This window comes from Synechococcus sp. R5-15 (assembly GCF_047462035.1).
Taxonomy (GTDB): domain Bacteria; phylum Cyanobacteriota; class Cyanobacteriia; order Thermostichales; family Thermostichaceae; genus Thermostichus.
In genome coordinates, this window is sequence record NZ_JANSIK010000076.1 from 1 (window position 1) to 40749 (window position 40749).

The window sequence follows — 40749 nt, forward strand, 5'->3', positions numbered from 1 at the left end:
GGCGTCGGCTACGGTCGGCGCTATCCTTCCCTGCCCTGAAGGACGGGGCTTGCCGCGCCTTTTGGTCAACTCAAGACAATTGGGCAGCAACGGCTTTCAGCAGGCGTTTCTGGTCAACGGGCTTCGTCAGATAGGCATCGGAGCCAAAACATAGCCCCTGTTCAATCTCTTCGGGAGAGATTTTCGAGGAGAGAAAGACGAAGGGGATGTGAGCTGTAGACTGATCCCATCTCAGGGCATCCAGCACCCCATAGCCGTTCAGCTTGGGCATCACCACATCGCACAACACCAAGTCGGGCATCAGGGTGCGCACCATCTGCAAGCCCTCTTCTCCATCGGTGGCCGCCACCGTGTCGTACCCCGCTCGTTGCAACACCTTCTGCAGATAGGTGCGAATAGAGGGTTCGTCTTCAATCACCAGGATGCGTTTGGACATAACTTTGTAAAAAATTAAACAAAGACCTGGCCCAACCTGTCGGGCCTACTGTCCGCCTTCCCGGAGCCAGAGAGATCCGAGTTGATGCAAGAACAAGTCGAAGAACTACAGCTGCAGCATAGGGAAACTCTGGAAAAAAAAACTCCGCCAAATCGCTCATTCTGGGATCTCCCTGCTCTGCAAAAATCCTGATAGAGTGCGGAACAACTTTCCTCATCCGCAGATTTGCGGTTATGCCAGAAACCCCCCTCCTCCTTTGGGAGAAGTGAAGGCAGCCTATTCCGAAGTCAGTTGACGTTCCATCAGGCGGGTGAGGGCGGCGGTGGGGGTGGTCTGCCCTTGCAACAACAGATGCACTTCCTGGGTGATGGGCACCTGAATGCCGTGCTGGGCAGCGATCTCGACCACGACGGGAGCGGTGTAAACCCCTTCGGCGGTGCCCTCGATCTCCGCCAAAATCTGCGACAAGGGTTGGCCCTGGCCTAGCCCGTAGCCCACTCGGTAGTTGCGGCTCAAGCGGCTGTGGCAGGTGGCCAGCAGATCCCCCAACCCCGACAGGCCATTGAAGGTTTCTGCCCGTGCCCCCAGCTTAGATCCCACCCGGATCATCTCTGCCAGGCCGCGGGTAACCAGAGCCGCACGAGCATTGGCCCCCAGTTGCAAGCCATCACACACGCCAACAGCGATGGCGATAACATTTTTCAGGGTGCCGCCTAGCTCCACTCCCAGCGGATCGCTGCTGGTATAGAGGCGGAACCGCTCCGAGGAAAGGGCATACTGCACCTGCACAGCGGCCCAGGGATCCCGGCTGGCCACCACTGCCGCTGCCGGCAAGCCTTGGCGGATCTCCGCCGAAAGATTAGGCCCCGAAAGCACCACCAGGGGCTGCTCCGGGAAGGTGGCCCCCCAAATTTGGGTAGGGGTCAGAAGCTGCAGTGGATCCAACCCTTTGGTGGCCGAGACCAAAATTGCCTGCGGCGGGATCCCCACTTGGCGCACCGCTTCCACCACAGGGCGTACCCCCGCCATAGAGACGGCTGAGATGAGGATTTGGGATCCCTGGAGCACTTCTGCCAAATCCAGGCCCTTGCGGCGATTCCAAACCCGCACCCGGTGCCCTTGCCCCTGAGCCAGCATCGCCAGGGTACTTCCCCAAGCCCCGGCTCCCAAAATGGCAACGCTTTGCGGGGATGTTGGGCTTTGGCCTTCTGCGCTAGTGTTCATCTAATCTGTTCACCCGCAGACTTTCTCTTAAGCTTTCTTCGTAGGATGCCTCTCAAAAAGCCTGCGCCGGCAAAGGGAAGACCGGCGACAAAGGTTAGTATGGGTGGATACCAAATCATGGGTTAGCTCGAGAGCAGACGACATGGCAGAAGCAGGGATCCCCCGCCTTCCTCCTGAGGTAGCTGCCAAAATGGGAACCTGGCAGCACGGGTATGCCCTTACCAATGGCATTCAACTGCACTACGTCACCCAAGGGGAAGGGGAGCTGGCGATCTTGTTGCACGGTTTCCCGGAGTTTTGGTACTCCTGGCGGCATCAGATTCCGGTGTTGGCGCAGCGGTTTCGCGTGGTGGCACCCGACATGCGCGGCTACAACGATTCCGACAAACCGGATCACGGCTACGACTTGGATACCCTTACTGAGGATATTCGCGGCTTGCTGAGCCACTTTGGGGCTCAGAGGGCGGTGGTCGTAGCCCACGATTGGGGGGGAGCCATTGCCTGGCACTGGGCGCAATTTTTTCCTGAGGAGATTCGCAAGCTGGCCGTCCTCAATTCTCCCCATCCGGCCTGCTTTCGCCGGGAATTCTTGAGCAACTTGGATCAACTGCGCCGCAGTTGGTACCTGTTCTTTTTTCAATTGCCTTGGCTGCCAGAGTGGGTGCTGCAGTGGGATTTGGGAGATTGGGTGCGCCGCATTTTCCAGGAAACCTCGGTGCGCAAAAGCGCCTTCACCCGCCACGACCTCAAGCTCTACCAAGAGGCCCTCTCCAAACCCAAGGTTCTCACCTCTGCCCTCAACTACTACCGCCAGCTGTTTAACCTGCCCACTTTGCAGAACCTGTTTTTGCAGCCCATGCGGCAAATCCTCGCCCCTACCCTGCTGATTTGGGGAGAAGAAGACTTTGCCCTCAGCCGCGAGCTAACTGAGGGGATGGATCCCTTTTTCCCCAACGGCCTGCGCAAGGAGTACATCCCCGAATGCGGCCACTGGGCGCAGCAGGAAGCTCCGCAAACGGTCAATCGGCTGCTGATGGAGTTTCTCTAGCGGGCCGGGCTTGGGATCCGCCCTTTACCATCTCCGAGAGTTCACCCTAGAATAATCCACTGAGTTTATGGGAGAACCGGCATGGCCCTGGACTATCCATCCCATCTGCGCTACGTGGACACCCACGAGTACATCCATGTCGAGGATGATATTGCGGTGATTGGGATCACAGCTTATGCCGTCGATCAACTGGGGGATATCGTTTTCGTGGGCTTGCCCGAAGAAGGGACAGAGATTGAAAAAGGGGAAAGCTTTGGCTCGGTGGAATCGGTCAAAGCCGTCGAAGATCTCTATGCCCCTCTTTCTGGAGAGGTGGTGGCCGTGAATACAGCGGTGGTGGAGAGCCCCGAAAGCCTTGCCGACGATCCCTATGGCGATGGCTGGCTGATCAAGGTGCGCATTGCCAACCCCGAAGATCTCGAGGACACCATGAGTGCCGAAGCCTATGCCAGCTTGGTAGAGGGATCCTGAACCCCAACAGGTGGCCTCGAGCTACAGCAAAGTCTCTCGGTTACCCCCCTCAGCTTTGGCTTGGTAGAGGGCCTTGTCGGCAGCAGCCAGCAGACTTTGTGGGTCAGTTCCCTCTCCCAGCTCCAGCAGAGAGGCGATGCCCACACTGCAGCTTAGGGAGATGGTCTCCGTCCCCGCCTGCACCAACAGGGTCTGGACAGCCTGCCGCAAGCGTTCTGCCAGCCCTAGGATCTGCGAGTTCGGGATCCCGCGCACCAGCAGGGCAAACTCATCGCCCCCCAAGCGGGCCACCAGATCGTCTTGGCGAACGTGAGCTTGCAATCGCCGCGCCACCTGGATTAAGGTTTGATCCCCAGCCCAGTGCCCCCAGCGGTCGTTGATTTGCTTAAACCCATCCAAATCCAGATAGAGCACGTGGAGGGGAATGCGATGGCGAAGGGCAAAGGGGATCTCCAGCTCCAGTTGCTTCAGGAAAAAACGTCGGTTATGCAAGCCGGTCAGCGGGTCGTGGAGGGCGGCAGTGGCCATTTGCAAAAAGAAGGCTTCTTCTGCCGCGTCGTAGTAGGCAAACTTGAGGGTGCTGGCCCCCACTTGAATGCGATCTCCATCCTTCAGGAGAACGCGGCTGACGCGCTCGCCGTTAACATATGTGCCGTTGAGGCTCTCCAGGTCGGTGAGGACATAACCTTCATCTTCTCTCTCCAGCCGACAGTGCTGCCGGGAGACGGCGTGATCCAAGAGCTGAATGTCCGCGCGGTGGCTGCGCCCCAAAACTCCACCCCTCGCCAAGGGAAACGTCATGCCCACATTGGCGCCGCTGAGCACCGTTAGAAAGGCCGCAGTTGCCTCAGGCTGGGGTCTGCGCTCGTAAAACTCCAAGGGGATCTGAGTGGTTGGCTCCTCTGGCAACTGAGAGAGAGGGTCGAGAGGCATGGAGAGGCCCAACGAATTGTGCGGGTTAGCAGTAAGCACTCGTTATATCCGTATTATGCCGGTTTTCCCAAGGGCGCATTTGGGTAGATGGGGGTCGTCTTGCCGGTTCTGATCTGTAAACCTGCGGAACTCTGGAGTTTATCATTTACTATCTCCTTTTTTCCCAATCTTCTAACTTCTGAAGAGTCGCCGAGGCAGCCTAGAATGGGGCTGGGATCCCTGAGAGGAGAAATGGGGCATGATTAGACCCAATTCTGCCCATCTATTGACTCCGGATTTTCGCCTCAGCCTGTCGGTGTTGGCTTTGGCGGTGCCGCTGTTCTGGCTTTCGTTTTGGGCGGGGCTAGGGGTGGGCCTGTTTGGCCTGTTTTTGATGGTGCAGACCTCTCTGATCGGTCTGGCCTTTACCAGAACGGCGCTGCAGGTCTACAGCGGCTCCAGGCGCATCCGCGAGTTCCCCTACAGCGAGTGGCAGGATTGGCAAATTTTCTGGCCGCCGCTGCCGGTGTTGTTCTTTTTCCGAGAAACCCGGAGCATTCATTTTTTGCCGATGCTGTTTAACCCTGCTGAGCTGAAGATGTGTTTGGAAGAGCGGGTGGGTCATCTCCACGCCCAACATCGGTCTCAAGGATCCCCGCCGATTGCTGGTCCGGGTAGCTCCCGCCGATGAGTGGCTCCGCCTTGTGGGTTTGGCAGCAGGCAGGGAGATGGCGCTGGCTGGAGTGTCAGCTTTTGGCGGAGTGGCCTCATGCTTTTGGCTCTCGCCAAGGTCATCCCCATCCCCCGTCTCAGTTGGCCGCCCGGCTGCAACTGCCCCCTGAACAGGCCGCGTGGGGCCATCAGGTGCATGGCTGCAACTGGGTTTGGGCAGATGGGATCACCGAAACCTTTGGACACAAACGAGAGCAGGACTGCTCTGTTGGTCAAGGGATCCCTACCCGCTCTCAGGCGGATGCGGTCATTGCCCGCCGCCAAGGGGATTCTGCCTGGGTCTGCACCGCTGACTGTGTGCCGATTTTGGTGGCCAGCCAAGAATGGGTGGCGGCCATTCACGCCGGGTGGAGAGGCACTGCTGCGGGGATCTTGTCCAAGGTGCTGCAGGAGTTTCTCCGGGCGGGGATCCCTGCTGCTGGGATCCGCGTTGCCATCGGGCCCTCTATTTCGGGGTCAGTCTATCAGGTGTCAGAAGCGGTGGCGGAGCAGGTGCTGCAAAGCCTACCCCCAGGGCTGGATGCCCGCGCCGCTCTCTTGCCCGATCCTCTGCCCGGCAAGGTTCGCCTGGATCTGCGCTGGGTCAACGGTGCCCAAGCCCAAGCCAAAGGGATCCCCCCTGAACACATTGCCGTCAGCCCCCATTGCACCCTCAGCCAGCCCCAAGATTTCTTTTCCTACCGCCGCGATGGATCCCTGAAGGATGAGCAGGGCCGTCATTGCGTGCAGTGGTCGGGAATCGGCCTGCGGTCGTAGGAAGACTTAGCCCGGCTCTGCCCGGAGGAACCGGAGGCAGTGGCTATAATTGCGCTCAAGACAGGGCTCTATCTAACTACTGGAGATCCCATGGTTTACCGCGCTGTTTTCTGGGGATTAGCTGGGATGGCTTTGGCTTTCTCTCTCGCTTTCCTTGAGGAGGCTAACGCTCAAACCTCGCTGACTGGCATCAACCGTGACAGCGTACTGCAACTGAACCTTGGGTCGGGACGCAGCCTCCCTCGGGTACCTGTGGGCGGTTCAGGTTCTGAGGAGGGCCGGGATCCTGCTGCTCCTTCGGCGCAAATGTGGGCAGAGTGGCATATTCGCGCCAATGTCTGTACCGGAAACCTATCCACAGAAGAACTGGCGGAGCTGTTTCCATTGGTGAATCAAGCTCTAGTGGATGCCGTTTGCCGGGGAGGAAGTTAAAGGTTGCCCAGGCTGGCGGTAAGGTGAAGAAGGAGCCTCTAGGTCGCTGCTGCATGGATTTTGAGAAACTTTTGGAGGAATGGGTTGCAGCCTTTGCCCAAGTGGCCGAAGAAAGTTTGGCCTCTTTGGAGACTGCCCTGATGGAGCTGGCAGAGCACTTGGCTGTGCCTTTACAGGAAACCCTTAGGCAGTGGGAAGCCCTCTGGAATCTGGAGGAGGAAGTGGAGCTGGAGCCTGAGCCAGAACCCTTTGAGGAAACCTTCAACCCTTCTGTGGGCGAATCTTTCACCACCAGTCGTTTCTTCGTCAGCCCGATAGGATTTGGGGGTGTGGTTGTTTACACTTACGTGGCTTCGCCGCCAGAATACATCGGGGATCCCACCTGCCGCTACAATGCCCATTCTCCAGAGTTGCGCTGCGCCGTCAACCCCTGCGGCCCCTGTGAGGGCTGTCCCCACTATGAGCCCCGGAATGAGCCCCGATGAAGGGTGACCGCCTGATTGTTGCGCTGGATACCTCTTCTCAAGAGCAGGCTTTGAAGTTGGTGGACTCTTTGCCGCAGGTGCTGTGGTGGAAGGTGGGCCTGGAGTTGTTCACTGCTGCGGGTTTTTCCGTTCTGCAGGCTCTCAAGGAAAGGGGCAAGCGCATTTTTCTGGATTTGAAGCTGCACGACATTCCCCACACGGTGGGGAGGGCTACGGAGGTGGCCGTCAGCTATGGAGTGGATCTGCTCACCGTCCATGCTGCCGGCGGCAGTGCCATGTTGCGGGCAGCCGTGGCAGCTGCCCAGGGCAGTCCTTGTCGGCTATTGGCGGTTACCCTCTTAACCAGCATCAGCCCCCCGCAGGTGCGACAGGAACTGGGCATCGAGATGGATCCCGCCGACTACGTGTTGCATTTGGCCCGGCTGGCTCAAGCCCAAGGCTTTACCGGACTGGTTTGCTCTCCTCAGGAGGTCTCGCGGTTGCGCCAAGCTTTGGGGCCGGAGGTTTTGCTGGTTACTCCTGGGATCCGTCTGGGCCAAGCCAAGGCGGGGGATGGAGAGGAGGATCAACAGCGCATCTGCACGCCCGACGAAGCTCTGCGGGCAGGAGCCGATTATCTGGTGGTGGGCCGCCCCATCACCGCTTCTCCCGATCCCGTGGCCGCCTTGCGGCGCTTCCAAGCCTCATGGGATGCTGCCGGGTGAGGGTGTGGGGAGATGGTTTGGCCTGATGTTGTCCTGGTGGTTCTGTAATGCAACGACGCCGTAGGCTTGTGCAGTGGATCCCTGAAAAAAGGCCGGCTGGATCCGGCAGGAGATGTTGGCTAGGAGCCGGTTTATCGGTGGTTTTGGGCCTGGTCAGCACTCCTGGGCGCGTTAGGGGTGCGGAGCATTTCGTTCCGGCAAGAGGGGAAGCTTGTCTGGCTGCTCCTCAGGTTTGGGCTGAGGCTCTAACGGAGCAGTTGCCTTTGTTTCTCAATCTGGCCTTGAGCCGCTCCCGCTCTGAGTTTCAGGTTGTGCTGGTGGGGAAGCCGGAGGTTGAAATGCTCTCTCCAAGGTCTCCGGCCCGCTTACGCCAACAGGAGCTGGCTCCGGTTTTGCCGGACACCGCAACTGCTTCTCCAGAAGCTTTTCGGCTGTATTTCACCACGTTGGAGCGCCGCTTGGTCTTGGCAACCCCTGCGGAAAGCAGCGCCAACCCCTTGGCCGGTCGGCGTAGCGAAACTCTGCAACTGGCCTACGAGGCTTATGTCCTGCGGGCTAACCCTGGGGATCCCTGGCGGTTGGTGCGTCTGCAGGTAACCGGATCGGGGATCCCCATTCGCGATGTAACGAATGGACTCACTGCCCAGGCCATCCGCCGCTGGCAACAGTCGGGTTGCCCCTTGACGGGCGATCTAGAGTTGACTAGACCTTCTCTCTAGCGGCGCGGAGCGCTTTGCGTCAGCATGAGTGCGGGAGTATGTCACGCGGGGAGATTCTCTTTTGGAAGTAACGAAGGGGCACTTTTTCTCCCCAACCGGCCAAGAGTAGAGGGCGTTGGATGTTCTGCTGCCGGTCGAGGGCCCACCCCGTGTAGGGATAGTGTTCTGCACTGCTCATGCGAACAGGCTAGGGTTTACCCATGAAGTTTCCCCCCGCCACACCCCGCCCGGGCAAGCGGCTGCCCCGCGGCTCATTTCCCCGCCTGAGCTCCTCCAACAGGGACAACCATCGCCGTCGGCGTTTGGTTGGTTTTGGTTTCATGGGCCACTGGCTGCTATGGGGAGGGATGGGCCTTCTTTTGGGGCAGCGACTCCGCTCTTGGGGGCAACCGGCTCCTCTGCAGTGGTGGCGCGTTTTGCCGGTGAGCAGTTCTGAGGGATCCCTGACTTTTGTCCAACCGGAACTGCCTCTCTACCACTCGTTCGCGTCAGTGGTGCGGAGCGCTTTTGCCGACAGGCTACTGCCCTGGCTGGCTCAGGGAACCGGGATCTCGGCTGAAGGGATCCTGCACATCTTCTCAGCTATGGCCTGCTTGGCCATTCTGCTGTTGTGCTGGAGCTGGGGCAACTTCTGGAGTGCCGGTCTATGGGGACTCAGCCCCTGGGTGTTGACCCAAGGGTTGGAGCCAGGCAGCGAGATTTTGGGCAGCCTGGTTTTGCTTTGCAGTTGTGGTGTTGGGCCGGGATCCACCTTGCGCTGGTGGGGTCTGGCCTTAGCTTGTGCCCTGTCTTATAAGGTTTGGCCCTTGGCTCTGCTCTGGGCGGGGCTGTGGACGAGCCAGCAGTGGCCACGGCAACCGTTGCGTTCGCGTCAGCAGTGCGGGGCATCAGGACTGCTTTTGCTGCTGCTGGTGATGGGGCTTTCCTGGCTGGGACGGTTTAATTTGCCGGCTACCTCTGCTGAGGTGATTCCCCATCCTCTCAGCTCCCAAGGTGGCTTGGCCGTTTTGGCTACTTTGATGCTGCCCTTGGGGTTGAGCTTGGTGCGGTTGGGCTGGCCCTGGGCAGAACGGCAGCAAGCCCTGCTCAGCTTGGCCGGTTTGGGCCATGTCCTCTGGATGGGGGCGCTGGCGACATGGTTTTGGGATCCCCAAGTGAACACCCTGCAGCAAAGTGCTCGCTGGGGTTTGGTGGTGCTCCCCTTCCTATGCCTGAGCGCCGGCGGCGTCTTGGCTGAGATCCCCTACCGGAGCTGGCGGCGGGTTTTGGGATCCCTACTCCTGGGCAGTTCTTTCTTGTTATCGTGGCAGGCATTGGCCTAAGGTATTCTTTCTCTTGCTTGCCATGACCCAGACCTCGTCCGCATCGGCACCGCGTAGCACTTCGCGGCCCTTGTTGCAAACCCTTTTTGCCCAACGGGCTCAGGCTGTGATCCCTTCTCCTTTCGGGGCGGAGATCCCAGGTGCAGCGCCGGTGGTTACCAGTTTTACTTTTGGGCTGGCGGATCCGCGTCTGTTCCCCAAGGCCGACTTGGCGCGGGCCACGGCGGAGGTGTTGGCGGAAGATGGGGACAATGCCCTCAATTACGGCGGCACGTTTGCCGGGCTGATCAACGTGGTGCTGCAGTTGATGCGGGATAGAGGGGTAGAGGCCCAGCCGGAAAACCTACTGATCGGCTATGGCTCTGGGCAGATCCTCGGCCTACTGCCTCAGGTCTTTGTGGAGCCGGGGGATGTGGTCATTGTGGAAGGGCCCACCTTCATGGGGGCTGTCAGCCGTTTTGCGGCGGCAGGGGCGCGTCTGATCTCGATCCCGGTGGATGGGGAGGGCATGGTGGTGGATCGCCTGGAAGAGGTGCTGCGCGATCTGGCTCGCCAAGGGATCCGCCCCCGATTTGTCTATACCATTCCCACCTTCCAAAACCCCAAAGGCTGCACCCTCTCTGGGCCACGGCGGCAGAAATTGGTGCAGTTGGCAGCTGAGTACGGTGTGGTGGTGGTGGAGGACGAGGCCTACTACGACCTGCGCTTTGCCGGGGATCCCTTGCCCAGTTTGGCTGCACTGGATCGGGAAGGCTGGGTTCTGCACGTGGGCACCTTCTCCAAGATTGTGGTGCCGGGAGTACGGGTGGGCTGGGCCTGTGGTCACCCTGAGATCATCCGCCGCCTGGAGATGTTTCGCAGCGAGGGATCCCTGGGGCCCTTTTTGGGCCGGGTGGTGGCCCGCTATTGCGGGGAGGGCCGTCTGCAAAGCCACATTCAACTCCTCACCCGTCGCTACCGAGAAAAGTGCCAGGTGATGCTGGAGGCCATCGCTCAATATTTTCCGCCCGAAGTCAAGGTGGAGGCCCCTGGGGGTGGATTTTTCGTCTGGTGTGAGCTGCCCCCTTCCCTAAGCGCCAGCACCTTGTTGCAGGCTACTCGCGCCCTGGGGGTCACCTTCCTGCCGGGCACCCACTGCTTTGCCGATGGCCAAGGGGAGCACGCCCTGCGCCTCGCCTTTAGCTACCAACCGGAAGAGCGCATTGTCAGCGGCATCCAGATTATTGGGGAGCAACTGCACAGACTGATGCACTCTCGCGTCACCTGCTCCCCACAGCCTTAGCCATGCGCCGGAAAAATTGCCCAACGCCCTTCACCAGGTTGGGTGCAGCTTCTGGACGAGCCGGGATCCCGGCCATGAGGGTGTAGTAGTCATCCAAGAGGGTGTGCTCTTCTGGAGAGACCGTGTCGTCCGCGATCATCAGGTTGCCGATTGCTCCCAAAAGTTGCATGCGCTCGGTTTCGCTGGCCTGGGCAAGATAATCGGCCATCCAGCGCTCGGTTTGCTCCATTGGGATAGGCTCTTGGATCAGTTCTCGCAGCTCGGTATCGTGCTCCAAACCATAGCGGCGCAGCAGGGATCCCAAGTAGGCCAATTCCTGGGGTTCCAAATGCCCATCGGCCCAAGCAGAGCCGGCCACAATTTTGAGCATGAGCTGATGTTGAGTTGTGGGGTTCATGGTGGGATCCCTTGCTGAGAACTGTCAGCGATCCGGAGGCCTTAGAGGCTGAAGAGTTGAGGGGATGACCAGCTTCAACAACTATAGCCAGACCTTAGGTGAGCCATCTGCATTCGCGCCAGCGGTGCGCAGCCCTTTTTGCGGCTAGAATCGTTATCTGTATCCACGGACACTGAGCTACCGCGATAGCGGGACGGAGTCCTTTTTCTCGCCCTTTCTTGCAATGCTAAGCGCCTCTCCTTACAAATTGGATCTTGCCATTCTGGCCCCAGGTCGGCTGTACCGCGGCAGCGGCATTCTGGAAGCTGTGCCCCTTGCGGTACTGGGATCCCGCGTGCTGGTGATCGGGGGGGAACGCTCCTTGGCTGTAGTTGAGGCCCCCCTGGAGCGCAATTTCGCCCGGGATCCCGCCCTCCAAGTTCACTGGACTACCTACGGGGTAGACTGCAGCGAGTCCGAGCTGGCGCGTTTGCAGGCGCTAGCCATGGCGGAGTCCACAACCGGCATCTTGGGGGTAGGCGGGGGCAAGGCTCTGGATACGGCCAAGCTGGTGGCCCACAGATTGGGGATCCCGGTGGTTACCGTGCCCACCTCTGCGGCCACCTGTGCCGCCTGGAGCGCACTATCCAATATCTACTCCGACAGCGGCGCTTTTCAGCGGGATGTGAGCCTGGATCGCGCCCCTGCTGCCCTGATCCTGGACTATGAGCTGATTCTGCAAGCTCCAGTGCGCACCCTAGTGGCTGGGATCGGAGATGCCTTGGCTAAGTGGTACGAGTCTTCCGTCAGCAGCGGCAGTTCAGAAGATGCCCTGGTGATTGGCGCTGTGCAGCAGGCCCGCGTCCTGCGGGATTTGCTTCTCCAGCAATCGGCGGCGGCCTTGAGGGAGCCGGGCGGAACCGCTTGGAAACAGGTGGTGGATGCTTGCATTTGCCTGGCAGGGATCGTCGGCGGCATGGGTGGGGCTAAGTGTCGCACCGTGGCCGCCCACGCTGTCCACAACGGGCTAACCCACTTGTCGGGGCACCGGGCCACCCTGCACGGCGAGAAGGTGGCTTTCGGCATTTTGGCCCAGCTCCGCCTAGAAGAGATCCTGCAGGGAAGCCAGTTGGCGCTGGCAGCACGTACCCAGTTGCTGGAGTTCTACCGCCAGGTGGGGCTGCCCCTCAACTTGCGGGATCTCAAGCTAGGTCACCTGGGATCCGCCGACCTGCTGCAAGCCGCCCAAGTGGCCTGCCAGCCAGGATCCGACATCCACCACCTGCCCTTCCCCGTCAGTCCAGAAGCCCTGTTGGTGGCCCTTACCACCACAGACCTGACCAGCTCCAGCCCTGTTCTCCCTCGGCTGTAAGTCCTGGCAGAGGATATCTGTCTGCTATCCAACTCCGCCGGTACGGGCCTGGGTCGGCATTGTGGGCAGGCGGGCTTCGCCGTAGGCTCCAGAGGTGGCGCCCACCAAGATCAAGGCTCCGCCCATCCAAGTCCACCCATCCGGGATCTCGGCAAACACCCAAAACCCGATTAGGCTGGCCCAGAGCAGACGGGAGAAATCCAGAGGCAGCAGCATCGTCACCTCAGCCAGCTTGTAGGCCTGGGCGAGGGCCACCTGGCCAATGCTGCCCAGTAGCCCCATGGCCACCATCCACAGCCACTGCTCAGGAGAAGGCCAGGTCCAAACCCAGACGGCAGCCAGAAAGGAAAGGGGGGTCTGCAGCAGGCCCATGTAGGCCGTAATCGTGAGGCTGGACTCGGTGCGGGAGAGGATCTTGAGCACGATGGTCACCCAGGCAAAGAGTGCTGCCGCCCCCAAGGCCAGCCCTGTTCCCAGAGAAAACTCTCGGAAGCCTGGCCTCAACATCACCAAAGCCCCGGCAAACCCCAGGCCCAATCCCAGCCAGCGGGACGAGCGCATCTGCTCGCCCAACACCCATACCGCCATCGTGCCGGCAAACAAAAGTTGAACAAAGCTCAGCGCCGTAGCTTCTGCCAGAGGCAACAGGCTGGCTGCCCAAAAGGAGAACAACATCCCCACCGTGCTGATCGCCGAGCGCAGGAGGTAAAACTCCATCTTGGCGGTGTGCAGAGACTGGATCCCAGCCCGCAACACCAGCGGCGACAGGGCGAGAAACCCGAATAGGTTGCGCAAAAACACAATCTGAAAGGGGTGAAGGGCGGGAGTGTTGAGCCGGATGATCGCGCCTAAACAGGCAAAGCAAGCAGTGGCCAGCAGCTTCAGGGCAACTCCTTGCCAGAGCCTTATTTTTCCCCACTCTGCAAAGCGGCTCAGCTGGTGGCGACACCACGTCTCCAAAGTCACAGCTCACACCCAAATGGTTTAGGCACTAAGTTTTCAGCCTTGAACTCTCAGCTTAAACGGACTTCCAGGGATCCGAACTGCGCCCCTGGGCACTCCTTGCTGCCCACCGGCCCCCCTGATTCCCAGGGGGAAAAAGATGGGGATCCCAAGACATGGCCATTTCAAGTAGCCATGAAACAACTCACCCCGTCGCTCCATAGCTCCCCTCTCTCTTTGGGAGAGGGGCTGGGGGTGAGGGCGTGGAACCTCTAGGTTTGCTTGAGAATCTCTTTCAAGTAGCCGATGACCGTTTCCGGCTTGAGATGGGCCATACAGGGATGACCCTCCACCAGGCAGGTTTCGTTTTTGAACTTGTTCTCTGCGCAGACCCGGCACTTGTAGGCGGTTTGGGTGAGATAGACGTGGGGCAGACGAGGAGCCCACAGTCGCACCGGGCTGGCCCCATCCCCATCGGCATCGTTGCCAAACAGGGCAATGGTGGGACAGCCCACTGCCGCCGCGATGTGCATCGGCCCCGCATCCACGGAGATACACACCCGCGCCCGCTTCAGGGCCCCCGCCAGCTCCATGAGGCTGGTTTTGCCCCGCAGGTCAACCATTCCCGTTTGCGCCAGCAGTTCGTCTTCGCTGCTGCCGCCGTGGTAGAGGGATCGCTGCAGCTCCGGCGCGCTGCCGATTAGCCCCACCTGCAGGCCCTGGCCTTGGCACCACTGGATCACCTGCCGCCAGTACTCCAGAGGCCACATCTTGGCGCGGCGGGTAGTGGTGATGTGCACCAAGACCTCTGGCACCGGAAAAGCGGGATCCCGGCTGGGCAGCTCCAGGCGGAAAAAATCCGTCTCCACGTACGCCAGGCGACAGAAGATTTCGGCGATGTAGTTGCTGGTGAGGATCCCTTTGTAGCGCTGCAGAAACTCCAGGCCGTTCCAGTCGTCATCCTGGAGCATGCGCTGCACCGGGTCGGAGCCGGGATCCAACTTGCGGCGAAAATCCAAGGTCAAACCGGCTCCGGCAATGTATTGAGGACGCAGCGCCGTCACCGCCACCAAGTTGAGCTCGCTGAACTCGTCGCAGTTGATGGCCAAGTCGTAGGGGCCGGCCTGGGTCACCCGTTCTCGCACAGCAGCGGTCAGGGCCTCGAGGTAATCGGGACGACGGCTGTAGAGAGGAAAGCTGAAGTCGATGTAGGGGCAGTGGAGCTCAAAGTCGCGGGTAATCTCGCTGCCAAAAAAATCCAGCACACAGCCGGGGTATTTTTCCTTGAGGCCCCGCAACAGCGGGATGGTAACCACAAAATTGCCCACCTTGCTGGAGGAAAACACCGCCAGGTGGGGATGTTCCCGCAGAGGTTGGTTGGCAAACCGTTGCATAAGGCTGGGATCCCCAGGAAGATATCAACCCCGCTGGAGGTGGTGCGGGTGGTGCAGACAGAGCACTTTTGCTAGGCTAGCATTCCTCTGTCCTGTGCTTTGATGGCCATGCTGGGATCCCTGGGCCTCAGGGGAGACTGGCTTGGCTGCCATCCCAGATGACCACCACAGCAAAGCGATCCAGAAAGCCATCTGTCGCATTCATCTGGCGCAGACTAAAAGCATCTTCGGCGGAAATCACCAGGTCGTAGCCCAGGGTGCGGATGGCACGAATGCGGTGAGGCCGTTCCCCGATGCGGTTCACCAGTGAGCGGGCCTGCTCTTCCGAGGTGGCATAGGCAGCTGTGCCCTCGCTGCCCACAAAGGCCGCGTTGAGGTCTTGGCCAAGAGTAACGGGGGTATAGACTTGATTGCCATCGGGATCAAACAAGCGCATTGACTGGCTAGGCAAGAAATCCAAGCCTCGTGCATCCACAATCAACCCTGTCACTTGCGGTTCCCGCCGCTGGGATCCCGCCTCCAGACCCGTTCCGCCCCCTGGCCCTTGGCCTGTGCCCACCCCTGAGCCAGGACTGGCTCCGCGCACCCCACTCTGGCCGCTGCCCGGCCCGATCACTTCCCCCTGCCGGGATCCAGAGCCACTGCCGCCAGGGCTGGTGCCGAACTGCCGCAACAGATCCAGATCGAAAACCGGGCCTTCTGCCACTTCTCCATGGCCGGGTTGGGCCGGCTGGACTTTTGGATCAGCTTGATCTGTTTGTGGGAGCGGAACAGAATCCTGGGTTACTGGACGCCAGGGCGTTGCTTCAGAAGCGGGCAGGGTAGGGGATCCCCCTTGCAAGCGGTAAAGGGGAGGAAACAGCGTTTGGGCATCCACAGCTTCCACCGGCAAGACCGGCCCCGCCAGCAGGATCCCCAGTGCTGCCCAGCTCCCTTGGATCCGTATGCCTTGAATCCTATACTTCCACCACCTCATGCCCACACCTGTTGGCCTCAAAACCTGCGGCCCGCTCGGCAACCGCTCATCCTCCCCCATGCTACCCAGGCAGGGCCGGTTCGGCAGGGGATCCCGCGCAGTCTTCCCCTTGGCTTGAGAGCAGCTGGGGCTCCTGGCCTCTCCCTAAAGGTGGGTCGGAGAACAAGAGATTGATCCCCAGCGATCCCCAGGGTCTTGACCGACAGGCAAAAATACGCAAACATGGGTTCATCATTCTTGATGATCCCCGTTGATCCCCACCTGTGGTCATCAGCGGCTGGAGAGCCCGAGGCAAGCCGATACATCAGCAGGTTCAAGGTTGTCCTCAGAACCACAAGCTGGGATCGGCCCATAGGACAAAAGCTGGAGCATTGCACGAAGCCCGATTTGTCGAAGACAGGAGACCCCGACCATGCCACAAGAGCGGATCCCGTTGGAAGAAATGACCATCCGGCAGTTGCGGGAAGAAGCTGCCCGCTATCAGATCCCCAAGTACAGCCGCATGACCAAAGACCAGCTGATTGAGGCCATTCGAGAGGCCCAAGTCAAAGCTGGCCGCCCTGTCGATGCCATGCCGGAGCCCAAGGGGCAAGAATCGGTCACCCAAACGAAGTTTAGGGGTCAAGAGGTTGCCGGCAAGACGGATCTGGCCGATGTGGACAAAGGGCTGGGGGATCTGCCGGAGGGCTATGGGGAAAGCCGCATCGTTTTGCTGCCGCGGGATCCCCAGTGGGCCTACGCCTATTGGGATGTGCCCAACGAGGCTAAAGAAAGCAAGCGCCGCGAGGGCGGCCAACAGTTGGCGCTGCGCCTCTACGATGTGACGGATATCGATTTCAGCTACCAGCCGGCCCACAGCATGCAGGAGTACCCCTGTGATGAGTTGGCGCGGGAGTGGTATTTGCCGATCCCGGTGAGCGATCGTTCCTACATTGTGGAAATTGGCTACCGGACGGCAGATGGCCGCTGGCTGATGTTGGCCCGCTCGGCGGCGGTGATGGTGCCGCCAGTCTTTCCCTCCGACTGGTTTGAAGAGCATTTCCTGACGGTGCCCTTCGATATGGCCCTGCAGGGCCGCACCCTCTACCAGCTCAGCGAGCCTTACAAGCGCAGTGCCACCGGCATGGGCGTGGTGGCCTACAAGGGCGATGAGCCGCAGCAGGGTGCCACGGTCGATCCCTTCCTGGAAATGGTGGGTGGCTTTGAGGCGATGCGGGTGGCGGGATCCCTGTTTGGCAGCCACCAGATGGGCAGCCGCCAATTGGTGCCCGAGCAGGCCATCAGCTCGTTTATCATCCCCTCGGGTGTGGGCATGATGGGGATGGCCATGGCGGAGATGCCCGCTGCTCCCTGGATGGCTTCAGGATCCGGCCTGGGCCTGTTCTCGGGGGCTTCCGAAGTGCTGCCGCAGCGCTCTCGCAAGTTCTGGTTGGTGGCCGATGCCGAGCTGATTGTCTATGGGGCCACAGAGCCGGATGCCACCGTTACCATTGGCGGGCGCAAGATCCAGCTCAACCCCGATGGCACCTTCCGCTTCCACATGGCTTTCCCAGACGGCAACATCGACTTCCCCATCTTCGCCGTGGCTGCCGATGGCGAGCAAAACCGGGAGATCCACATGACTTTCGACCGCCGCACCCTCTCCCGCCGCACCAACACCAAAGAAGAGGCCATCGAAGAGTTGTTGCCCTGAAGGATCCAACCTTTCCCTTCTCGCCCCCTGGAGCTGGCCGGGGGGCTTTCTTTCCTGGGCTGGAGAGCTTGACTCCAGCCATCAAAACAGGGGATGCCAGTCCTAGGAGAGGTCAATCACCTGGATCAGTTGTTTCAGCTTCTCCATCACCCGTCCGGAGCGAAGTAGGTCTTCCGCCTGTTGGATCCCTTCTGGCAAGGATGGAGCAAGCCCGAGGAGCCACAGATAGCTGCCCCCATTCCAGAGAACGGCTGGGGTGAGTTCACAGGGATCCCCGCTGAGCACCTGCTGCATCTGCCGGAGCAGCTCTTTCTCTCCGGAGAAGGGGATCTCCGGGCCTGCCAAGTGACAATCGCGAGCCTTCAAGAGCAGCCGTTTCCCGCCCTGGTTGAGAATGGCCGCCCGTTCCCGCGGCAGGTCGCAACTGCCTTCCAAACCTTTGACGGTGGTAAATTGCCGGATCTCCCGCAGGGCAAACAGCTCCAGCATCGTGGCCTCGGTGGGCGGATGCACGTACCCGGCCACCAGGTGAAAGGGGCCTTGGTAGGGTGTCCAGACCAGCTCCAAGGTGGCCAAGGGGGGGCGCTTGCCGATTTGATCCCGGTAGTCCATCAGGGCCTGAGCCTGGGGAAAACAGGTGGGCAAATACAAAAATCCCAGCCCGGTTTGTTCCAGCAGTTGCCCCACCCGCTCCAGGGATAGCCCCCGCCAATCCACCCCCAAGCTCCGCCACACCGTTTCCAAAGGCAGCCCATACTTGGTGGGACAGAAGCCAGAGCCATGCAGCAAAACGGCTGACCCTGCCGCTGCCAGCAGCAAAGCCACCAGCACCCCCAGCGGTGCCGTCCGCGAGCGGCCATCGTAGGGATGGCCAAAGATGATCAAGGGATGAGGCAGATCCTGCCGGGGCAGAAGAGGGCCGTCTTCTGCGTAGGCATCCAACATACCGGCCAGCTCCTCGGCAGTGGGGCGCTTGATGCGGTGGGCAATTAAAAAAGCCCCGATCTGGGCGGGAGTGGCCTCCCCCCGCAGGAGCATTCGAGCAGCGCTGGCGGCCTCTGCCCGGCTGAGATCCTGGTGGGTGTGGGTGCCGCTGCCGATTTTTTTCAACAGCTCGCGAAACTCTTGGCTCATAGCATCGGCGGTCGGGAGCGCTGGGCTACTCAGGATAGGGGGAGATAAGGGCGGAACACTTGAAACTACCGATATGGGTATTTGACCAGAAATTTCTACAAAAGGTCTCTACAAAACCGACAACAGCCCAGCAGAGGGCCAATGGGGATCTGCGCCGGAAGCAGGCTCAGCATTACCAGACTGCCTAATCAGCTGGGCGGCCAACTGCAAAAACCGGCGAATGGGAGGGATCCGATAGCGATCGCTGGTGGTGACCATAACCACCTGTCGCCTCAATAGGGGGGGCTCGGTGGGTCGCACCTGCAAATCCGGATCGGCGCAGCAGTCCACCAGGGCCGACTCCGGCAGGAGGGCAATGAGCTGCCCCTGTCGCACCACCCCCCGAAAGGCATCCAAGGTGTTCAGTTCCAGGGCTGCTTTCAGGGGAAGCCCCTGCCGGGCCAGATGGGATCCCACCAAGGAACGCATAGCATAGCCATCCTTGAACACGGCCTGGGGATACTCCGCCAGCACCTTCCAGGGGATCTGCTCGTAGCGGCTGAGGGGATGGTTGGCGGGCATCAATACTTGAATTGGCTCCGAGTACAGTGGCTCCACCACCAGCTCTGCCCCCCGCGTCATCAGGGGATTCTCCATTACCAGGGCCACATCCACCAGCCCATCCCTGAGCACCTTTAAGGCGCGGTCGCTGCCCAGAGCGGTAACCCGCAACTGCACCTCTGGGTACTCCCGGCAAAACTGTTGCAGCACCGGCGGCAGTTGATGGGCGATCAGGGAATGGATCCCGGCAATGCAGAGCTCAGTTTGCTGGCCCTGCAGCCATTCTCGAATGCTTTCCTGAGCCCGCTGCCATTCTTGACAGATGCGACGGGCATGGGGCAAAAGCCGTTCCCCGGCCACAGTTAGGGCCACCGGGCTTTTGCGATGCAACAGCGGAGCCCCCACCGCTTCCTCCAGGGCCTGGATCTGGCGGCTAATGGCCGATTGGGTCAGACCGCTGAGGCGAGCAGCGGCCAAAAAGCTGCCCGTTTCCACCACGTTCAAAAAGGCTTGCAACAACTCCAGCCGCACTCGGGATCCCTTGATGATGTAGCCTGCCGTGGTGGCATCCTAGCTGGGGAAGCGGTAGGCTTTTGTAAACACCGTTACAAGTTGTTTGTTGGACTGGGGATCCCCAAGCCAGGAGGAGAAGCAGATGGGTTGGGATCCAGCCTTGCTGGAGGGGCTGCTCAACTCTGCCATTCCGCACCTTTTCCCCGCTGCCCAAGTGGCCATCCGCCACAAGGGAAGGTGTATTTACTCAAGGGCGGCAGGTTATCTCGACCCTGAGACCCGGCGCCAACCAACAACCTCGGCCACCCGTTTTGACCTGGCCTCGCTGACCAAGCTCTACACCGCCACCGCCTGCATGGCCCTGGTGGAAGCCGGAGCGTTGCTGTTGGATCAACCGGTGAGTCTCCTGTTGCCGGAGTTTCAGGGATCCCGCCCCATTGCCCCCTATGAAGATCCTCTGCAGCCGGGGAAATGGATTGCTGTGGAACCGGAATCCTTAGGCCAGCTTGTTGCAACAGAACAGGTGACGGTGCGACAGTTGCTGGCCCACACCGCCGGTTTGCCCGCCTGGCGGCCCCTGTTTCGACAGCCCGATGCCGAATCGGCCCGGCACATGGCCCTGCACACCTTTTTTGCCTACAGGCCGGGATCCCGCAGAGTCTACAGCGATCTTGGATTGATCCTGCTGGGGCTGGCTTTGGAACGTCTGAGCGGAACCCCTCTGGATCAGATCTTGCATGCCCGGATCTTGCGGCCTCTGGGCCTGAGCCAAACTCAGTTTTATCCGGGGGATCCCTTTGACCCATCCTCTGTCTCTGGCTCTTGTGCCCCCACCGAGCTGTGTCCTTGGCGAAAGCGCCGCCTGCAGGGGCAGGTTCACGACGAAAATGCCGCCCGCCTGGGCGGGATCGCCGGCCATGCCGGACTATTCGCCACGGCAGAGGAAGTAGCCGCTTTCGGAGAGAGTTTTTTGACGGGATCCCTGTTGCAGCCGCAGACGGTGAGGGAAATGACCCGCGAGCAGTTGCCTCAGCAAGGGGATGCCCACCGCTGTCACGAGCGCCGGGGTTTGGGGTTTGCCTTGCGCTCCCCGGATCCCTTGGCCAGCAGCTCCCCGTTCAGCCCCAGCGCCTTCGGCCACACCGGCTTCACCGGAACCTCTCTGTGGATCGATCCAGAGCGGGAACTGGTGGTGGCGCTGCTCACCAACGCCGTCTACCACGGTCGGCGGGAGAACGGGTTCCAGGCTTTCCGGGTTGCCTTCCATCAGGCCATCCTAGAGGGGCTTTCTTGATCATTGAGTCCCTGACCGTTTCCGCTAGGGTGCCGTAGGCATAACCGAGGCTGAGGTGGACGAGACCTTTTACCGACAGTCGGCAGATATGCTCTCCCGCGGGCCGCTGGTGGTGGCCACCGTGATCCGCACCCAGGGATCTGTGCCTCGCCAGGCGGGGGCGAAACTGGCTGTGGGATCCGATGGCACCCTGTTGGGCACTGTTGGCGGTGGGGCTGCCGAAGCGGAAGTCATTGCCCGAGCGCAAACCCTTTTGCAGACCGCTGTTCCCGTTGGCGATGGCGATGGGGAGTCCTCGCCGGCTGGGATGCAAGTTTCCCTTGACCTCAACAGCCCTCCCCTGGGCGTTTGCGGGGGACGGATGCACATTTGGCTACAGCGATGGCAGGGATCCCCTGCCCAAACATTGGCGGCCCAGATCCTCCAGGCTCTGACCCAAGGGCCAAGGGCTTGGCTGATCACCCCCCTCGATCCCCAGGGGTTCCCCTACCTCAGGCTTGGCGACAGCAATGTGGAGCACTTTGCCTCCCTGCCATCCCGCCCACAGCTCCTCGCGGGATCCTGGGTCGAGCCCCTCCTCCCTTCCCCCACCCTGCTGATCGTCGGAGCGGGCCACTGCGGCCTGTCCCTGGCCCAGATCGCCCATTTGGCCGGCTTTCGCATTTGGGTTCAGGACGATCGCCCGGATTGGGTAACCCCTCAGCGCTTTCCCGTTGCCGAGCGGCTGTGCTCAGAACCCTTTGCCCAACTTATCCCCCATCTGCACAGGATCCCGCAGCTCTACATCGCTCTTGTGACCCGCAGCTACAGCCTCGATTGCCAAATCCTGCGGGCCATCTACCACTCCGGCCTGACCCCCCACTACCTGGGGATGATCGGCAGCCGCAAGCGGGTACAAACCGTACTGCGAACCCTGGCCCAGGAAGGGATCCCGGAGACCGCCTTCAGTCGGCTCTTTGCCCCCATTGGCCTGGAGATCCACGCCGAAACCCCCGCCGAGATTGCCATCAGCATCACCGCCCAGCTCATCCAGGTGCGACGGGGATCCCCGAAGAGAATGCCCGGCGAAACTCAAGGTGTAGGCTTGCCGGTTAGCCGGAGGACAAGCTAGGCTAGAAAAGCGCCGCGGGGTAGAGCAGCCTGGTAGCTCGTCGGGCTCATAACCCGAAGGTCACTGGTTCAAATCCAGTCCCCGCTATGCCTGAGAGACGGTTGGTTAAAGCAGTGTCCGCACATCCACCACCTTGCCGCTGACTGCCGCCGCTGCCACCATGGCCGGGCTCATGAGCAGGGTGCGCCCGCTGGGGGATCCCTGGCGGCCCTTGAAGTTGCGGTTGGAAGAAGAGGCGCTGATCTGGCGCCCCACCAGCCGATCCGGGTTCATCGCCAAACACATGGAGCAACCGGGATCCCGCCACTCAAACCCTGCCGCCTCGAAGATCTCCCGCAAGCCCTCCTGTTCTGCTTCCTGCTTTACCCGTTCTGAGCCGGGCACCACAAACGCCTTCACCCCTGGGGCCACCCGCCGCCCCTTGGCAATCTTGGCTGCCTCCCGCAGGTCGCTCAAGCGGCCATTGGTGCAACTGCCGATGAAGCAGACATCCACCGGTGTCCCTACAATGGGATCCCCCGGCTGCAAGTCCATGTAGGCATAGGCCTCTTTGGCCAGTTCCCGCTCGCTTTCCGGCAGATCTTCTGGGGCAGGGATCCGCTCATCCACCCCAATCCCTTGGCCGGGGGTGATCCCCCAAGTAACCGTCGGCGCAATGTCTGCGGCTTGGAATACCACCACGTCGTCGTAGCGGGCATTGCCGTCGCTGGCCAGACTTTTCCACCAGGCTACCGCCTCTTCCCAATCCGATCCCTGTGGGGCAAACTCTCGCCCCCGCAAATACTCAAAGGTCACCCCATCGGGGTTGACGTAGCCGCAGCGGGCTCCTCCCTCGATGGACATGTTGCAGAGGGTCATGCGCTCTTCCATGCTCATGGCTTCAATGGCGCTGCCCCCATACTCGTAGGCGTAGCCCACCCCGCCTTTGACCCCCAGCTTGCGGATGATGTGCAGAATTACATCCTTAGCGTAAACTCCCGGCCCCAACTTGCCGTGGATCTCAATGCGGCGCACCTTGAGCTTGGACAAAGCCAAAGTTTGGGTGGCCAATACGTCTCGCACCTGGCTGGTGCCGATCCCAAAAGCAATGGCCCCAAAGGCCCCGTGGGTAGAGGTGTGGCTGTCCCCACAGGCAATGGTCATCCCCGGCAGAGTTAACCCCTGCTCCGGGGCAATCACATGCACGATCCCCTGCCGACCGGAGCCACTGTTGTAGAAACGGATGCCGTATTGCCGACAATTGCGCTCCAGTTCCTGGATCATCTCCTCCGCTAAGGGATCCGCAAAAGGCCGTGCCCGGTTGTCGGTGGGAATGATGTGATCCACTGTGGCCACCGTCCGCTCGGGAAACAGAACCGGCAGATGGCGCTCCCGCAGCATGGCAAAAGCCTGCGGGCTGGTCACCTCGTGAATTAGGTGCAGGCCGATGAACAACTGCGTCTGCCCAGAGGGCAAAATCCGCACCGTATGGGCATCCCACACCTTATCGAATAATGTCCTCTCGCTCATCTTCCTCGGCCCGCAGCCAAGTCCTGTGAACTTTCAATGTGCTACTTGGGGAAAAGCTTGTCAAGGCACAGGCCTCCGTTATCTCTGGGCAACGCTGCTGAGCTGAGAGAGATGCAGCCCTTCTTTGAACATCCCCAGCCGGCAAAGGCGGGTCGGAGTCCTCAAGCCAGAAAACCTGTTGCCAGCCCTTCAAACGGGATCCCTGATGGCCGGCCAGGGCAAAAAGCGATAGCCCGCCCCTTCAATGGCGGCGACGATATCCGGCAGGGCCTCTGCAGTGTGGGGCCAGCGATCGTGCAGCAGCAAAACCAGGGGCCGCTCGGAAGCTTGGATCGCCGGCAACTGGGCTCGAATGCGCTCCAAAAGTTGGGCTGCACTTTGGCCGGCGTAGGCATCTTCTGCGCTCATGTTCCAGTAAAGAACGCGATACCCTGCCTGCTCTAAAGAATGGCGCAAAGCAGAGTCTAGGCGAAAACCTCCCGGTGGGCGAACAACCAGTTGGGGATCCAAGTTCAACGCTTTGAGCAGTTGGGTTGTCTGATCCACCTCAGCATAAAACAGCTCATTGCTTCCGTAGAGACGTTGATAATCGTGGGTAAAAGTATGATTGGCTAGGGTGTGGTGATGGGCCTGGATCAATTGAGCCAATTCTGGAAATCGGGAAACGTGGGTGCCGATAACAAAGAAAGTGGCCGGGATCTGAAGATCATCCAAAACCTGTAAAAGTCGGGGGGTAGACTGAGGCCAGGGGCCATCGTCAATGGTCAGAAAGGCAGAACGAGGCGGCACCTCCAGTAAAGGCCCCAGCATTTCTTCCAAGGGCAGTTGCAAAGGTTGAGTATTTTCTGCCGGATCGAGAAAGTCGGGATCCGGGATCCAGCTATGCTGCAGAAACACCTCCACACGAGGGGGAGCAGGGGTAATCAACAGTCGCCCCGTCTGCTCATTTTGGTTGCCCCAGCTCAGTCGATAGGGCAGATCCGAGGCAATCTCGACGGTTGTTGTACGGGTAATGACTCCGTAGGGGATGTCGATCACATAATGCCCGTTCACCTCTTCTTGATGGATCCAGGCTGCCGAAGGAGCTGATAGATAAATGAGCAAATCTTGGGGATTGGCACCGCGCACCACCCGAATGCTTTCGATGGGGAGAATGAGGTTGTATTCCGAGGTGGCCGTCAGGTTCAGCTCAAAAAGAGGCTGGGCCTCTACCGTGCAGTAGTAGATCAGTCCAACCAGTAGGAAGGCTAGGCAAAATATCAACGCTTTCAACGCTTTCAGAGAGTGCATGGAATGGCTTAATCCTTCGCAACCAATCATAGGACAGAAGCCACCCAAGCTCGATAGAGCCCATCAATTTAACCGGAAGGCCCTGCTGGGCTTCTGGGTGGCGAGAGCAGCCGCTCTTCCCATTTACGTGCAGGCGAGGCCCGTCGGATGTCCCGCCAAATGGCTGTGGCAGCTAAGGTACCATCGGCAACCGCAATCGCCACCTGGTTCAGGCCCTGCTTCAAATCGCCCAGCGCAAACAGCCGCGGATGGGCAGTGCGACACCACTCGTCGGTCAGCAGGTTTTCCCCTTGCCATTTCAAGCCGGGGATCCCTTTCAAATAGGCATTGTGGTATCTGGCGCCCATCGCCACCAAGCCGGTAGTTGCTTCGATGTAAGTGCCATCTTCCAACTCCACACCCTGCAATTGATGGTTTTCTCCAAGAAAGCGGCGAATAGGAGATTCGTAGAGGGGGTAGCCATGATCCGCCAGTTTTTTGCGCATGTCGGGGCCGACCGAGCAGAGGCCGTGGGTCAACACCGAGATATAGGGTGTAAACCAGTTGAGGACAAAAGCTGTATTGATCCGATCTTCCGAATTGACGATCAACACTGCCTTTTGATCCCGCATTTCATAGCCGTCGCAGATCATACAGACATGCAGTGAATAGCCGGCGTAGTCGTAAACATTCTGCATATCCGACAACTGAGGCAGCTCGTCCATAATGCCGGTTGCTGCAATCAGATATTTGCTCCGAAAAATGGGGTAGAGGCTGTTAACTTTTCCCACCTTGACTTTGACCGCAAAGAGGTCTCCCTCATCGGTGGCATCTTCCACGAAGCCGCGCAGGTAATCTACCCCTAAACTGAGGGCGTGCTCTGTTCCCTGTCGCAACAGCTCTCGTCCGGGAGTGGTCGGAGGCAATCCCAGATAATTGCGCAAATCCTGCATCCAAAAAGAGCGGCCTCTGCCCTTCTCCACCACCAGGCAACTCAATCCATAACGAGCCAGATAGATTGCCGCCGACAACCCCCCTGCTCCCCCTCCGGCCACAATCACGTCATAGATTTTGCCCAAACCAACCTCTAGATTCCTGCTGCTCAGTTTCATAGACGGGATCCCCTCACGAGCTTTTTGCCGGGTGATCTCAGGTCGTTGGCTGCGGCCTGAAAAATCTTAAGAAACTCTATATGTTCCGAGGACTGCTTATCCTGCTGAGTCCACCACATTTCTGTTGAGGCGTGATCCAAGTGAAGGGAGCAGTCCCAGCAACCGTCTAGAATGGGGACTGAACTCCCCCTTAGGAGAAAAGCCCTATGCCAGGTATCTTAGCGGCCATTGCCCTGATCTTTGTCGGCTACCTGTTCAACTCGGTCAAAATCATCAGCCAGGGGTATGAGGCATTGGTGGAGCGTTTGGGCAGGTTTCATCGCAAGCTGACCCCAGGATTGCACTTTATTCTTCCCCCTATCGATAGGATTGTGTTCCAGGAAACCATCCGCGAGAAGGTGTTGGACGTGCCTCCTCAGCAGTGCATCACCAGCGACAACGTCTCTTTGATGGCCGATGCGGTGGTCTATTGGCGCATCACCGACATGATCAAGGCCCGCTATGCGGTGGAGGACGTGCAGCGGGCTTTGGTTAACCTGGTGCTGACGGCTCTGCGGGCAGAAATTGGCCGCATGGATTTGGATCAAACCTTTTCCTCCCGCGCCGAGATCAACGCCCGCCTTTTGACAGAGCTGGACGAGGCCACAGATCCCTGGGGGATCAAGATCACGCGCGTGGAAGTCAGGGACATTCAACCCTCTAAGACTGTGCAAGACTCGATGGAAAAGCAGATGGCTGCCGAGCGGGAGAAGCGGGCCGCCATTCTGAAATCAGAAGGGGAGCAGCAGGCCAGCATCAACCAAGCGGCTGGGGCCGCCAAGGCGCAGCTATTGCGGGCAGAAGCGGAGAAACGGGAGCGGCTGCTGTTGGCTGAGGGCACGGCTGAAGCCATCAAGACCATCGCCGCCACTTTGCAAGAGAATCCAGAGGCAGCCAATGCGTTGCAATACCTGATGGCGCAAAACTATATCGACATGGGCTTCAAGGTAGGCAGCAGTCCCAGCGCCAAGGTAATCTTCATGGATCCCAATTCGATCCCTGGCACCCTGCAAGGGCTGCTTTCCATGGTGGACGTGGCCAAGGGTGGGGAAGGATCTCGCGCGGCGGCCTCTCAGAAGCTGCGTACCCCGGCTTCTTTCCCAACCGAAGTGGACTTTCCGCGGCTCGACTGAGTTTGACCGACCATGATGGCCCGGGATCCCGATTGGCTGCTGGTGGGACAGGTGGTGGCGGCCCACGGCTTGCGGGGCTGGCTGCGGGTTAGGTGCTGGTCGGATTTTCCAGAGCGCTTCACAGAGCCTGGACCACGCTGGTTGCAGCGGGATACGGATCCCGAGCCCCTGCTGCACCCCTTGATCGAGGGGCAGTTTTTCCCGGCTAAGGGTCTTTATTTGGTGCGACTGGAAGGGATCCCCGATCGAACGGTGGCTGAGACCTGGGTGGGGGCTAGGCTGCTGGTACCGGCTTCCCACCGCTTGCCCTTGCAGCCGGAAGAGTACCACTACCGCGATCTCATCGGCTTGACCGTCTATCGCCAGGGGGAGCTGCTGGGACAGGTTTCGGGGATTTTGGCAGCCGGCCAGGATGTGCTGGAGATAACAACCCCTGATCACCGGCAGGTGTTGATCCCCTTTGTGAAAGCCCTGGTGCCTGTCGTGGACTTGGAAAAAGGCGCGCTTCACGTGCAGCCGCCGCCGGGGCTGGTGGAGAGCTTTCTGGGTTAGAGTTCGACAAGACGGCCTGACTTCCGTACCTGCATCCCATCCTGAACTTGGCCCTCAGAAGCGTCTGTGTGGCCGTTCTAGCCTTTTGTGCTATCATGGGGACAGTTTTTTGATGCTAAGCTCATCCTCGGCCTTTAAGGTCAATTTTTCTGGGTTTCTGTTGATCTTGGCCGGGAGCCTTCCTCGGGATTGGAGTTGGGAATGACGGAAAACTACGGTGCAGAGCAGATCCAAGTTTTGGAAGGCTTGGAGGCTGTGCGCAAACGCCCTGGCATGTACATTGGCTCCACTGGGCCGAAGGGGTTGCACCATTTGGTGTACGAGGTGGTGGACAACTCCGTTGATGAGGCCCTGGCCGGCTATTGCGACGATATTCAGATCAGCCTGCATCCCGACGGCTCGGTAGCCGTTTTGGACAATGGCCGCGGCATTCCGGTGGACATCCACCCCAAAACCGGTCAGTCGGCCCTGGTTACGGTGCTGACGGTGTTGCATGCGGGGGGCAAGTTTGGCGGTGGCGGCTACAAGGTCTCCGGCGGGCTGCACGGCGTGGGCGTATCGGTGGTGAATGCCCTCTCCGAATGGGTGGAGGTGACGGTTTGGCGAGAGGGCAAGGTTTACTTTCAACGTTTCGAGCGCGGGGCGGTGGTGGGATCCCTGAAATCTGAACCCCAACCCAAGGGATCCAATCGGCGGGGTACAGAGGTGCGCTTCAAGCCGGATGGGCTGATCTTTCCCGAGCGAGAGTTTGACTATGCCGTATTGGCGGCCCGCTTTCGCGAGTTGGCCTACCTCAATGCCGGCTTGAAAATCACCTTCAGCGATCTGCGGCGGGATCCGCCTCACTGCGAAACCTATCAATATGCAGGCGGCATCAGGGAATATGTAGCCTTTATCAGCCACGAAAAAACGCCCATCCACCCTGACATCATCTACATCCAAGGGGAGCGGGATGGCGTGGAGGTGGAAGTGGCCCTGCAGTGGTGCTCGGATGTGTACACCGATACTTTGATTGGCTTTGCCAACAACATCCGCACCAGCGAAGGAGGCACCCACCTAGAGGGCCTGAAAACCTCTCTCACCCTCACCATCAACAGCCAAGCCCGCAAACTCAACAAGCTGAAGGATTCCGACAGCAACCTGGCTGGAGAAAATGTGCGCGAGGGGTTGACGGCCATCGTCTCGGTCAAGGTGCCTAACCCCGAGTTTGAGGGGCAAACCAAAACCAAGTTGGGCAACACCGAGGTGCGGGGCATTGTGCAAACCCTCGTCTCCGAAGCGCTCGCGGAGTACTTGGAGTTCAACCCCAACGTGGCCAGGGGGATCGTCGATAAGGCCATCCAGTCCTTCAATGCTGCCGAGGCAGCCCGGCGGGCCAGAGAATTGGTGCGGCGCAAATCTGCCCTGGAATCTTCCACGCTGCCGGGGAAGTTGGCCGATTGCAGTTGCCGCGACCCGGCGGAATCTGAGGTGTATTTGGTGGAGGGCGACTCTGCAGGCGGCAGCGCCAAACAAGGTCGGGATCGGCAGTTTCAGGCGGTGTTGCCCTTGCGCGGCAAGATCCTCAACATTGAAAAGGCGGATCCCGCCAAGATCTACAAAAACGCCGAAATTCAGGCCATGATCACAGCGCTGGGTTTGGGGGTGAAAGGGGATGAATTTGATCCCAGCCAACTGCGCTACCACCGCATCATCCTCATGACCGATGCTGACGTGGACGGCAGCCACATTCGCACCCTGTTGCTGACCTTTTTCTACCGCTATCAAAAGGCGCTTCTGGAACAGGGCTATGTCTATATCGCCTGTCCGCCGCTCTACAAAATCGAGTGGGGTCGCAACAATGTTCGCTACTGCTACAGCGACGCCGAGAAAGACCAGATCCTGCGGGGGCTGCCTGCCAACACCAAGTACACCATCCAACGGTTCAAGGGTCTGGGGGAAATGATGCCCGAACAACTTTGGGAGACCACCATGAACCCGGCAACGCGCACCCTCAAACAAATCACCATCGAAGATGCGGTGGAGGCGGATCGCATTTTCACCATCTTGATGGGAGATGCTGTTGGTCCCCGACGGGAGTTTATTGAGGCCCACAGTGCCCATTTGGATCTGGCGGCTCTCGATATTTAGCGACTCTCGATATTGGGTGGAGAGAACTCTGTCCCGCCTCTTCGGGGCCCACGGCAGGGGGAAAGTGCTCCGCACCGCTGGCGCGAACGTAACGGTGTTGCAGACGAGGCCGCGAGCAGCCAAAAGCTCCCGGACGGGGCAAGATCCCGGCTGCAGCTCAGACCCTGTGGCAAAGTGAGGGAAGAGCGTTCCAGATCCTGCTATGCCTGCATTGCTTACGGCTCTTCTTGCGGTGCTGGGGGGCTATCTCCTGGGATCCATCCCGACCGGCTATTGGGTAGGCCGTTGGTGGGGGGGGATCGATATTCGCCAACAGGGATCCGGCTCTACCGGAGCAACCAATGTGTTGCGGACGTTGGGCAAGGGGCCCGCCCTGCTGGTGTTGCTGGTGGATGCTGCCAAGGGGGCAGCAGCAGTTGCCCTGGGATCGGCCTTGGGATCCGCGTGGTGGGTGGTTTTGGCGGCATTGTTCGCAGTGATCGGCCATAGCCGTTCCTGCTGGCTGGGCTTCAGGGGGGGCAAATCGGTGGCCACCAGCCTGGGGATCTTGTTGGCTATGGCTTGGCCAGTAGCCCTGACAACTTTCGGCGTCTGGCTGCTGGGGCTCGCCCTCACCCGCATCGTTTCCTTCAGCTCCCTGCTGGCGGCAGTGGCGGCTCCGGTGGTGATGTGGGCAACAGCTCAACCTTTGCCCTATTTGTTGTTTGCGTTGGCGGGCGGGGTGTATGTGATCGGTGCTCATCGGCGCAACATCGAGCGCCTACTGGCCGGGTCGGAGCCGCGCATTGGCCAAAAATGGACGCAATCTCCCTAATTTTCAAGGCACTGTGAAGCAGCTGTATTACTCCGCAACGCTATGCAACCGACCACAGTGGTTTTTGTCTACGGATCCCTGCTGCGGGGCGGCCAATACCACAGCTTGCTGCAGGGGGCAGAATTTTTGGGGACAGACAGCCTCAACCACATTGATCTTTACAGTCTCGGCCCCTACCCGATGGCAGTTCGTGGCCGAAACCGGCTCTACGGCGAGTGCTACCGCATTCCCCTAAGTCTATTGGCCCGCTTGGACGAGCTGGAAGACCACCCGCGGGTGTACGAACGGCAGTGGGTGCAACTGGATAGCGGCACCTTTGCTTGGGTTTATCTGGGTCGGCCTGAGCAGGTGCAGGGGTGTTCCCTCATCCCCAGTGGCCGCTGGCTGGCTAGAGATCAAAGTGGAGCTTGACGCCCTCAACATACTGGGGCAGCACCAAAGACTCTATCCCACTGTTGTGCTCCGCACCGCTGTCGCGAACGCGAACGGCTGCCGACGGATCCCATTCTTGGGAATCAGACTCTTTGGCGGAGAGAGCACCGGCATCCACAGGGCTGGAAACGCGCTCCAGGTAGTAGATGCGATCCCCGCGTCGCCAAATGTCTGGCTCAGGCAGGTAGAAGAGCCGACCCGGTCGAGATGAGCCGCTCCTCAGCCGCTGCGGGCGCACCAACAACAAGGGCAGGCATAGATCGGCTTTGATTCGATAGGCAAACTGATCCCGCAGCCGTTCAAGGGTGGGATCCTCCAGTCCCATCTGGGCCAGGAAGGGATTGGGCAGCGCTGGTGCTGAAAAAGCGCTCCGCACCGCTGTCGGGAACGACTCTTGAGCCGTCAAGACATCAGCTCTATTGCTCCGCACTGCCTCCGGCAGGGTTGAGGCCGCATTCGCAGAAGCGTCACGTAGCGATAAAGGGAGAGGCAGGCCCAGGTCTGCCAACGTGGGTAGGGTGATCGAGCGCAGCTCAGCCCGGTTGGCCTCCAGATAGCCGGCCCAGCGCTGCAGTTGGGGGAAGGAAGGCTGCAAGGTGCGGATCCCTTCTGAGATGGGCATATCCGGCAGCAACACCGTCCAGATGGTGGCCGAAACCGAGAGTTTCACCATCAACTCGGCAATGGCCCAGTTCACCTGCGGATCCAGAGTCAGGATCAACAGAGTTTCCGCATGGTCGATATCGGCCTTCAACAAAGCAGACTCGTTCAGTACAGCTTCCTGCAGGGATCCGGGGATGGCTTCTGGCTTGCCGACTTCCTGGCTTGGGGCAGACTTGTGGGTGCCGTTGCCGTCAGAGGAATGAAGTTGTGGGGGCAAGCCATCTGCTGGACGACGCTTCGGCGTTCCTGACAGGGATGTGGAGGACTTACGGGATGGCGGGATGGAGTCCTTACCGTCTGTTGGGTGGGGAGCTTTGTAGCTGCCGTGCCCATTTTTGGAAGACCCAGAAACCAACGGGATCACCTCGACCGTCTGGTTGAGCGAGCGCATCAACTGGGCCAATTGGTTGGTGAGGGGATGATCGCCGATGATTATGGTGGAACTGCCCTGATCCAGACCCAGCCAGCGGGCCACCCAGGCTGCCGTCAACCCCTGTACCGTCACCGTCACCGAGATGGTCAAAAACACCAGCGCCTTGAGGGCATCCCCCCCAGTAATGCCCCGTTCTGTCAGCAGAATGGCAAACAAGGAGGCCACCGAAGCCGCCACAATGCCCCGAGGAGCCAGCCAAGCCACAAACAGCTTCTGCCGCCAATTCAGGTCGCTGCGCCAGGTACACAGCCACACGCTCAAGGGGCGGATGACCAGCATCAAGCACAGCACTGTGGCCAGGGATCCCCAGCCCAGGGCAAACACCGCCTTGAGGGAGAGCGTGGCAGTCAGCAGGATAAAGATCACAGAGATGGCCAACACCACCAACTGGCCGTGAAACTGCCGCACACCCCGCTCGGCAATGGCCGCCTTCTGCCGCACCACCAGGCCCGCCATCACCACCGCCATCAGCCCCGCCTCCGATCGCAGCGACTGGGCCAAGGCAAACACCCCCAGGGCCCCCGCCAGCACCACCGAGTTGCGCAGCTCCTCGGTTAAAAACTGCCGCGACCAGAGCAGGAAGGATCCCATCAGCCAGCCCCCCAGCGCTCCCACCGCCGACCCGATGGCCAGACGGCTGGACAACTGTTCCAAGGCCATGAGAAAACTGGGATGGCCAGAGAGCACCACCTGCAGCACCACCACCGCCAAAATGGCCCCGATGGGATCGATGAGCACCCCTTCTCCTTCCAGGAGGGTGCTGACTGCCGAATCGACTCGTACCCGCTTCAGGATAGGGTTGATCACCGTCGGCCCCGTCACCACCACCAGGGATCCAAACAAAAAAGCCAGCCGCCAGGGAAACTCCCCCAGATAGTGAGCTGCTGCCGCTCCCCCCACCAAGGTCAGCAGGGATCCCAACAAAACCAAATTGCGCAGGCTATCGGATACCTGATTGAGACGTTGCAGCCGCAGGTTCAGTCCCCCCTCAAACAAGATCAGAGCCACCGCCAACGACACCAGCGCTTCCAGCCCGGATCCCATGACTTGGGGATGAACCCAGCCCAAACCATCTGGCCCCAGCAACAGGCCAAACAGCAGCAGGAATACAATGCTGGGCACTTTGACAAAATTGGCCAGCACCTGAGCAGCGATCCCAGCCACCAGGGCTAGCGTAAACAGGATCGTCAGCTCAAATGAATCTTGCATATTGAGGCTTAACCGAACGCAATAGCGGGACGGAGCCCTTACCTTTCCAGCTACTGAACGCCAACCCTCTCATTGTTTCCATCGTTAGCGTCGTTATTACTCCGCAACGCTAACGCCAATACAGACTGCTGGAAAGTCTCCAATCGTCAAGGTGGCTCTGCCCATCACGTCAGCAGTTCATGAGCTCGAACATGCAGAGTTAACATTTAGTTAACCTCTGTGCGCTGGCTCCATAAAGTTGCAAAAGCTACACCCAGCTCCACTCTTTCTACAGTACACACGACTTACCTCAACCTATCACAGAGCGAGCTTGACGACCACTCTGGCATTGGGAGCCCTGTTGGAATGAAGGCCAATTAACATGCTGCCAGAAATCTCCCCTTCTAGGCTTTCTCGCCTTCTGAGCGGCTGAGACCGGTCTCTAAGGGCTTAACGCGACGGATAGGCAGATTGGCAATAAGAGCAGTCGTTCCCCCTTCCGTGGCCAAGTGAAACTGCATCCCTTCTGAATCCAGCTCCACATAGCGGGACACCACCCCCAAAATCTCCAGGCGCATTGATTCCAGCGCCGCCGGGGTGAGGTCAGCGCGGTCATGGGCCAAGATCAGCTTCAACCGTTGCTTGGCTTGCTGGCGGCTGTTGCCGGAGTGCCGAGAAAAAAGCTGATCCAAAAAATCGAGGAGCATAGGTTTTGTTGGCTTTGTTACTCAGTTGTAAACAGGTCAAAATTGCCATTCCAATCTGGATAAAGTGGGGAAAAACGACAAAACAGTTGTCAGAGCACCTTTTGGTTTAAAAACCGTTTGGCCCGCTCCCAAAAGGACTCGCTCAAGCTGGCCAGCTTGGGAAACTCCACCGCTTCCCCTTCTAGCCGTCGGGCAATGCGCTGGATGGCCTGAGCAGCCAGAGTTGGATTGGCGGAGAGAACCAGGGGCTCCCCTTTGTTGGTGGAGACGATCACCTCGCGGTCTTCTGGAATGATACCCACCAAGGGGATGGCCAGCACCTCGACCACATCTTCCACCAACATCATCTGGCCGGCTGCCACCATGTCCGGGCGCAGGCGGTTGACAATCAGCTGAGTCGATGAAATCTGGGCGGCTTCCAACAAGCCCACCACGCGATCTGCATCCCGCACCGCTGCCACTTCTGGGGTGGTGATGATGATGGCCTCGTTGGCTCCGGCGATGGCATTGCGAAACCCCTGCTCGATCCCTGCCGGACAATCGATCAGCACATAGTCATGGCTGCTGGCCAGCTTCTCGATTAACTGGCGCATCTGATCCGGATGCACCGACGTTTTGTTGCGGGTTTGGGCTGCCGGCAACAGCGAGAGATTGGGGGTGCGCTTGTCTTTCACCAAAGCTTGCTCGAGGCGACATTCCCCGGCGATCACCTCTAGGGCTGTGTACACCACCCGATTCTCCAGCCCCAGCAGCAAATCCAGGTTGCGCAGGCCAAAGTCTGCATCCACCACCACCACCGAGCGACCCAAGCGCGCCAAGGCAGTGCCCAGGTTGGCCGTCACGGTGGTTTTGCCGACTCCACCTTTACCAGAGGTTATGACAATGACTCGGCTCATACTCCTCTCCGCAGAAAATCCTGAAGGCTGGCGACGCAGATGACATCCTCCTGCAGGTAAACCACTTCAGGGGTGCTGGGCAGGGATCCACCTTCTGGCGGACGGGCCACTTGATCGGCAATGCGCAACTGAGTGGGCTCCAACTGCAAAGCCAAAATTACAGCTCCCTTGTCGCCGTCGGCCCCCGCGTGAACCAGGCCCCGCAAGCGTCCCCAAACCCAAATATCTCCTCCAGCAATGATCTCGCCGCCGGGGTTGAGATCCCCCAACAGGAATACCGAGCCCCTGTGACGCACGGACATGCCAGAGCGCACCGTCGAACGTAGGTACAGAGGTGTGGTGTCTGGGGGAGCAAGGGGAACTGCCTCCAAAAGGGAAGATTGCTCCACAGAATACCCCAACGTCGCTGCTGCAATCGCTGTCGAGCGGGATCGAGTTTGAACGCGCCACAGTTGCAGTCCATGCTGAGACAATAGGGCAGCAAGAAGTTGTAGGGTGGGCATGTCCAGCTCTCGCTGCTGGCTCCAGAGGGTGAGGGGAGCGACTCCGGCCCAGTAGGGTTTGCGGCTGCGCAACTGCCAAACCAGGTTTTCCCAAAGCTCCTCCCAAGGCAAGGTGCTGGGCAAGTGCAGATGAATCCCTTGTGCATCCGACCGAAAGTAAACGCTGCCCGTGGCCCAGGAGTCTGGAGATGGGGAGATTTCAGGGTTCCATGTAGGGGATCCCGTCATGACCGCCCTTAAACGTCTGCCTGAATATAGAGCCCTATCCTATTCCATTCCCCCAAGCCAGGGGAAACTCTCTCGGCGGTTGCCCTTGATAGCAAAGCGGTTTCGCTTGGGTGGCAGGACAATCTTGCTTCGGGATCGCTAACTTGAGGGTACTTGATGGAGCCAATTCCTGATGTTGAAACCTCGCCACACCCTCAGGCTGCTCGCGCCAGCAGGACAGGATCCTCTCCTCTCCAAGGGGTGGAGTTCTCGCGCGGTGAGACCGGTCGCCATTGCCCTACTCAGCATTCTTGCGGCGTCTGGGATGGGATCCCCTGCCCATGCCCAAGATCTGGGCCGTTTGCTGATTCATGGCCTTCAGTGGCTGCAGGTGAGCCAGTTGAACGATGCCCAAGAGGTGAGCTTAGGCCGCCAGATCGATCGACAAGTAAACTACCCGACTCTGACCGCTAAGCGGTACAGGGCGGGCTTTCAGTAGCCCTGCAGTTGGCAAGCCAACCACGGACCTCTAGGCTGGTTTACAGCAGCCCCAAAAAGCGCAATTACGCTTGCACCATTAAGGTCCATTATACTTCATCAAAGCGCATTCCTCCCAACACTGAACCTACGGGTACAGTGCGGGGCTCCTGCGATTTCTAGCTGAAAGCGCGGGGACAACTTCGCCTCAGTTCGGATCCCTACTGGGTCGAGCGGGTGAACCGCATTGGCCAACGGGTGGCCGCCCACAGCGAACGGCCCCATCTGCCCTACACCTTTCAAGTGGTGGAAGATCCCGACATCAACGCCTTTGCCACACTGGGAGGCTTTGTCTACATCACCACTGGTGCCCTCGCAGCCGCCGACAACGACGACCAGATTGCCGCCGTGCTGGCCCACGAGGTGGCCCACATCGGCGAACGCCACGGCCTGCAACAACTGCAGCAGGCTGCCACTGCCGAGTTTGGGGCTCAATTGTTGGGGCTCAACGACAGTACCCTGGCCGCTCTGGCCCTGGAATTGGGAGTACGGCGCCCGCAGAGCCGTGAAAACGAGTTTATCGCCGATGAAAAAGGTCTGGGGGCAGCCTATCGCGCCGGGTTTGACCCGCAGGGCATGCCGCAATTTTTGGCCAAGTTGCAATCCCGCGGATCTGTGCCAGAGTTCCTGCGCACCCATCCCCCCGTCTCGGAGCGCATTGCCCGCCTCAACCAGCTCATCATTCAGCACGGCATGGTCAGCCCAGCCGGTCAGACTGTTCCACTCCGCGGCTCCGGCGGCTCCATTTGGCCCTCCGGATCCCCCGAACAAACCCAACGCACCGAGATTGAGATCCTGCCGCTACTCCCTGTCCTGCCCTAACTCGGCCCAGAGGGATCCCTTCTGCCCAAGACCGGCTGGATGGCTCCCTGTGTTTCTTTGTCAGGGACAGTTACTGGTGGAGCTGTGCTTCACAGCAAAGGCAGGCCACGCAGTCTCCGCAACTGGTTGAGGTGGGCCGGGCAATCACAGCCGAATAGGGCAATAGCTGCGTTGCTTTCTTCAAGGGTGAACTCCAGAAAGGGATGCTCTGTCACCTCGACTTCAGCCCAGGACTCCGTCTCGCCAACGCGAGCGGATGGGATGGGATCCTTCTGCTCGGGAACAAGAAGAGGATGTCTCCACGGCAGAGAACGGGAGCGGACAACATTCAGGTCAAATGGGGGCGCGTCCAGGGTAGAAGCTCGAGCTGCAGGAGCAAACCAAAGCAGCAACGCCCACAGAGCCGGTGCCGGCCACCTTGCCCAGCGCCAATAGGAATAGGGGATCCCTGCCATAGACTTTGCTAACTCACTAGTGTACCGTCCGCTTTGGATTTTGCCAGGGAGTGGCTGAAGCGAAGAGGACGTCATAGCTGCGCAACGCTAACGCGACTGGCCGGCATCGTCTCAGGAACCGTTGGGTCACAGCCGGCGGATCCCATGCCAAACTTTGGTTTAGAATATTTTTATTGGTTTAGAATATTTTTAGATTCGAGATTCAGTCTCACTCATTTGAACTTGGGGATGAACTTGGGGAGGCCAACCTTTAGCCTTGCCAAGGATATCCTTCTTCTGCAGCGCTCCACTGGGATCTAGCTTCCTGCCCTTTCCCGTCTTGTTTTGTTCATTATCTCTACCAACTCAGGAGTTTCTTATGGCCGTTCCAAATGGTCATTCCGGCACGCTTCCAGAGCAAGAGGCTTCTTCTATGGGAAAGGACGCCCTCCCGCTAACGCAAACGGGTAACGCTCTAAACCTGGCTCCCCTGCCTGCTGATGGGGCCTCTGCGGCTGCTCAGATGCCGGTACTGCTGGAGGAGAAATCCGGCCCGCCCGTGTTTCCCAGCCCTGTCAAGTTCAGCGAAATTGAGATTGACCACCGTCCGGTTGGGGCTTCGACCCTGAAAGTGGTGGATTACTATGCCGACGGACGTCCAGTTGCTGCTGCAACTCTCAAAGTCGTGGACACTTGGGGGGAGGGACGCCCAACGGTTGCCTCTGGCGCCAAATTCATCCATGATCCCACGCTCAATCGCCCGATAATGGCCGATGGCCTGAAAATTGCCAAAACCTTTATGGGCAACCGACCCATTGAGGCCAGCCCTCTCAAGGTGCTGCGCTAGCCCAGATCCCCAAGGGGGGCCAGGGATCCCCTTGCTAACCTAGGTTAGGGCACAGCAGGGCAGTGATCATGGAGATCCTGGCAGTTCTCTTGGGGCTGTTGGCGGGCTTGGGAGGAGGAGCGAGCTATCTGGCGGATCAGACGGCGCGGCAGCTTCTGTTGGATCAGTTGGATCGGGCAGAGGTTTTGGAGGTGCGCATCCAAAGCCAGCCCAATTACCGGCTGCTGAATGGCCAAGCGGATCGCCTGCTGATCGCCGGTCGCGGGCTCTATCGAGCGCCCTTTCCCCGCATCGAGCTTCTGGAGCTGGAAACTGATCCGGTGGCAATTGACCCCTCTTTTTTCCAGGGGGCTCCCTTGCGCCTGGCGCGACCTCTGCAAGCGGCGGTACGGGTGTTGGTGCGGGAAGAGGACTTGAATGCTGCCCTCAACATGCCAGAGGTGCTCCGCCAGTTTCAGGATCTCCGGGCCGATCTGCCCTTTGGGGGAGCTGGAAGCGAAGCTCGCCGTTTCGATCTGCGTCAGCCCCGCGTCGAGTTTTTGGATCCCAACCGCATTCAGCTCTCTGCCCTTTTGGTGGAGGAAGACGGCGGTACCGAGCAGAAGGACTCCGTCCAGCCAACGCGAGCAGTGGAGGTGGTGTTCAACGCTGGAATCCGCATGGAGGAAGGGCGCAGCCTAAAGCTGGAGAATCCGGAGTTTGTGATCGGTTCTGTACGGGTTCCTGATGAGATCTCAGCAGCGTTTTTGGGCGGGCTCAATGAGGTGTTTGACCTGCAAGAGCTGGAAGAGAGCGGGATTCTGGTGCGGGTGCTCAGCCTGGAGATAGAGCCTGACCAATTGCAGGTGATTGGGTTTGTGCGGGTGGAGACGCTGGAAAGGACTTTGTCCCGCTAACGCGAAGGTCGGGGATCCCTGTTGAGCGTGGATGAGCTTCTTGAGGCTGCGCTCTAGCAGGAGAGCTGCTCTGTCAAACTGGATAAAGATCAGCCAGGCTGGAGATGGGATTATGGCCTTCGATTGGTTTCGCCGCCGCTATACCGACTCTACCGACTCTTCTGGTGAAGCAGAGCCTTCGCCACCGGCCCCGGAACCGGCGGAGATCTCCCCGGAAGACTATTTGGCCTTCGCCAAAGCCGCCTATGCCAACCTGAAGGCCCGTGCTGCTGCCCAAGCCCCACCGGCAACCCAGGACTCTGTCCCACCTGCGCCAGCGGAAGGGATCCCTGCAGAATCCGTCCAGCCACAGCCACCGGCCTCGACTGAGGAATCCGTCCCGCTTGCGCAAGCAGAACCCCGCGAACCCGTCCAGTCCTCCACTCCAACACAAGAACCAGCATCTCCAGAATCGCCCTCTGGGCAGTCGGCGGCAGCTCCCTCGTTTTTCGATCTGGCTCCCCGTGCTGCTGAGCGTCTCCAAGCCCTGCAAGCCAGCGCCGTGGATGAGCCCAAACCCGAGGCGGCGACTGCAGCGGTTGCTCCCTCTCCAGAGACGGGGCCGGAAGAGCTGGTCTTCGATGAGGGCTTCCGCTGGTCAGCCGAGATCTTGGCGGCTCAAGGGCGCAAACCGGAAGAGATTTCCGTTGAGGAAATCTCCTGGCTGCAAAAGCTGCGGCGAGGCTTGGGCAAAACCCGCCTTAACCTGATCAACCAGTTGAAAGCCCTGGTAGGCCGCGGCCCTCTGGATCAGAAGGCTGTGGAAGAAATTGAGGCCCTGTTGCTGCAGGCCGATGTGGGGATCGACGCCACCGAGCAGATCATCCAAGCCCTACAAAAGCGCATGCGAGAGGAGGTGGTGCCCCCAGAGGAGGCCGTCAAATACCTCAAGCAGCAGATGCGGCAGATGTTGACGGTGGGGAATCCCACCTTTGCCCCACAACGGGACACGCTCAACATTTGGCTGATTGTCGGGGTGAATGGGGCGGGCAAAACCACCACCATTGGCAAAATTGCCCATGTCGCCCGCAAGTCTGGATACCGCTGTCTGATTGCTGCTGCTGATACGTTTCGGGCTGCTGCTGTGGAGCAGCTCAAGGTTTGGGCAGAGCGAGCAGGGGTAGAGGTAATCGCCAATCCCTCTCCCAATGCCGATCCGGCAGCAGTGGTTTTTGACGCCATCACAGCCGCCAAGGCCAGGGGCACCGAGTTGCTGTTGGTGGACACGGCAGGCCGTCTGCAAAACAAGAAAAACCTGATGGACGAGCTGGCCAAGATCCGCCGCATCGTTGACAAAAAAGCTCCCGAAGCCAAAGTAGAAAGCCTTCTGGTGCTGGATGCCACCCAAGGGCAAAACGGGTTGCGCCAAGCCGAGGTATTTGCCGAGGCTGCCAAGTTGAGCGGCGTGATCCTGACCAAGCTGGATAGCACCGCCAAGGGGGGGATTGCCCTGGCCATTACGCAGCAGATGAACCTGCCCATCCGCTTTATCGGCGCCGGCGAGGGGCTAGAAGATCTGCGGCCTTTTTCCAGCTACGAGTTTGTGGAAGCTCTTCTAAGCGAGTACTGAGGCACCCCCTCTCTGAGAAGGGCCACCGTGAAGGAGAGCATGACTCTAGTCAATAATAAGCTCAACTATACTGAAAATTATGTATAATATGTTCAGTACGGATTACTACCAGTTGATCTTTCTGTTTACTTTCGAGTCTGCCAACATGG

Annotated in this window: 40 protein-coding genes and 1 tRNA gene; 24 read left to right on the top strand and 17 right to left on the bottom strand. The window is 59.5% G+C overall.

Features of this window, described 5'->3' with window-relative positions; all coding sequences use genetic code 11:
• Positions 1–70 precede the first annotated feature (70 nt).
• Complete coding sequence (locus NW839_RS07030; protein WP_011432017.1) at positions 71–436, bottom strand: response regulator; 366 nt, start codon at positions 434–436, stop codon at positions 71–73.
• 276 nt (positions 437–712) lie between these two features.
• Positions 713–1660 carry an NAD(P)H-dependent glycerol-3-phosphate dehydrogenase gene (locus NW839_RS07035; protein WP_011432015.1) on the bottom strand — a complete coding sequence of 316 codons (948 nt, stop codon included), beginning with the start codon at positions 1658–1660 and terminating at the stop codon, positions 713–715.
• Positions 1661–1763: 103 nt separating this feature from the next.
• Between NW839_RS07035 and NW839_RS07040 the strand changes: the two genes are divergently transcribed.
• Together NW839_RS07040 and gcvH are read left to right on the top strand one after the other, a co-directional pair.
• On the top strand, positions 1764–2708 hold the full coding sequence (locus NW839_RS07040) for an alpha/beta fold hydrolase (RefSeq protein ID WP_414351599.1): 945 nt from the start codon (positions 1764–1766) through the stop codon (positions 2706–2708).
• A gap of 81 nt (positions 2709–2789) precedes the next feature.
• Positions 2790–3179, top strand: a complete 390-nt coding sequence (gene gcvH / locus NW839_RS07045; RefSeq protein ID WP_414351600.1) for a glycine cleavage system protein GcvH — start codon at positions 2790–2792, stop codon at positions 3177–3179.
• Between the two features lie 21 nt (positions 3180–3200).
• Here gcvH and NW839_RS07050 read toward each other — a convergent pair whose 3' ends face one another.
• Positions 3201–4112 (bottom strand): diguanylate cyclase, encoded by a 912-nt coding sequence (locus NW839_RS07050; protein WP_414351602.1) that lies wholly within the window; start codon positions 4110–4112, stop codon positions 3201–3203.
• Positions 4113–4350: 238 nt separating this feature from the next.
• Here NW839_RS07050 and NW839_RS07055 point away from each other — a divergent pair, with 238 nt between their 5' ends.
• The 7 genes from NW839_RS07055 to NW839_RS07085 all read left to right on the top strand — a co-directional run bounded on the left by NW839_RS07055 (position 4351) and on the right by NW839_RS07085 (position 10523).
• On the top strand, positions 4351–4782 hold the full coding sequence (locus NW839_RS07055; protein WP_414332116.1) for a DUF3119 family protein: 432 nt from the start codon (positions 4351–4353) through the stop codon (positions 4780–4782).
• A complete protein-coding gene (gene pgeF, locus NW839_RS07060; RefSeq protein ID WP_414351604.1) occupies positions 4779–5579 on the top strand; it encodes a peptidoglycan editing factor PgeF in 801 nt (266 codons plus the stop codon). Before NW839_RS07055 ends, pgeF begins: the two co-directional genes overlap by 4 nt.
• Positions 5580–6064: 485 nt before the next feature.
• Positions 6065–6496, top strand: a complete 432-nt coding sequence (locus NW839_RS07065) for a DUF6464 family protein (RefSeq protein WP_414351607.1) — start codon at positions 6065–6067, stop codon at positions 6494–6496.
• The gene (gene pyrF / locus NW839_RS07070) at positions 6493–7200 is read left to right on the top strand and encodes an orotidine-5'-phosphate decarboxylase (RefSeq protein ID WP_414351608.1); all 708 of its coding nucleotides are present in this window, start codon (positions 6493–6495) and stop codon (positions 7198–7200) included. Before NW839_RS07065 ends, pyrF begins: the two co-directional genes overlap by 4 nt.
• A 47-nt stretch (positions 7201–7247) precedes the next feature.
• Entirely contained in the window at positions 7248–7919 is a 672-nt protein-coding gene (locus NW839_RS07075; protein ID WP_414380546.1) for a hypothetical protein, read from the top strand.
• A 200-nt stretch (positions 7920–8119) separates the two neighbouring features.
• On the top strand, positions 8120–9241 hold the full coding sequence (locus tag NW839_RS07080; protein ID WP_414380548.1) for a hypothetical protein: 1122 nt from the start codon (positions 8120–8122) through the stop codon (positions 9239–9241).
• A 22-nt stretch (positions 9242–9263) separates the two neighbouring features.
• Positions 9264–10523, top strand: a complete 1260-nt coding sequence (locus NW839_RS07085) for a PLP-dependent aminotransferase family protein (protein WP_414351614.1) — start codon at positions 9264–9266, stop codon at positions 10521–10523.
• On the opposite strand, the gene NW839_RS07090 is transcribed toward NW839_RS07085, so the two are convergent.
• Complete coding sequence (locus NW839_RS07090) at positions 10501–10920, bottom strand: TerB family tellurite resistance protein (RefSeq protein WP_414351616.1); 420 nt, start codon at positions 10918–10920, stop codon at positions 10501–10503. The two genes, NW839_RS07085 and NW839_RS07090, sit on opposite strands and share 23 nt — an antisense overlap.
• A gap of 223 nt (positions 10921–11143) precedes the next feature.
• Between NW839_RS07090 and NW839_RS07095 the strand changes: the two genes are divergently transcribed.
• Entirely contained in the window at positions 11144–12271 is a 1128-nt protein-coding gene (locus NW839_RS07095) for an iron-containing alcohol dehydrogenase family protein (RefSeq protein ID WP_414351618.1), read from the top strand.
• 24 nt (positions 12272–12295) lie between these two features.
• Here the strand turns inward: NW839_RS07095 and NW839_RS07100 are convergent, their stop codons facing one another.
• From NW839_RS07100 to NW839_RS07110, 3 genes are all read right to left on the bottom strand, one after another.
• Positions 12296–13237 carry a DMT family transporter gene (locus tag NW839_RS07100; protein WP_414351620.1) on the bottom strand — a complete coding sequence of 314 codons (942 nt, stop codon included), beginning with the start codon at positions 13235–13237 and terminating at the stop codon, positions 12296–12298.
• Positions 13238–13485: 248 nt separating this feature from the next.
• On the bottom strand, positions 13486–14607 hold the full coding sequence (locus NW839_RS07105) for a glycosyltransferase family 9 protein (RefSeq protein WP_414351622.1): 1122 nt from the start codon (positions 14605–14607) through the stop codon (positions 13486–13488).
• Between the two features lie 127 nt (positions 14608–14734).
• Entirely contained in the window at positions 14735–15583 is an 849-nt protein-coding gene (locus NW839_RS07110) for a hypothetical protein (RefSeq protein ID WP_414351624.1), read from the bottom strand.
• Between the two features lie 412 nt (positions 15584–15995).
• Between NW839_RS07110 and NW839_RS07115 the strand changes: the two genes are divergently transcribed.
• On the top strand, positions 15996–17276 hold the full coding sequence (locus NW839_RS07115; RefSeq protein ID WP_414351625.1) for a DUF4912 domain-containing protein: 1281 nt from the start codon (positions 15996–15998) through the stop codon (positions 17274–17276).
• A 102-nt stretch (positions 17277–17378) separates the two neighbouring features.
• On the opposite strand, the gene NW839_RS07120 is transcribed toward NW839_RS07115, so the two are convergent.
• Both NW839_RS07120 and NW839_RS07125 read right to left on the bottom strand, forming a co-directional pair.
• The gene (locus NW839_RS07120) at positions 17379–18410 is read right to left on the bottom strand and encodes an anthranilate phosphoribosyltransferase family protein (RefSeq protein WP_414380550.1); all 1032 of its coding nucleotides are present in this window, start codon (positions 18408–18410) and stop codon (positions 17379–17381) included.
• A gap of 108 nt (positions 18411–18518) precedes the next feature.
• Positions 18519–19481 carry a LysR family transcriptional regulator gene (locus tag NW839_RS07125; protein ID WP_414329225.1) on the bottom strand — a complete coding sequence of 321 codons (963 nt, stop codon included), beginning with the start codon at positions 19479–19481 and terminating at the stop codon, positions 18519–18521.
• 124 nt (positions 19482–19605) lie between these two features.
• Here NW839_RS07125 and NW839_RS07130 point away from each other — a divergent pair, with 124 nt between their 5' ends.
• From NW839_RS07130 to NW839_RS07140, 3 genes are all read left to right on the top strand, one after another.
• Positions 19606–20757, top strand: coding sequence for a serine hydrolase domain-containing protein (locus NW839_RS07130; protein ID WP_414349654.1), 1152 nt, complete (start codon positions 19606–19608; stop codon positions 20755–20757).
• Positions 20758–20812: 55 nt separating this feature from the next.
• Positions 20813–21868, top strand: coding sequence for an XdhC family protein (locus NW839_RS07135; RefSeq protein WP_414349652.1), 1056 nt, complete (start codon positions 20813–20815; stop codon positions 21866–21868).
• Between the two features lie 13 nt (positions 21869–21881).
• Positions 21882–21955, top strand: a tRNA-Met gene (locus tag NW839_RS07140).
• Positions 21956–21973: 18 nt separating this feature from the next.
• On the opposite strand, the gene leuC is transcribed toward NW839_RS07140, so the two are convergent.
• From leuC to NW839_RS07155, 3 genes are all read right to left on the bottom strand, one after another.
• Positions 21974–23377 carry a 3-isopropylmalate dehydratase large subunit gene (gene leuC / locus NW839_RS07145; RefSeq protein ID WP_414329830.1) on the bottom strand — a complete coding sequence of 468 codons (1404 nt, stop codon included), beginning with the start codon at positions 23375–23377 and terminating at the stop codon, positions 21974–21976.
• A 189-nt stretch (positions 23378–23566) separates the two neighbouring features.
• Positions 23567–24667 (bottom strand): polysaccharide deacetylase family protein, encoded by a 1101-nt coding sequence (locus tag NW839_RS07150; protein ID WP_414349650.1) that lies wholly within the window; start codon positions 24665–24667, stop codon positions 23567–23569.
• A 68-nt stretch (positions 24668–24735) separates the two neighbouring features.
• Positions 24736–25758, bottom strand: a complete 1023-nt coding sequence (locus NW839_RS07155) for an NAD(P)/FAD-dependent oxidoreductase (protein ID WP_414349648.1) — start codon at positions 25756–25758, stop codon at positions 24736–24738.
• Positions 25759–25964: 206 nt separating this feature from the next.
• On the opposite strand from NW839_RS07155, the gene NW839_RS07160 reads away from it, so the two are divergent.
• From NW839_RS07160 to NW839_RS07180, 5 genes are all read left to right on the top strand, one after another.
• Complete coding sequence (locus NW839_RS07160; protein WP_011431991.1) at positions 25965–26930, top strand: SPFH domain-containing protein; 966 nt, start codon at positions 25965–25967, stop codon at positions 26928–26930.
• A gap of 12 nt (positions 26931–26942) precedes the next feature.
• Complete coding sequence (rimM, locus tag NW839_RS07165) at positions 26943–27482, top strand: ribosome maturation factor RimM (RefSeq protein WP_414349646.1); 540 nt, start codon at positions 26943–26945, stop codon at positions 27480–27482.
• Positions 27483–27683: 201 nt separating this feature from the next.
• Positions 27684–29612 (top strand): DNA topoisomerase (ATP-hydrolyzing) subunit B, encoded by a 1929-nt coding sequence (gyrB, locus tag NW839_RS07170; RefSeq protein ID WP_414349644.1) that lies wholly within the window; start codon positions 27684–27686, stop codon positions 29610–29612.
• A 202-nt stretch (positions 29613–29814) separates the two neighbouring features.
• The gene (gene plsY, locus NW839_RS07175) at positions 29815–30426 is read left to right on the top strand and encodes a glycerol-3-phosphate 1-O-acyltransferase PlsY (RefSeq protein WP_041436109.1); all 612 of its coding nucleotides are present in this window, start codon (positions 29815–29817) and stop codon (positions 30424–30426) included.
• Positions 30427–30468: 42 nt separating this feature from the next.
• The gene (locus NW839_RS07180) at positions 30469–30837 is read left to right on the top strand and encodes a gamma-glutamylcyclotransferase (RefSeq protein ID WP_414349642.1); all 369 of its coding nucleotides are present in this window, start codon (positions 30469–30471) and stop codon (positions 30835–30837) included.
• On the opposite strand, the gene NW839_RS07185 is transcribed toward NW839_RS07180, so the two are convergent.
• The 4 genes from NW839_RS07185 to minC all read right to left on the bottom strand — a co-directional run bounded on the left by NW839_RS07185 (position 30815) and on the right by minC (position 35476).
• Complete coding sequence (locus tag NW839_RS07185; RefSeq protein ID WP_414343875.1) at positions 30815–33163, bottom strand: cation:proton antiporter; 2349 nt, start codon at positions 33161–33163, stop codon at positions 30815–30817. The genes NW839_RS07180 and NW839_RS07185 overlap by 23 nt on opposite strands.
• A 383-nt stretch (positions 33164–33546) precedes the next feature.
• Positions 33547–33849 carry a cell division topological specificity factor MinE gene (minE, locus tag NW839_RS07190; protein WP_011431985.1) on the bottom strand — a complete coding sequence of 101 codons (303 nt, stop codon included), beginning with the start codon at positions 33847–33849 and terminating at the stop codon, positions 33547–33549.
• 89 nt (positions 33850–33938) lie between these two features.
• The gene (minD, locus tag NW839_RS07195) at positions 33939–34745 is read right to left on the bottom strand and encodes a septum site-determining protein MinD (RefSeq protein WP_414349640.1); all 807 of its coding nucleotides are present in this window, start codon (positions 34743–34745) and stop codon (positions 33939–33941) included.
• Complete coding sequence (minC, locus tag NW839_RS07200) at positions 34742–35476, bottom strand: septum site-determining protein MinC (protein ID WP_414349638.1); 735 nt, start codon at positions 35474–35476, stop codon at positions 34742–34744. The genes minD and minC overlap by 4 nt, the downstream gene beginning before the upstream one ends.
• 172 nt (positions 35477–35648) lie before the next feature.
• On the opposite strand from minC, the gene NW839_RS07205 reads away from it, so the two are divergent.
• Positions 35649–35954: a hypothetical protein gene (locus tag NW839_RS07205; protein ID WP_414343871.1), complete on the top strand. Its 306-nt coding sequence runs from the start codon at positions 35649–35651 to the stop codon at positions 35952–35954.
• Positions 35955–36169: 215 nt separating this feature from the next.
• On the top strand, positions 36170–36814 hold the full coding sequence (locus NW839_RS07210; protein WP_414349636.1) for a M48 family metallopeptidase: 645 nt from the start codon (positions 36170–36172) through the stop codon (positions 36812–36814).
• Positions 36815–36903: 89 nt separating this feature from the next.
• On the opposite strand, the gene NW839_RS07215 is transcribed toward NW839_RS07210, so the two are convergent.
• On the bottom strand, positions 36904–37269 hold the full coding sequence (locus tag NW839_RS07215) for a hypothetical protein (RefSeq protein ID WP_414349635.1): 366 nt from the start codon (positions 37267–37269) through the stop codon (positions 36904–36906).
• A 358-nt stretch (positions 37270–37627) separates the two neighbouring features.
• Here NW839_RS07215 and NW839_RS07220 point away from each other — a divergent pair, with 358 nt between their 5' ends.
• The 3 genes from NW839_RS07220 to ftsY all read left to right on the top strand — a co-directional run bounded on the left by NW839_RS07220 (position 37628) and on the right by ftsY (position 40600).
• The gene (locus NW839_RS07220) at positions 37628–38095 is read left to right on the top strand and encodes a hypothetical protein (protein WP_414380552.1); all 468 of its coding nucleotides are present in this window, start codon (positions 37628–37630) and stop codon (positions 38093–38095) included.
• 68 nt (positions 38096–38163) lie between these two features.
• Positions 38164–38991, top strand: a complete 828-nt coding sequence (locus tag NW839_RS07225) for a DUF2993 domain-containing protein (RefSeq protein WP_414349631.1) — start codon at positions 38164–38166, stop codon at positions 38989–38991.
• Between the two features lie 112 nt (positions 38992–39103).
• Complete coding sequence (gene ftsY, locus NW839_RS07230; RefSeq protein WP_414349629.1) at positions 39104–40600, top strand: signal recognition particle-docking protein FtsY; 1497 nt, start codon at positions 39104–39106, stop codon at positions 40598–40600.
• Positions 40601–40749 lie beyond the last annotated feature (149 nt).

Bases quoted from the DNA above. Each gene is read 5' to 3' on its own strand.
- NW839_RS07225 (WP_414349631.1), top strand. From the start codon at position 38,164: ATGGAGATCCTGGCAGTTCTCTTGGGGCTGTTGGCGGGCTTGGGAGGA.
- NW839_RS07180 (WP_414349642.1), top strand. From the start codon at position 30,469: ATGCAACCGACCACAGTGGTTTTTGTCTACGGATCCCTGCTGCGGGGC.
- NW839_RS07075 (WP_414380546.1), top strand. From the start codon at position 7,248: ATGCAACGACGCCGTAGGCTTGTGCAGTGGATCCCTGAAAAAAGGCCG.
- NW839_RS07120 (WP_414380550.1), bottom strand. From the start codon at position 18,410: ATGAGCCAAGAGTTTCGCGAGCTGTTGAAAAAAATCGGCAGCGGCACC.
- NW839_RS07105 (WP_414351622.1), bottom strand. From the start codon at position 14,607: ATGCAACGGTTTGCCAACCAACCTCTGCGGGAACATCCCCACCTGGCG.
- plsY (WP_041436109.1), top strand. From the start codon at position 29,815: ATGCCTGCATTGCTTACGGCTCTTCTTGCGGTGCTGGGGGGCTATCTC.
- gcvH (WP_414351600.1), top strand. From the start codon at position 2,790: ATGGCCCTGGACTATCCATCCCATCTGCGCTACGTGGACACCCACGAG.
- minE (WP_011431985.1), bottom strand. From the start codon at position 33,849: ATGCTCCTCGATTTTTTGGATCAGCTTTTTTCTCGGCACTCCGGCAAC.
- NW839_RS07160 (WP_011431991.1), top strand. From the start codon at position 25,965: ATGCCAGGTATCTTAGCGGCCATTGCCCTGATCTTTGTCGGCTACCTG.
- NW839_RS07215 (WP_414349635.1), bottom strand. From the start codon at position 37,269: ATGGCAGGGATCCCCTATTCCTATTGGCGCTGGGCAAGGTGGCCGGCA.
- NW839_RS07090 (WP_414351616.1), bottom strand. From the start codon at position 10,920: ATGAACCCCACAACTCAACATCAGCTCATGCTCAAAATTGTGGCCGGC.
- NW839_RS07110 (WP_414351624.1), bottom strand. From the start codon at position 15,583: ATGAGGTGGTGGAAGTATAGGATTCAAGGCATACGGATCCAAGGGAGC.
- minC (WP_414349638.1), bottom strand. From the start codon at position 35,476: ATGACGGGATCCCCTACATGGAACCCTGAAATCTCCCCATCTCCAGAC.
- NW839_RS07130 (WP_414349654.1), top strand. From the start codon at position 19,606: ATGGGTTGGGATCCAGCCTTGCTGGAGGGGCTGCTCAACTCTGCCATT.
- NW839_RS07065 (WP_414351607.1), top strand. From the start codon at position 6,065: ATGGATTTTGAGAAACTTTTGGAGGAATGGGTTGCAGCCTTTGCCCAA.
- NW839_RS07095 (WP_414351618.1), top strand. From the start codon at position 11,144: ATGCTAAGCGCCTCTCCTTACAAATTGGATCTTGCCATTCTGGCCCCA.
- NW839_RS07185 (WP_414343875.1), bottom strand. From the start codon at position 33,163: ATGCAAGATTCATTTGAGCTGACGATCCTGTTTACGCTAGCCCTGGTG.
- NW839_RS07155 (WP_414349648.1), bottom strand. From the start codon at position 25,758: ATGAAACTGAGCAGCAGGAATCTAGAGGTTGGTTTGGGCAAAATCTAT.
- minD (WP_414349640.1), bottom strand. From the start codon at position 34,745: ATGAGCCGAGTCATTGTCATAACCTCTGGTAAAGGTGGAGTCGGCAAA.
- NW839_RS07205 (WP_414343871.1), top strand. From the start codon at position 35,649: ATGTTGAAACCTCGCCACACCCTCAGGCTGCTCGCGCCAGCAGGACAG.
- pgeF (WP_414351604.1), top strand. From the start codon at position 4,779: ATGAGTGGCTCCGCCTTGTGGGTTTGGCAGCAGGCAGGGAGATGGCGC.
- NW839_RS07050 (WP_414351602.1), bottom strand. From the start codon at position 4,112: ATGCCTCTCGACCCTCTCTCTCAGTTGCCAGAGGAGCCAACCACTCAG.
- NW839_RS07055 (WP_414332116.1), top strand. From the start codon at position 4,351: ATGATTAGACCCAATTCTGCCCATCTATTGACTCCGGATTTTCGCCTC.
- pyrF (WP_414351608.1), top strand. From the start codon at position 6,493: ATGAAGGGTGACCGCCTGATTGTTGCGCTGGATACCTCTTCTCAAGAG.
- NW839_RS07035 (WP_011432015.1), bottom strand. From the start codon at position 1,660: ATGAACACTAGCGCAGAAGGCCAAAGCCCAACATCCCCGCAAAGCGTT.
- gyrB (WP_414349644.1), top strand. From the start codon at position 27,684: ATGACGGAAAACTACGGTGCAGAGCAGATCCAAGTTTTGGAAGGCTTG.
- NW839_RS07080 (WP_414380548.1), top strand. From the start codon at position 8,120: ATGAAGTTTCCCCCCGCCACACCCCGCCCGGGCAAGCGGCTGCCCCGC.
- NW839_RS07085 (WP_414351614.1), top strand. From the start codon at position 9,264: ATGACCCAGACCTCGTCCGCATCGGCACCGCGTAGCACTTCGCGGCCC.
- NW839_RS07115 (WP_414351625.1), top strand. From the start codon at position 15,996: ATGCCACAAGAGCGGATCCCGTTGGAAGAAATGACCATCCGGCAGTTG.
- NW839_RS07150 (WP_414349650.1), bottom strand. From the start codon at position 24,667: ATGCACTCTCTGAAAGCGTTGAAAGCGTTGATATTTTGCCTAGCCTTC.
- ftsY (WP_414349629.1), top strand. From the start codon at position 39,104: ATGGCCTTCGATTGGTTTCGCCGCCGCTATACCGACTCTACCGACTCT.
- NW839_RS07030 (WP_011432017.1), bottom strand. From the start codon at position 436: ATGTCCAAACGCATCCTGGTGATTGAAGACGAACCCTCTATTCGCACC.
- leuC (WP_414329830.1), bottom strand. From the start codon at position 23,377: ATGAGCGAGAGGACATTATTCGATAAGGTGTGGGATGCCCATACGGTG.
- rimM (WP_414349646.1), top strand. From the start codon at position 26,943: ATGATGGCCCGGGATCCCGATTGGCTGCTGGTGGGACAGGTGGTGGCG.
- NW839_RS07220 (WP_414380552.1), top strand. From the start codon at position 37,628: ATGGCCGTTCCAAATGGTCATTCCGGCACGCTTCCAGAGCAAGAGGCT.